45 protein-coding genes and 1 tRNA gene (1 of these 46 cut by a window edge) are annotated in these 51,286 nt (G+C 41.3%); 22 read left to right on the top strand and 24 right to left on the bottom strand.

Translation table 11 applies throughout. The features are described 5' to 3' along the window. The first annotated feature begins 366 nt into the window (after positions 1 to 366). The 5 genes from ACK4HU_RS14090 (at position 367) to ACK4HU_RS14070 (ending at position 5,240) form a co-directional block, all read left to right on the top strand. Positions 367 to 939: a gluconate 2-dehydrogenase subunit 3 family protein gene (locus tag ACK4HU_RS14090; protein WP_409807773.1), complete on the top strand. Its 573-nt coding sequence runs from the start codon at positions 367 to 369 to the stop codon at positions 937 to 939. Further along, positions 932 to 2,641, top strand: coding sequence for a GMC oxidoreductase (locus ACK4HU_RS14085; protein WP_409807771.1), 1,710 nt, complete (start codon positions 932 to 934; stop codon positions 2,639 to 2,641). Before ACK4HU_RS14090 ends, ACK4HU_RS14085 begins: the two co-directional genes overlap by 8 nt. 233 nt (positions 2,642 to 2,874) lie before the next feature. After that, positions 2,875 to 4,392 (top strand): hypothetical protein, encoded by a 1,518-nt coding sequence (locus tag ACK4HU_RS14080; protein ID WP_409807769.1) that lies wholly within the window; start codon positions 2,875 to 2,877, stop codon positions 4,390 to 4,392. After that, positions 4,346 to 4,900: a hypothetical protein gene (locus tag ACK4HU_RS14075; RefSeq protein WP_409807767.1), complete on the top strand. Its 555-nt coding sequence runs from the start codon at positions 4,346 to 4,348 to the stop codon at positions 4,898 to 4,900. The genes ACK4HU_RS14080 and ACK4HU_RS14075 overlap by 47 nt, the downstream gene beginning before the upstream one ends. Before the next feature lie 103 nt (positions 4,901 to 5,003). Beyond that, entirely contained in the window at positions 5,004 to 5,240 is a 237-nt protein-coding gene (locus ACK4HU_RS14070) for a hypothetical protein (RefSeq protein WP_409807765.1), read from the top strand. Positions 5,241 to 5,937: 697 nt separating this feature from the next. Here ACK4HU_RS14070 and ACK4HU_RS14065 read toward each other — a convergent pair. The 3 genes from ACK4HU_RS14065 to ACK4HU_RS14055 all read right to left on the bottom strand — a co-directional run bounded on the left by ACK4HU_RS14065 (position 5,938) and on the right by ACK4HU_RS14055 (position 9,163). Continuing rightward, positions 5,938 to 7,146, bottom strand: a complete 1,209-nt coding sequence (locus ACK4HU_RS14065) for an ATP-binding protein (protein WP_409807763.1) — start codon at positions 7,144 to 7,146, stop codon at positions 5,938 to 5,940. Positions 7,147 to 7,393: 247 nt separating this feature from the next. Beyond that, positions 7,394 to 7,678, bottom strand: coding sequence for a hypothetical protein (locus ACK4HU_RS14060; RefSeq protein WP_409807762.1), 285 nt, complete (start codon positions 7,676 to 7,678; stop codon positions 7,394 to 7,396). A 291-nt stretch (positions 7,679 to 7,969) separates the two neighbouring features. Next, positions 7,970 to 9,163: a polysaccharide pyruvyl transferase family protein gene (locus ACK4HU_RS14055; RefSeq protein ID WP_409807760.1), complete on the bottom strand. Its 1,194-nt coding sequence runs from the start codon at positions 9,161 to 9,163 to the stop codon at positions 7,970 to 7,972. 456 nt (positions 9,164 to 9,619) lie between these two features. Here ACK4HU_RS14055 and ACK4HU_RS14050 point away from each other — a divergent pair, with 456 nt between their 5' ends. The 9 genes from ACK4HU_RS14050 to ACK4HU_RS14010 all read left to right on the top strand — a co-directional run bounded on the left by ACK4HU_RS14050 (position 9,620) and on the right by ACK4HU_RS14010 (position 20,409). Then, on the top strand, positions 9,620 to 11,173 hold the full coding sequence (locus tag ACK4HU_RS14050) for a lipopolysaccharide biosynthesis protein (protein ID WP_409807758.1): 1,554 nt from the start codon (positions 9,620 to 9,622) through the stop codon (positions 11,171 to 11,173). Beyond that, complete coding sequence (locus ACK4HU_RS14045; RefSeq protein ID WP_409807756.1) at positions 11,166 to 12,092, top strand: glycosyltransferase; 927 nt, start codon at positions 11,166 to 11,168, stop codon at positions 12,090 to 12,092. The genes ACK4HU_RS14050 and ACK4HU_RS14045 overlap by 8 nt, the downstream gene beginning before the upstream one ends. A gap of 25 nt (positions 12,093 to 12,117) precedes the next feature. Continuing rightward, on the top strand, positions 12,118 to 13,200 hold the full coding sequence (locus tag ACK4HU_RS14040; RefSeq protein ID WP_409807754.1) for a glycosyltransferase family 4 protein: 1,083 nt from the start codon (positions 12,118 to 12,120) through the stop codon (positions 13,198 to 13,200). Between the two features lie 223 nt (positions 13,201 to 13,423). After that, positions 13,424 to 14,620: a glycosyltransferase family 4 protein gene (locus ACK4HU_RS14035; protein WP_409807752.1), complete on the top strand. Its 1,197-nt coding sequence runs from the start codon at positions 13,424 to 13,426 to the stop codon at positions 14,618 to 14,620. Between the two features lie 13 nt (positions 14,621 to 14,633). Next, positions 14,634 to 15,839 (top strand): O-antigen ligase family protein, encoded by a 1,206-nt coding sequence (locus ACK4HU_RS14030; RefSeq protein WP_409807750.1) that lies wholly within the window; start codon positions 14,634 to 14,636, stop codon positions 15,837 to 15,839. Beyond that, the gene (locus ACK4HU_RS14025; protein WP_409807748.1) at positions 15,836 to 16,828 is read left to right on the top strand and encodes a glycosyltransferase family 4 protein; all 993 of its coding nucleotides are present in this window, start codon (positions 15,836 to 15,838) and stop codon (positions 16,826 to 16,828) included. The genes ACK4HU_RS14030 and ACK4HU_RS14025 overlap by 4 nt, the downstream gene beginning before the upstream one ends. 23 nt (positions 16,829 to 16,851) lie before the next feature. Further along, entirely contained in the window at positions 16,852 to 18,546 is a 1,695-nt protein-coding gene (locus ACK4HU_RS14020; RefSeq protein WP_409807746.1) for a right-handed parallel beta-helix repeat-containing protein, read from the top strand. 6 nt (positions 18,547 to 18,552) lie between these two features. After that, a complete protein-coding gene (locus ACK4HU_RS14015) occupies positions 18,553 to 19,488 on the top strand; it encodes a glycosyltransferase family 2 protein (protein ID WP_409807744.1) in 936 nt (311 codons plus the stop codon). A 204-nt stretch (positions 19,489 to 19,692) separates the two neighbouring features. Continuing rightward, a complete protein-coding gene (locus tag ACK4HU_RS14010) occupies positions 19,693 to 20,409 on the top strand; it encodes a sugar transferase (RefSeq protein ID WP_409807742.1) in 717 nt (238 codons plus the stop codon). A gap of 523 nt (positions 20,410 to 20,932) precedes the next feature. Here the strand turns inward: ACK4HU_RS14010 and rplS are convergent. The 4 genes from rplS to ACK4HU_RS13990 form a co-directional block, all read right to left on the bottom strand. Beyond that, positions 20,933 to 21,298 (bottom strand): 50S ribosomal protein L19, encoded by a 366-nt coding sequence (rplS, locus tag ACK4HU_RS14005; protein WP_409807740.1) that lies wholly within the window; start codon positions 21,296 to 21,298, stop codon positions 20,933 to 20,935. 75 nt (positions 21,299 to 21,373) lie between these two features. After that, positions 21,374 to 22,063, bottom strand: coding sequence for a tRNA (guanosine(37)-N1)-methyltransferase TrmD (gene trmD / locus ACK4HU_RS14000; protein ID WP_409807739.1), 690 nt, complete (start codon positions 22,061 to 22,063; stop codon positions 21,374 to 21,376). A gap of 4 nt (positions 22,064 to 22,067) precedes the next feature. Then, the gene (rimM, locus tag ACK4HU_RS13995; protein WP_305352563.1) at positions 22,068 to 22,598 is read right to left on the bottom strand and encodes a ribosome maturation factor RimM; all 531 of its coding nucleotides are present in this window, start codon (positions 22,596 to 22,598) and stop codon (positions 22,068 to 22,070) included. A 12-nt stretch (positions 22,599 to 22,610) separates the two neighbouring features. Continuing rightward, positions 22,611 to 23,219 (bottom strand): 30S ribosomal protein S16, encoded by a 609-nt coding sequence (locus tag ACK4HU_RS13990; protein ID WP_409807737.1) that lies wholly within the window; start codon positions 23,217 to 23,219, stop codon positions 22,611 to 22,613. A 254-nt stretch (positions 23,220 to 23,473) separates the two neighbouring features. Between ACK4HU_RS13990 and ACK4HU_RS13985 the strand changes: the two genes are divergently transcribed. Together ACK4HU_RS13985 and ACK4HU_RS13980 are read left to right on the top strand one after the other, a co-directional pair. Further along, positions 23,474 to 23,545: transfer RNA gene (locus ACK4HU_RS13985), tRNA-Arg, on the top strand. A gap of 22 nt (positions 23,546 to 23,567) precedes the next feature. Beyond that, positions 23,568 to 23,810, top strand: a complete 243-nt coding sequence (locus ACK4HU_RS13980) for a GIY-YIG nuclease family protein (RefSeq protein ID WP_409807735.1) — start codon at positions 23,568 to 23,570, stop codon at positions 23,808 to 23,810. A gap of 151 nt (positions 23,811 to 23,961) precedes the next feature. Here the strand turns inward: ACK4HU_RS13980 and fumC are convergent, their stop codons facing one another. The 4 genes from fumC to mazG all read right to left on the bottom strand — a co-directional run bounded on the left by fumC (position 23,962) and on the right by mazG (position 27,462). Further along, positions 23,962 to 25,362 carry a class II fumarate hydratase gene (gene fumC / locus ACK4HU_RS13975; protein WP_409807734.1) on the bottom strand — a complete coding sequence of 467 codons (1,401 nt, stop codon included), beginning with the start codon at positions 25,360 to 25,362 and terminating at the stop codon, positions 23,962 to 23,964. A gap of 75 nt (positions 25,363 to 25,437) precedes the next feature. Further along, positions 25,438 to 25,929, bottom strand: a complete 492-nt coding sequence (locus tag ACK4HU_RS13970) for a hypothetical protein (RefSeq protein ID WP_409807732.1) — start codon at positions 25,927 to 25,929, stop codon at positions 25,438 to 25,440. A 91-nt stretch (positions 25,930 to 26,020) separates the two neighbouring features. Further along, positions 26,021 to 26,401 carry a RidA family protein gene (locus tag ACK4HU_RS13965; protein ID WP_409807730.1) on the bottom strand — a complete coding sequence of 127 codons (381 nt, stop codon included), beginning with the start codon at positions 26,399 to 26,401 and terminating at the stop codon, positions 26,021 to 26,023. Positions 26,402 to 26,661: 260 nt separating this feature from the next. Continuing rightward, positions 26,662 to 27,462, bottom strand: a complete 801-nt coding sequence (gene mazG, locus ACK4HU_RS13960) for a nucleoside triphosphate pyrophosphohydrolase (RefSeq protein WP_409807728.1) — start codon at positions 27,460 to 27,462, stop codon at positions 26,662 to 26,664. A 71-nt stretch (positions 27,463 to 27,533) separates the two neighbouring features. On the opposite strand from mazG, the gene ACK4HU_RS13955 reads away from it, so the two are divergent. The 3 genes from ACK4HU_RS13955 (at position 27,534) to ACK4HU_RS13945 (ending at position 30,398) form a co-directional block, all read left to right on the top strand. Continuing rightward, positions 27,534 to 27,764, top strand: a complete 231-nt coding sequence (locus ACK4HU_RS13955; protein WP_409807726.1) for a hypothetical protein — start codon at positions 27,534 to 27,536, stop codon at positions 27,762 to 27,764. A 64-nt stretch (positions 27,765 to 27,828) separates the two neighbouring features. Next, entirely contained in the window at positions 27,829 to 29,223 is a 1,395-nt protein-coding gene (gene glmM / locus ACK4HU_RS13950) for a phosphoglucosamine mutase (RefSeq protein WP_409807724.1), read from the top strand. Between the two features lie 32 nt (positions 29,224 to 29,255). Continuing rightward, the gene (locus ACK4HU_RS13945) at positions 29,256 to 30,398 is read left to right on the top strand and encodes a cysteine desulfurase family protein (RefSeq protein WP_409807774.1); all 1,143 of its coding nucleotides are present in this window, start codon (positions 29,256 to 29,258) and stop codon (positions 30,396 to 30,398) included. Positions 30,399 to 30,736: 338 nt separating this feature from the next. Here ACK4HU_RS13945 and ACK4HU_RS13940 read toward each other — a convergent pair whose 3' ends face one another. Beyond that, the gene (locus ACK4HU_RS13940) at positions 30,737 to 31,480 is read right to left on the bottom strand and encodes a hypothetical protein (RefSeq protein WP_409807722.1); all 744 of its coding nucleotides are present in this window, start codon (positions 31,478 to 31,480) and stop codon (positions 30,737 to 30,739) included. A gap of 102 nt (positions 31,481 to 31,582) precedes the next feature. Here ACK4HU_RS13940 and ACK4HU_RS13935 point away from each other — a divergent pair, with 102 nt between their 5' ends. Beyond that, on the top strand, positions 31,583 to 31,906 hold the full coding sequence (locus ACK4HU_RS13935; RefSeq protein WP_409807720.1) for a Rieske (2Fe-2S) protein: 324 nt from the start codon (positions 31,583 to 31,585) through the stop codon (positions 31,904 to 31,906). 3 nt (positions 31,907 to 31,909) lie between these two features. Here ACK4HU_RS13935 and ACK4HU_RS13930 read toward each other — a convergent pair whose 3' ends face one another. After that, positions 31,910 to 32,248, bottom strand: a complete 339-nt coding sequence (locus tag ACK4HU_RS13930) for a tRNA-binding protein (RefSeq protein ID WP_409807719.1) — start codon at positions 32,246 to 32,248, stop codon at positions 31,910 to 31,912. A 74-nt stretch (positions 32,249 to 32,322) separates the two neighbouring features. Here ACK4HU_RS13930 and ACK4HU_RS13925 point away from each other — a divergent pair, with 74 nt between their 5' ends. Beyond that, positions 32,323 to 32,685 carry a hypothetical protein gene (locus ACK4HU_RS13925; protein WP_409807717.1) on the top strand — a complete coding sequence of 121 codons (363 nt, stop codon included), beginning with the start codon at positions 32,323 to 32,325 and terminating at the stop codon, positions 32,683 to 32,685. Positions 32,686 to 32,736: 51 nt separating this feature from the next. Here ACK4HU_RS13925 and ACK4HU_RS13920 read toward each other — a convergent pair whose 3' ends face one another. From ACK4HU_RS13920 to ACK4HU_RS13880, 9 genes are all read right to left on the bottom strand, one after another. Next, the gene (locus ACK4HU_RS13920; protein WP_409807716.1) at positions 32,737 to 33,471 is read right to left on the bottom strand and encodes a HisA/HisF-related TIM barrel protein; all 735 of its coding nucleotides are present in this window, start codon (positions 33,469 to 33,471) and stop codon (positions 32,737 to 32,739) included. A 160-nt stretch (positions 33,472 to 33,631) separates the two neighbouring features. Beyond that, positions 33,632 to 34,636, bottom strand: coding sequence for a WD40/YVTN/BNR-like repeat-containing protein (locus ACK4HU_RS13915; RefSeq protein ID WP_409807715.1), 1,005 nt, complete (start codon positions 34,634 to 34,636; stop codon positions 33,632 to 33,634). Further along, a complete protein-coding gene (locus ACK4HU_RS13910) occupies positions 34,633 to 35,547 on the bottom strand; it encodes a hydroxypyruvate isomerase family protein (RefSeq protein ID WP_409807713.1) in 915 nt (304 codons plus the stop codon). The genes ACK4HU_RS13915 and ACK4HU_RS13910 overlap by 4 nt, the downstream gene beginning before the upstream one ends. Before the next feature lie 3 nt (positions 35,548 to 35,550). Next, positions 35,551 to 36,864 (bottom strand): Gfo/Idh/MocA family protein, encoded by a 1,314-nt coding sequence (locus ACK4HU_RS13905; protein ID WP_409807711.1) that lies wholly within the window; start codon positions 36,862 to 36,864, stop codon positions 35,551 to 35,553. 21 nt (positions 36,865 to 36,885) lie between these two features. Further along, entirely contained in the window at positions 36,886 to 37,806 is a 921-nt protein-coding gene (locus tag ACK4HU_RS13900) for a formylglycine-generating enzyme family protein (protein ID WP_409807709.1), read from the bottom strand. A gap of 82 nt (positions 37,807 to 37,888) precedes the next feature. Then, entirely contained in the window at positions 37,889 to 41,242 is a 3,354-nt protein-coding gene (locus ACK4HU_RS13895) for a VCBS repeat-containing protein (RefSeq protein WP_409807708.1), read from the bottom strand. 57 nt (positions 41,243 to 41,299) lie between these two features. Further along, entirely contained in the window at positions 41,300 to 43,156 is a 1,857-nt protein-coding gene (locus ACK4HU_RS13890; RefSeq protein WP_409807706.1) for a RagB/SusD family nutrient uptake outer membrane protein, read from the bottom strand. A 12-nt stretch (positions 43,157 to 43,168) separates the two neighbouring features. Beyond that, positions 43,169 to 46,339 (bottom strand): SusC/RagA family TonB-linked outer membrane protein, encoded by a 3,171-nt coding sequence (locus ACK4HU_RS13885; RefSeq protein WP_409807705.1) that lies wholly within the window; start codon positions 46,337 to 46,339, stop codon positions 43,169 to 43,171. A gap of 262 nt (positions 46,340 to 46,601) precedes the next feature. Then, positions 46,602 to 47,255 (bottom strand): DUF3365 domain-containing protein, encoded by a 654-nt coding sequence (locus ACK4HU_RS13880; protein WP_409807703.1) that lies wholly within the window; start codon positions 47,253 to 47,255, stop codon positions 46,602 to 46,604. A 146-nt stretch (positions 47,256 to 47,401) separates the two neighbouring features. Here ACK4HU_RS13880 and ACK4HU_RS13875 point away from each other — a divergent pair, with 146 nt between their 5' ends. Then, positions 47,402 to 50,212: a YCF48-related protein gene (locus tag ACK4HU_RS13875; protein WP_409807701.1), complete on the top strand. Its 2,811-nt coding sequence runs from the start codon at positions 47,402 to 47,404 to the stop codon at positions 50,210 to 50,212. Between the two features lie 54 nt (positions 50,213 to 50,266). Here the strand turns inward: ACK4HU_RS13875 and ACK4HU_RS13870 are convergent, their stop codons facing one another. Further along, positions 50,267 to 50,791: a GNAT family N-acetyltransferase gene (locus ACK4HU_RS13870; RefSeq protein ID WP_409807700.1), complete on the bottom strand. Its 525-nt coding sequence runs from the start codon at positions 50,789 to 50,791 to the stop codon at positions 50,267 to 50,269. Positions 50,792 to 50,873: 82 nt separating this feature from the next. Next, positions 50,874 to 51,286 carry the 3' portion of a peptide chain release factor 1 gene (gene prfA / locus ACK4HU_RS13865; protein WP_409807698.1) on the bottom strand. Its footprint extends 661 nt past the window's final position, so 413 of the gene's 1,074 nt are visible here — the last part of the coding sequence; its start codon lies off the right edge, out of view; the stop codon is at positions 50,874 to 50,876.

Genomic DNA, 51,286 nt, shown 5'->3' with positions numbered 1-51,286 from the left:
AAATGCGGCTGCGCCGCATTTCCCTCCCCTCCTTGTAATTATCCAAGATTCGGTGGCCGAGCGAAGTCGAGGTCATTTTGTTAAAAGGAAATACTGGTAAGAAAGCGGATATACATTTTTTCAAATCTGCATATCCGCTATACTTCCAGTAGGTGAATTTTTCTTTGTTTATTGGTTGGGTGATTCGGCTACGCTCAGCACAAGTGACCGAAGACCGAATACCTAAGAAGGCTTCAAATTAGGTTTTATTTTCAACCATGGGTAAATCATAAAAATAAAGTACTTCTTTTTCACTGGGTTTTAGAGCCAAAATTCCCTACTTTTTAGGCTCAATTGCTTTGAACCCAATCTATCTCAATCAACTATATGAACAGACGGATCGCCCTGAGGCATCTCGCCCTGATTTCTGGAGGACTCGTGTTGATTCCTTCCTGCGACTTCAGCAGCGATGATATTCTAGCCGCCTATCAAAATCTAAAAGTAACCGCTTCTCAAAAAAATCTGCTGGGGGCGATTTCAGATACGATCATCCCCGCCGGAGAAATTAAAGGAGCACTCAATCTGGAAGTTCCCGATTTCATTTTGGTCATGGTCAATGATTGCTTCACAAAAGAAAATCAAGAAAAATTCACTGCCGGACTTTTGGCATTTCCGAATTATGTTCAAAAGACTTCAGGCAAGAAATATGAAGCACTTTCGACTAAGGAAAAGGAGGAATTGATCCTCACTGGAACCAAACTCGAAGGGGATGATACAGCGGAAGGCAAAGAAAGAGCAAATATTTCCTACTTCTTAAATTCTACTAAGCGCTTCACCATCCAAGGCTACATGGCCTCCGAATACATCCAAACCGAGATAATTCCTTATTCCCTCATTCCTGGCGAGTACAATGGTGCTGTCCTGATCTCTGACCTCCAAAAACCACGCATCAATGGCTAATCTGAATATCCGTAGTAGACAAGAACGAACATACCAAGCCATTGTCATCGGTTCAGGAATAAGCGGAGCTTGGGCTGCAAAGGAACTTTGTGACCTAGGTGTTAAAACCCTGATGATCGAGCGCGGGAAAAACGTTGAGCATATCAAAGATTATCCAACGACCAACAAGCTTCCCTACGAATTCGAACATCGGGGACAGATTCCGCAAAGCATCCAAGATGAAAATCCGGTAGTCAGTCGATGCTACGCCTTTCGAGAAGATGCCATGCACTTTTTCGTCAAAGACACCGAGCATCCTTATGTACAGGAGAAGCCCTTTGACTGGATCAGAGGATACCAAGTAGGAGGAAAATCTCTGCTTTGGGCCAGACAAGTACAGCGTTGGTCTGACTTTGATTTTGAAGGCCCGGCTCGTGATGGATTTGCTGTGGACTGGCCGATTCGATACAAAGACATCGAAAAATGGTACAGTCATGTTGAGAAATTCGCTGGCGTTTCGGGCAACAAAGACGGCCTTCCAAATCTACCGGATGGAGAATTTCTGCCTGGATACGAATTGAATGTGGTGGAAAAATATTTTGCGGAGCAACTGAAAAAAAACTACGGAAATGAGCGTCACATGATCTCTTCCCGATGCGCGCATATCAATGGCAATTTGGATTTCTTTGCGCAGCAAGGAAGGGCAAAATGTCAAAACAGAAATCTTTGCCAGCGCGGTTGTCCGTTTGGAGGTTATTTCAGTTCAAATTCATCGACCATTCCTTGGGCTTTGAAAACTGGTAATCTTACCATGAGACCTGATGCGGTGGTGCATTCGATCATTTATGATGAGGAAAAAGGAAAAGCCACCGGAGTGCGAATCGTTGATCGCCTGACCAAGGAGACCGAAGAATTCTATGCAGACGTCATCTTCCTTAACGCTGCAGCACTCAATTCCAATTTGGTTTTGATGAATTCTTCCTCCAACCGTTTCCCCAATGGATTGGGAAATGACAGTGGCGTTCTTGGGAAATACGTAGCATTCCATAACTATCGAGCGGGAGTTTCAGCCGAGCATGAAGGACATTCGGAATACACCACCTCAGGTGGCCGTCCGACAAGCGGGTATTTCCCGAGATTCCGAAATGTGTACAAACAAGAAACTGATTTCCTGAGAGGCTACGCTGCTGGATTTTCAGCGGGAAGAGGCGTCCGAACCAATTCTGACGGAGTGGGAATGGAATTGAAAAACAACTTGCTCAATCCAAGCGAATATGGACTCTGGAATGTGGGTTCGCACATGATGGGTGAGACTATACCAAAAGAAAGCAATTACGTTGCCTTGGATCCAACGCAGGTGGATGAGTGGGGAATTCCTCAACTCAAAATCAGCGTAGAATACGACGAAAACGATGAGAAGATGATCAAGGATTATATCGAGCAGATGTCTGAGATGTTTACCAAAGCCGGATTTACCAATATCCGAACTCGTGACGACAACCGAGCTCCTGGACTGGATATTCATGAAATGGGTGGCGTACGAATGGGCAAAGACCCAAAAACATCCATGCTCAATTCAAATCATCAGCTTCATGCAGTTCCCAATGTCTACGTGACTGATGGAGCGTCAATGACTTCAACTGCAACTCAAAATCCGTCACTAACCTATATGGCATTTGCAGCGAGAGCGGCACATCATGCGGTGGCGGAAAGCAAGAAGTGAAGTTAGAAATCTAAAGTCAGAAGTCTGAAAAAGGGCCCAAGTCGAGAGATTTGGGCTTTTTTAATGTAAAAAAGTAATTGTATCTCTTGACTTTTTAAAAAATCTTTTCGATACTTCTTTCAAGTTTTCAACAACTAAATCTCTTTTTTTATGAAAAACACTTTTGCCCCCCCCCCAAGTACAAAAATCTAGGTAGATTAGGATTCTTAAGTTTTCTTGCTCTTTTGATCACTATGAATATCCTAATGACCTCATGTGTCGAAGAACCAGAATCACCCAAAATTGAGGTCGGTGAAAATGGACAACTTGCCAAAATAAAATCTTGGTTTGAAGAAAACAAAACCAACCTAAGACTCCCCGAACGGGGATCAAACTTTCGGTCAGAGTCTCAGGGACTGATATTGCCATTTTTTGAAAAAGAGCCCGACTGGGATAAGTTTCACCATTACTATTTTCCTGACGGAAGGGAAGTTTTTGAGATTTCACTGGAGAATGCCACCAAATATTTTTTAACCAGTATGATTGACAGCTTTCCAGATCGCAATCCAGCTGATGTTGTGATTCAGAATATTATGTTTGTCAAGCATCCCACAGCTGAGCGATTTGACCCTTTGATTGCGAGGTACTATCCAGACAATAATTTGTCAGTCTCCTCCTTTCAGGAGATTAGCTATGATGGAATTCCCTATGACTGGTCTGGAATGGTGGATATTTGGACTTATGACGAGCGGCATTTTATCGGATTTATTTTTCAAAAAGGCGAGTTGACTAGTCATTTCAGATATGGCCAATCCAACAGAGAAAATTCCAGAATTCAATCAGATTGCCGAGAAATAACGAGAGAAGTCACCTACACTACGGTTGATCCTGATGGGATAGTAACAGTTCATGCCAGTACAATCAAACTTACCCATTGCTCTGGATCTGGTGGCTATACTCCCGAAGGAGGTCAAGGAACAGGTGATGGCGGAGAATATCACGACTATCAAAGGCCCCCTTGCTGTGACGACCCTGTGCCAGTGCCTTCAAGAGATTTGCCTACTTATGATCCACCAAAGATACCTTCACCTGAGACTATAATCAATCAGCTAAGCAACCCCTGCGCTATTAACATCTTCAAGGGTTTGTCAAAAAACGCTCAAGATCTTACCAGTCTTCATGGTTTAGGTGCGTTGGATATTTTTCCCGGAATGCTGGATCTGTTTAAACAAAGTGGAAGGTTTGATTACCGAATCCAAAATGGCCACACCGATGGTGCAAATGCAGTAACTGAAAGGATCAATGGAATCAATACCATCACGCTTAGCAATGACTATCTCCTTAAAGCTACTTCGCTTAGTGTGGCCAGAACTATTTTTCATGAAACGGTACATGCCTTCTTGTTGGAGCACACTTACAATATGGATTTGAGGTACAATTACAATACTTTCAATTTATTGATCCGTTATTTTGAAAAATATGATCAAAATTGGAATGGTACTCATCATGCTGCGATGAGTGATTTTATTCTTGGTATGGCGGTATCACTGTATAATTGGGACAAGAAATCCGGACCGACTGGTGGTACTTTGGGTTTTGATTATTACTACAAAATGGCATTTGGTGGGTTGGTCAACCCTAACAATCCTACCCAATTGATTGACGAAGCAAAACCGTTTATTCCACCTGGAAGCAGCTGGGCAGATATCGAGAAAATTTTAATTAATGAAGCAACTGGAACTAATCAAGCAAATGGGACGAAGTGTAATTAATTGGTTTTTTATTCCGGTGACGATCTTATTGCCCCTGATAGCAGGGGCTCAAGATAAAAAGGGCCTGTCTCGAGAGCAATATCAGGTAATAGAAGATGCCTTTAAAAATTCAGGAAAGGATCATACCCGGATTTTCTTTCAGACCATTGATTATAAATCATGGGTTCATCTTCTCTATGGAACCTATTACCGGGAAAAGCGAGGAATAGCCCTATGTTCTTTTGATAACACCAAATTAGAAGGAGCAATTGATCAACTGATCTATCATGTGAAGAATATTAGGGTAAAAGAGATCAACAAGAATAAACTTGGAAAAAGGTTCGTTTTTATTGATGACTTGACGGAATACCCTTATCTGTCAATCACCGAACCGATTATTATAGGAGAATATTCCTTTATTTTGTTCAAACATTTAAACTCTGAAAGCCTAAGTGTTCAAAAAAAGAATGGTAAAGGGGATTGGATTTTTGAATGCGCAATTCCACTTTATGTAGTATTTGTTGACTAGTGAAAAAAAGCCATCTCTTTTGGGATGGCTTTTTTATACATCTGATTTTGAAGTTCGATTGAATTAGCAAGACCCAAACAGAAATATTTCATTTTATTTTAGTATGGCTGTCTCGCTTTACAATTGGGATAAAAAGTCAGGACCAACCGGAGGTACTTTGGGTTTTGATTATTACTACAAAATTGCTTTTGGAGGACTTGTAAAAAATAGTGACCCGACTCAGCTTATTGACGAGGCCAAGCAATTTCTTCCCCCAGGTACTAGCTGGTCCGAAATCGACAGAATTTTACAAAATGAAGCCAATGGAAACTATCAAGCATATGGAGAAAAGTGCAATTAAAATAAAATTGACCGTATTGATTCTATTTGTTTTTTCATCAGGGATGACCTTCAGTCAGTCAATAAAAGAATTGGCAATGGAACAGTATGAAATTTAGGAGAGTACTTACATAGAAGCAAACGAAGAAACTATTCAAATTTTATTTTCAGACTTTGGAATTTGAACCGTGGATGAATTTACTCTGGGATGATGATTATCTTTCAGAAATAGGAATCGGATTGTGTTCCTTCAGCGACGAAGAGTTGAAGGCCTCATTCCAGTTGCTCAGAGGTTTTGTGAGAGATCTAGAGAAAAAATAATCAATTCAAAACATCTTGAGAAAAAGTTTAGACTTACCAAAACCAAAAAATGTTCGCTTTTTTTCAGAAGCTATAATTGTAGGTAGGTACTCTTTTCAATTCGTAAGGAATTCGAATAACAAAAGTGTCCATGTACAAAAGAAAGATAAAGATGGAAATTGGAATTATGAGTGCGGAGTTCCTCTCCAATTTGAATTGCATTAATTGATTAAATTATGAGCCATCCCAAAATTGGGATGGCTTTTTTTATTTAACCAATTTAAAAGTTCGACTGAAGATGATGCCACAATTGATCTTTCCTTTTCCGTGACATCAGCGCATTATGCGGTGGCAGAAAACAAAAAGTAAAGTGAGAAAGCTGAAAAAAAATGGCCCAAGTCGTGAGATTTGGGCTTTTTTTACTCCCCGGTTAAGAATTTCCGCAGGGAGACCTGCTTAATTCCTTCAAAAGTATTTCCTTCAAAGTCGTCTAAGGTGATGACCAGTTTTGGATAGTTGTCATCAATCAGCTGAAGGTTGCCAAATTCCCGCTGAATAGTGGAAGGCTCTTTGATGGAGAGTGCTACTTGGATATAAAGGGTTTCCCCATTTTTTTTGCAAATAAAATTCACTTCTTTATCGCCCAAGACACCAACCTTGACTTCATAACCTGAAATCAGGAGTTGGTTGTGGACGGCATTCTCTATGATTTTTCCGAGATCTTCCGGCCGGTATCCCCATAGGCCATGTCTGATCCCAAGGTTTTCGAAATAGTATTTATCTCCGATCTCAAAAAGACGCTTTCCCACCAAATCGTAGCGAGGCACCTGATGAATCAAAAAAGCGTTAGTCAGGTACGAAATGTATGCCTGAACCTGATTAGGAGCCATCTTGACTTGCTGGGATTTCAGAAATGCCGAAATCTTATTGGCGGAGAACAAACTTCCGGTGTAGCTTGCCAGGAAAAGGACTAACTTTTCTAAAAAGACGGTGTTTCGGATTGAGTTTCTGTTTACAACATCCCGATATAGGATCGTGGTGTATATGTTTTTTAAATACTCAAAAGCTACCGCATCGGTCAATTCCAAATGTCTGAGGTAGGGCAGTCCACCGTATTTGAGAAACTTTTCCAATGCGCTGTCCTCATTTTCCAAACCATGAAATCTTAAAAACTCAAGAAAAGAAAGGCTATATACTTTGATTTCAATCACCCTACCGCTCAGAAAACCAGCAATATCGCCGGAAAGGAGATTGGCATTGCTTCCGGTGCAATAGATATCAAGCTCATCGTCCAAAATCAAGGATCTTAGCGCAATTTGAAAATTGTCTATATCCTGAATTTCATCGATAAAGACATAATTGAGCATTCCTGACTTTTTTTGATCTTTAATAAATTGGTGCAGTTTCTCAGCGTTTGTCAAAAAAGCAAAATCCAGGTCTTCTTTGTTGATGTAAATGATCGGGGCTTCTGGTGATTCAGCTTGGATTTTTTGAATCAATTGATACAAAATATAGCTTTTACCTACTCTGCGTTGTCCGGTAAATACCTTAATGAGAGATTTCCCCATGAAGGGAATCACTCGATTTAAATACTGAGGACGCTCAAAAATATCTTCTGGAATACGCATTCTAGCTACTTATCTTACTCCAAAGCTATACAAAATTGTAATCGTAATTACAAAATGTGAAGATTTAATCAAAAATTATACTCATAATTATAACTTTTACATTCATCCATTTAAATGGCCATTTCCCCAAATCAATATTTCCGTTGGATAACAAGAATTAAGTTAGAAATCTAAATTCTGAAGTCTGAAAAGGACTCATTCGAAGGTTTTGGGCTTTTTTTAAACCTGTTGCAAGTAATCTTTTGAATCAAATCTTCCGATCCAGCCAAGCCAAAAAACCTACCCAAATCAGGAACTTAACAGCCAAACCTATCGAAAAATAGAAAATCCAATCCTGCGGTTCTGCATTTGGAAATAGCCAAAGTAAATCGGAGTCGATATCAATATTCCATCCTGAAAACATTCCCTCTGAAGCCAAATAGGCCATATAACCACTTGCTAAGGCTAGGATCACCAGAATTACCTGACCAATTTTTAAGACAGTTTTTCCGAGCATTAGGCCAGGATCGGTATAGGATACAGTGGGATTCATAAGTGTCAGATTTTCTTCAATTTACAGAAAATCAAAAAAGGAATCCATATCTGAGTTTCTTTTTTGGTTCAAAGAAAATTAAATATCACTATACGCTTTTCTGCCAGTAGGCGAATATTCCACAGGCTAGTGGCTGGAAGACGGGAGACCGAAGACGGAAGAGGCTCGGTCACTATTTCCTGAAATCCAACCATTACGAAACTTTATACCTAAATTCAGGCTTTCTTCGGTCTCCCGTCTTCGGTCTTCCAACCAAATTTTTTAAGATAATGCCCATACCAAAAACAGATATTAATTATTTCCTTCCATCACCTCAGCCATTTTCTGAAACGCTTTTTTGATCTCCCTGATCTGCGTGTTGCGTGATTGCTCCAAATCACGTTTATCCAGATTTTTAGCAATTTGAAATTGCTCGAAAATACCGGAAAACTCAACCGCATAATTGTTTCCTTCTACGCCCCAAGTACCGAGGTAAGCATTCAACTTTTCGACTTTCAAACCCACATGAGGAACTGCATAACTCATGGCAGTAATTGCCCCATGAAGACTTGTACCAGCATAGCACTTCGACTCACCAATCAAATACATGATGTCCCATATCGTATCCGCATCAAAATACCTGTAAGGACAAGTCAAACGGTTACCAAGATCTTTTAGGGCCACATCATCATCATGATCCAAAGCTTTCCCGATCGGACAAAGGCAAATACTTGTCTTTCCTTCGGAATAGATTCGATCCACTTCGGTGGCAATGATATCCAACTTACCATTAGTGGTCTTTTTGTTGATTTGGACAAAGACATACTCCCCTCGGTTTTCGGACACAAATGCTTTTACCTCAGAACTGACGTTTTGTTCAAGCCAGGACAATGGATAAAACTCCGACATCAAAATGGCCGAATCAGGAAACAAATCAACTTTCATTCCTTCCTGCGCTAAATTCGATAAGGTAATTCTATCCCTCACAGCAAAGTAATCGGCCTTTTTAAGCTTGTTCTTCAAGAAATAATATTTTACAAAAACCTTGGCACTCAATCCCGATCCACCCAAGGAATTGAGAATAATGGAATTCACTCCCTTGAAATCTTTTTTGTCAAAAACAAAAGGAAGCTCGGTTCGCCCTTTCAAGATTTTTTGAGCAAATCGATTTAGATTAAAAAATTTGGAGATTCGGATATGTCTTTTGTTGATTTTCTGAAATAGCGGATTCAAAGCAGCATACAGTGAATTCCAAGTCACTCCCAAAGCCTCACCGCCCGCGATGATGACATTTACCTTTTCATCAGGATTATCACACTTCTGATAGAATTCCTGTAAGCCCTCAGTCGGTAAACCTCCAACTTCGGATAAATCCGACTTGACCAATCCAAAAAACTCAAACTCGGCATATATGCCTTGCGAAACCAGTTGTTTTTCTATTACAAGCGGAAACAAAAGGTCACCGTAGTTATAGCGGTCAAAAGCTCCAATTATTAATATCTTCATCTGTTTATAATTTGATTTTTAAGGCTAGACCTGCTTTCGGAGTAGGTGCATTGTAATTATTCCTCTGTTCGTCGTTTCTCTTTTTTTCATACGCGCAACCATATTCAAAGAGTGAAGCGAATAACCTCAGTGACCTTGAAAAAGGCAAGTTGAGCCAGTAATTTCTGAAGTAAAGGTTAAGGTCAAATCTTTGAAACATCTTTTCTCTGAAATCCCTGCTTGCGATTGGCAGGTCTGTGATAAAAAACCTTTGCGCTTCTTCGTGTCCTTTGCGGTGAAAAAAAGTACTTGATTTATTTTAGACCAATACCTTTAACAGGAACTGTTTTTGAATGAATTATTAGCGATAAACCAATTTAGTTTGTCTTTTTGACAATGACTTTACAAATTCTATTCTAGATTTCTCCAATGAATAGTTTATACATCCTGTAAAGCCTTGCGAATAATCTTTAAACAATGAGTAATCAACAGGCTGCAAAGCGTATTTTTTCCGGGACGGTCTGGGGTATTTTAGCCAAAATCCTTGATGCCGCAGCCAAGTTTGTGACCATCCCACTGCTCGTTGGATATTACGGGAAAGCTGATTACGGATTGATCGCCCTTGCTTTTTCCTTGAATGCCTATTTGCGTCTGATGGATTTGGGAATGAATGTGGGCTCTGTTCGCTTCCTGGCAATTTGGGAAAATGCGAAAGACTGGACCAGCATCTCTCGGGCTTCCCGATCCAGTGTCATGTTTTATGGAGCCATTGGATTGATCAATTCGATGATTTTCATCTGGATGGGCAATTATGGGCAAGAACTTTTCAACTTGTCCGCCGAACAAATCCCGATCTATCGGGTGATGATGTACATTCTGGCTGCCAGTACAATTCTCAACTGGCTTTCCAACGTCATCATCCAGTTACTCAGCGCCAAGGATGAATTGGGCTATGTCAATCGGGTTAACGTAATCAGTAGCGTCCTAAACTTCCTCGTTGCATTGGTCGCCATCAATCTCCAATGGTCTTTGCCGGTTTATTTTGTCTTTTACACGCTTTCCACCCTCATTCCAATCCCATTCAATATTTATAAACTTCGGGTTTTTCCAATTGCTTTAAAAAACCTATTAGGTCCAAAATGGGACGGCAAAATATTCAAAGAAATCTTAGGATACAGTTCTGCTATATTTCTGATGGGGCTTTTTCAACTCACAGCCAATGAACTCCGGCCGATTCTTCTAGCCAGATATGCTAGCGGAATTGATGTTTTGACTGACTATCGGGTCATCCAGACTATCGCGATGCTCGTGATCTCCTTTGGAACTGTATTTCTTCAAGTTTTACTTCCGGCTGCATCCAAAGTTTATGCGGAGAAAAATCAGGAGAAAATGGAGAAAATGGTCTTCGAGGCAACTCGGTTTATCTCCATGTTTCTGACTGCGGTCGTCTTTGTGCTGGTACTGAATTCTGACACCATTTTGTTACTGTATATGGGTGAGGAATACCTTCACCTGACTATCTGGCTAAATATCTGGCTTTTCACAGTACTTCTTAACATGCATAATACTCCCGTTGCGAGCTTGGTTTTATCTTCTGGTAAGACGCGTTTTTTGATCTATTCTTCCGCAGTTGCTTGCATCGTGTCCTTACCAATCACTCTCTTTCTAGCGCCGTCTTATGATGTTGGGGCAGCAGTAATGGGATACTTTGTTTACATGATGATTCAGATTGGGTTTTTCTATGTGTATTATATCCCGAAGGTCTTAAAGCTAAATAGCAAGCGGATTTTCTTTGGAGCTTTTGGTCCGGCTGTATTGTGGGGCTTGGTGGCATTTGGGATAGCTTACTTGGCCAAAAACTTGCTCAAGGATGTTCAGGGTCTTGTATTAATTCTACTTGTTTCAGCTGTGTTTGTCATTCTTTTCGGATTTTTCCTCCGAGTTTTCGTAGTTAAGGGAGTAGATATCAGTCGATTCAAAAAACTCTTGAAAAAGCCAGTTCCCTCCCCTTTTCCATCAGGCAATGATTAAATTTTCTATTTGTATTCCAGCATATAAGAGTAAATACCTCAAAGAATGTATCGATAGTATTCTCGTTCAAACAATTCCTGATTTCGAATTAATTATTCTTAATGACTGCTCCCCCGAACCTGTAAAGGAAATAATTGCCGCTGTGGATGACCAAAGAATCCGGTATTTTGAAAATGAAAAAAATGTAGGACCTGTGAATTTGGTTGACAATTGGAACAAATGTCTCAATTACGCAATTGGGGAGTTTGTCATCATAATGGGGGATGATGACATACTTGCTCCACACTATTTGGAAGAATTTCTAAGTCTGATTTCCACTTTTCCAGACTTGGAAGTTTACCACTGCAGAAGTCTGATCATCGATGACTTTGGCAATGAAGTCATGCTCACACCGTCTTTGCCACGCTTCGAACATGTTTATGATTCGATTTGGCATCGACTTCATCAGCTTCGATCAAATTATATTTCAGATTATGTTTATCGAACTGAAACTTTACGAAGTCGAGGAGGATTTTTCAAACTTCCACTGGCATGGGGTTCCGATGATATCACTGCATTTATCGCTAGTGCTGAAAAGGGAATAGCACACAGCAATGAGCCGGTTTTTCATTATCGAAGCAACAGACTCTCCATCACTTCCACAGGTCGCGATCAGGACAAAATGGAGGCAGACCTCGGATATGCAGACTGGCTAAAAACATTTCTGAAAAATAATCCTCCAAAAAAATCAGACGAAGTAGTCTACACCCATTTGTCAAGAAATCTGGAGCATTATATAAGACTGCGCAAAATCTACACGATGATGGTTTCCATGAGATCAAATCGCTTCAGTAAATTAATGATGTGGATCAAGGGTCGTGAAAAATTCAGTTTATCCCTTGGGACCATCTTTGTCGCATTTTTGAAGAGTTTTAGGTAACCCAAATACAACATCCAAGCACGGAATGAACGTCATTTTTAACCCCTCGGAAAACAAGGAAAACAAGTACATCGACATGCTAGTCAATGCACTGAAAACTGCTGGTTACGAAGTAGTTCCGCTCGATGGATTATTATCAAGTTGGAAACATTTTAAAAGCATCCAACTCGTCCACTTAAACTGGTTTGAAAATCTGGATGAAAGCAGTAAGGGAGCTACGCTTAAAAGTTTTTTTCGAAAACTGATAGCACTCATTGCCATACGACTTGGCAATAAAAAGCTGGTTTGGACCATGCACAATCGGATTTCCCATGAAAAGAAGTCAGGAAAATGGAGCAATATCCTCAGCTCTTTACTCATTCGCTGGGCGGATTCGATAGTGATCCACAGTGAAGAATCACGTGTAAGATTGAGTGAAATATCTCCAATCTTTCTGAGCAAAGTCGTACATATTCCTCACCCGGACTTCATTGGAATCTATGGACCAATTCTTCCTAGCGCTGCGCATGAACTGGAAAATCCAATTAAACTGGTTTTTATTGGAGCGATCAAGCCATATAAAAACATTGAGTTGCTTATTCGCTTAGCTCGGAAATTTCCGGACTCCATTGACATTTCCATCATGGGTAATCCAAATACACCAGAATACAAAAATGAAATTCAAGAGCTGGGAAAAGGACTTCCGAATCTTCATCTGAAATTTGAGTTTATCCAAGACGAAGAATTACCTGAAATTTTGGCAAATTCAGACTTGGTCATTCTTCCTTACAATCTGGAAAGCAGTCTGAATTCAGGGACTGTGATTTTGGCTTTCTCCTATCAAAAAACTGTCATTTGCCCTAAAATCGGCACTATCAATGACTTTGGAAAGGTTAATTCAGCTATCTTCTCCTATGATTACTCCACGGCTGAGGAACATTTTGAGAAACTTGTTGACCGCATAAATCTGGCCCTCGAACTTAGGAAAACCAATCCATTGATTTTTGAAGAAATGGGCCAAGCGATGTTTTCAATGGTTCAGGAACAAAACGATAAAGCGATTGCCGGTCAAAAACTCGTTGCACTCTATTCTAAACTTCTCGGTGGTCAACCCGGCGGAAAAGCTTAAATTTTACATGAATGAAATCGAGCCATATGAAAGCAAAACAAAATGTAGGAAAGAAATCTATTTTTCAAAAATGTAATGACAATTTGAAAGTTTGAAACATAGTTCTTGTCACTCTGAGCGAAGTCGAAGAGTCCTCGACTCCGCTCGGACTGACACATCATTCTGCTCTGATAGGAAGCTAATCAAACCTACGACATGCATCTGACCTTTAAAATTTTAACCGATGAAAATCCTCTACATCAATTCTTTATACAGCCCCATGATCGAAGGGGGAGCGGAAATTTCTCTGAAATTGATCGTGGAAGGATTGAAATCAAGGGGTCACGAGGTGGTTGTGGTAAGTTTAAGTCCTGATCTTGGGTTGAAAGAAGATAGTGTTGACGAGGTAAAAGTCTATCGAGCAGGCCTGATAAACAGTTATTGGCCATATGCCAAAGAGAAGCCTGGCAAACTTTCACGATTGGGTTGGCATGTCACTGATCGGATAAATACCGAAATGGGAAAAGTGGTAAAAGAAATTTTGGAACTGGAAAAACCCGACATCGTATCCTGTCACAACCTTGCCGGCTGGTCAGTCAGCGCTTGGGATGCAATTCATGCATCCAGAATTCCAATCGTCCAAGTGCTTCATGACCTGTATTTGCTGTGTCCAAACAGTAACATGTTCAAGGGAAATTTACCCTGTATAAATCAGTGTACTTCCTGTAAACTTCTCCGACTTACCCATCCTAATAAGTCAAAAAAAGTGAATGCGGTAGTCGGGATCAGTCAGAATATTTTGACACGATTTACAACTGCGGGATATTTTAAAAAGTCCGGGAAATATGTGATCTACAATACCCGGGCAGTTGAAGCACCAGCGATTAAACCCATAAGACAAAAAGATCAAAAACTTATCATTGGCTATCTAGGCACGCTTTCTTCGATCAAAGGAATTGAATGGCTAATCGATCAATTTAAAACACTTGGATTTCCTGCCAATCTCTTAATTGCTGGCAAGGGGGAAGTAAAATTTGAAAATAAACTGAAAAAAGCGGCAAAAGGACATTCTATTGAATTTCTCGGCTATCAAAATTCACAGGAATTCTTTTCAAAAATCGATGTGCTGGTAGTTCCTTCCCTTTGGCAGGAACCGCTTGGAATGGTAGCCATCGAAGCCTTGGCCAATCACATTCCCGTGATTGCCAATAAAGCCGGAGGATTACAGGAGACGGTCCAAGATCGAGTGAATGGACTTTTTTGCTATGCCCATCGGCCTGAATCTCTTGGAGAGGCATTGACCAAGCTTTACTTAGAACCTGAACACTACAATGAAATGAGCGCTGTAGCGCGAAAGTCAGTCGAAGATATTTTGAGTACAGCTAGAATGATATCGGAATATGAAACCGTATTGAATCAAACCCTTCTAAAATCCATTTGATTCTGCACGGAACATGACTGAATTAAACCCAAAATCTCGCTTCAGCATCCTTCAAACGTGGCAGGGCATGGGTTTGGGAGAATTATTGTTTTTGATATCGATTGTATCTGTATTCTTTCCGGTAAAAATCTATCCTGCGTTCTTCTTAATCTCCAGCATTCAATTCTACAGAGAATCGCCAAAAATTAAACTGGAAATCTGGAGCATTGCTTTGCTTGTTTTTAGTGTCTATGCTTCGCTGAGTTTTGCATTCACTTTTGAAGGGGACACATTTACTTCGGTCAATTTGGCCAAGCTTCTGATCAACTTTTGCTTTTTGTTCTTTTCAATTCATTGGCTAAGAGGCCGAGACAATTCCCTGCTTTTGACACGTTTGGAACTGGTACTGATCGTTGCCTTCGTTCTGGTATTGATCCAACTTCTAGTTTATCATGAAGCGATGAATTTCCGATTGATCACCGGAAGTTCCTCTTCGGGTCAAGCCAGTTCACTGTATAATAAATCGCTGTATTTCTGGGGATTAGATGACAAAAACATGTTTGGAGCACGGATTGCTCTACTCGGTTTTATTTTGATTTGCATTCCGATTGTGGCTAGAGATGCCGTCTCGGTTTTAAGGGTTTTGATAGTTTTTGGAATTGCTTTTTTAAGTCTTTCAAGAACACCACTTATCGCCTTGTTGATTGGTGTTTTCCTCCTTTTCTGGATGGTGGCTTCCAAAAATTGGCGAATAGTTCTGATTATCGGAGTACTTATTTGCCTTCCTTTCCTACTGGGTAAGGTCATCCGGGTTGATAATCTAACCGCTTCTAATGATGGAATGGGAATTCGGCTGGTCTATTGGAAGGCATTTTTCCTGCATTTCACAGAAATTTCTCCGCTCGGAAATGGCTTTTTGAGTGCACCGGAGTTCTTAAGCAAATACGCCGATTTTTACAGAGGTGAACCTCATATACACAACACTTTTCTGTCCGCATACCTTGAATTGGGCATCGTCGGATTGCTGTCTTTCATCAGTTTTCTGTGGTTTTTCTTCAAAGAAAGTGCGGCTAAGTTTTCCAATCTCGCATTCCAATTTCTGTTATTTCTGCCTCTGCTTTCGATTATGATGATCCTCTATTCAGGCTATGACAATGATGTGGTCTTGTATTTGATTCTGATGTTCCTTCTGGCGAATGTTCGACCAATTGATTTCAAAAAACTGAAAGTTACCCTATGAATAATCCAACCCATGTAATTGTAGACCCCAGGTGGGCTGGAAACACCGGAATCGGCAGATTGTACAAGGAGGTTTTGAATCAAGCGCCAATCAATACTACTTGCTCATTTATCAAAAGTGACATGAAAGTGAGTAATCCACTTTCACCACTCATGCTGGGAATTCAGGCCAATGATTCAGGGGCGGATGTGTTTTATAGTCCATCTTTTATGCCTCCGGCACGTTGCAAAATTCCCTTCATTTTTACGGTTCATGATCTGATGCACCTTTTCTATTATTCCGGCTTTCATAAATTTTATTACAAAAAGGTCATCGCCAACTTGGCTCAAAAAGCAAAAAAAATAATCACTGTATCTCAATACAGCAAACTACAGCTGGAGGAATTATTAGGAATCCCAGGTTCACTGATTGAGGTGATTTACAATGGAGTGGATCGAAGTTTTTTCGAAAATGAGGAATCGTACTTCTCAGAAAGACCCTATTTTCTCTTTGTGGGAAATAGGAGAAAAAACAAAAATATCCCTGCGATGCTGACAGCTTTTGCTCAGGCAAAAATCCCAAAGGAATTCATTTTTGCACTGTCGGGTGATGAAGATGTAGAGCTTGCTTCATTGATCAGTGCACTTCAAATCTCAGACAGAGTGAAGTTTTTGGGTTTCATTCCGGAGGAAGATCTGCCTAAAATCTACCATGGCGCTCATGCCACGATGTTTGTTTCGCTCATGGAAGGTTTCGGTCTGCCAGTCATCGAATCCATGGCTTCGGGCACTCCTGTTTTGACATCATCGGTCAGTTCATTGCCTGAGATTGCGGGAAATGCGGCTTTATGTGTGGATCCAAGTAATACTTCTGCCATTATAGCTGGATTAGAAAGATTGGTCAATGACAATGATTTCTACCTTCAATGTGTAAGCAGGGGAATGGAAAGAGCCCAGCAATTTTCATGGGAAACCACAGCGGACCAAACGTGGAAGACAATTCTTTCCTAAGAGTTTATTAAAAGTAGAATACAATGAAATTTTCAATCCTTACGAGTTGTTTTTTATTGATTTCAGCCTTTTGCTTTTGCCAATCTCCTTTTGCGGAAAAGAAGGGAATTCTGAATATTATCGATTTTGGAATCACTGAAGATGGGCAATCTGATCATACCGAAGCAATTCAAAAAGTAATCGATAACGCCAAGGAAGGTGAAACAGTTTACATACCCGAAGGCACTTTTCTGGTCAGGACCCTCTTTCTCAAAACAGGTGTCAACATACTTTCTGATGGAATATTGAAGCAGCATTCAGCGGCTAAAACCGGAGATTTTTCTCTTGAAAAGCAAAACTCTCCTAATCCCCTCCTCCTGGGAAAGGGAGTAAACAGCATTCATATTTCACTAAATACAAAATCTATAAATGAGGCAATTGTCCTCAACAGTTCCCAAAAAATCACAATTCAGAACAGCAACCTAAAAGGCGATTCCTCCAAACTTCTCTCTTATCCGGGAATCTCCATTTTTCAGTGCAGTGAAATATCCATCATTTCAAGTAAGGTATCCGGCTTTGGGATGCCTAGAAAAGAAACGCACAAATATCAGCCCGGAACCGGGATCAGAATCATGACCAGCAATACGATTTCAGTTCGGGATTCTGAGATTTTTGAAAATGGGGAAAATGGAATATTCATTCACGGTAGCCGGAAAATTGAAGCCATCAACAATGTCATTCACTACAATGGTATGTCTGCGATACAAGTTGCTTTTGGCAATACCGGCAAAGAGGCTGACTACAGATTTTCCGGAAATGTCATGGATCAAAACGCCGCTGATGCAATTGATATCAACAACCGTTCATTGCAAAAATTAAAAGATATTGATTGTATAATAGATGATAACATCAGCTGCTATAATGGTTTTGTAAACGGGGAATCCACTCTGGATGGATCTGGGATCGGGACATTGATCAATGTTTCAAACGTCATTCTTTACAAGAATATTGCAGTGAAAAACAACCGTCCAGCGATCTATGTGGAGAGCTGCGATTTGATTTTAGTAAAGGAAAACCAAGCGGATAACCAAGTAGAAGTTGTTTTGGATTTGGGAGAAATGTTAATCGATTCAAATCAGTTTAGCAGTGTGAACCTTATTGCAAACGTAAATGCTGAAAAACTTACCCTTAGAAATAATCAATTCGGTTCGCTTTCCCTCCCCAATGGAATTTCGGTCAAGGAATTTGTAATCGAAAATAACACCATCAAGAATGCCTCTCTTAATTTCAATTTGACCGAAGGAAATATCAAGCTTTTGGGAAACACGATAAAGAGTGCACAGCCTTCAGGCGCTATTCTATTGGTGAATGTTTCATCGGCACTTTTGAAGGAAAATGAAATTGAAAGTTTGGGTGGAATAGCGGTAGCTATCCGAAAAACTGCTTCTCCAGTCGAATTAATCAAAAACACAATAAGCTCCGTTCAGGCATGTGTCAAGGAAGAAGGTTCATACAATCTATTGCTTAAAGGAAATAGCTTTACTGCAATTCAAGGAGCGGAAGAAAGCCACACCGTCGTCAGCAACTATCCCAGTAAACTTCGACTTGAAAATAATGAACACCACGGAATTTCTGACCAAGATGCCATCCTCATGGTAGGAACAGGAACTGCTTCAGTGAAAAATGAGCGAATGATTTCTGGGAGATCTAATTTTGGGAAAGTGAAAATCGACGACTAATCGGCTATGAGCATAGATCCAGCGATGAAAGTCTACCTCTTTATTCCAACCTTGAATCCAGGGATTCTTTGGTCTACAGTGATTGTGTCAATAAAATCCCAAACTTACCCAATCGATAAGGTAATCATCATTGATTCTGGATCTACTGATGGGACACTGGAGCAAACAATCGCTGAAGATTTCCAGCTTATTACCATCTACAAGGCGGATTTTGATCATGGCGGTACTCGTCAAATGGCGGTATCCCAATTTTCTGATGCGGATATCTATTTGTTTATGACGCAGGATGCGATTTTAGCAAGTGCCGATGCCATTGAACTGATGGTAAATACTTTTGCAAAAAATCCCAAAATAGGTATGGCCTATGGTCGACAACTCCCGCACATAGGAGCAAAAATCCTCGAATCGCATGCTAGGCTTTTCAATTATCCTCCACAGTCTCAAACCAGAAGTATAAAGGACGCACCAAAATATAAGATAAAGACCATTTCGTGTTCCAATTCTTACGCCGCTTATCGAAGAGAGGCATTTGAGGAAGCAGGAGGATTCCCATCAGGGACCATTTTAGGCGAAGATGTCCTGATTGCCGGTTCAATGCTTTTGAAGGGATGGGCGATGCGATATTTGGCAGAATCTTGCGTGTATCATTCTCACGATTACAGTGCCAAGGAAGAATTCAAACGGTACTTTGATATTGGTGTATTTCACGCAGACAATCCTTGGATTTTTGAAAATTTTGGACGTGCTGAATCTGAAGGTTTGAAATATTTAAAATCAGAGTTTCGCTATGTTATTTCTAAAAATCCGTTCGTTTTACCAAAATCAATTTCTTCACTCCTAGCCAAATGGCTCGGTTATAAGCTTGGTATGTGGCACAGGATTTTTTCAAATTCCTTTAAGAAGTCAATCTCGATGCATAAAGGCTATTGGAAAAGTGTGTAGTTTATCCACACTTTGTTAAAATAGAATTGTGGAATAACTCCACAATTCTATGGATTGACTCAATCAACTACCTTATTTAGATTTTTTAACCATTAATCCTGCCCGATCTACTGGATTTTTGATCACTATTTAAAATTTTCCGGTTATGGGCATTCAAATTGAATAAAAGGAGATACAGCCAACTATTATTTAACCATTACTACTATGATTACTGGAAACCAACATCAAGAGGTAATATTCAACGGCTACCAAAATAGCGCGTTTTTACCAGATATATTTTCATTCGAACGATTCAATACCGGTTCTATTTCTCAAAATATCGCGGACAAAATAGATTTGAGTACCCGCTTCGCCAAAAGATCCTTCGATATCTTATTCTCTGCGTCTGTCATCATTTGTGGGTTGCCAGTGTTTATGTTGCTGATAGCGATCACCAAATTAACCTCAAATGGCCCGGCATTCTACAAACAAGAGCGTATCGGAAGAAACGGAAAGCCCTTCAATATTTACAAATTCAGAAGCATGATTGTGGATTCAGAAGTGAATGGACCTCAATTGACTACCGATGATGATCCGCGGATTACCAAATGGGGAAACTTCATGAGAAAAACCCATCTTGACGAACTTCCACAATTTTGGAACGTGCTTGTTGGTGATATGTCTGTCGTAGGGCCAAGACCTGAGCGGGAATATTTTATCAAGCAAATTGTAAAGAAGGCACCTGCATATAAAAGTTTACTTTCTCTCAAGCCGGGTATCACTTCTATAGGCCAAGTCGATTATGGATATGCAGAAAATGTAGAAGAAATGTGCGAACGAATGACTTTGGATCTGGATTATTTGGAAGAAGTTAACCTTGCAAAAGATCTATCCATCATCGTCAAAACAGTCGGTACCATGATTTATGGGAAGGGAAAGTAACCTTCACTTTATCTCCTTTAGATAACTCAAGATGCAGATTCGCATTCTTGAGTTTTTTTTGCGTGTAGACCATACACGTTTCCATTTAGAATTTGGCTTTGATGCTGAATTTTCGGCAACCCTCTATTTTTAAACCCACATAGTCATATAGTAAAATGTGTGTATCCGTAATCCTGCACGTTCTCAATTAAAAATTGGGTTTGATGGTGAATTTGGGAAACTCCCCCTTTTTAAAGGGGGCAAGGGGGATTTAAATCAAAAATTTCTCCCGGATTCTACTACTTACGTGCAACATTCTGAATAATCCTACAATAAAACATAGAGAAGTGGCTTTGGACCGCCAAAAGCTATGGGCATCTAAAATCTATGTGACGCTATGTACCTATGTGGTGAATCAATTTTGGAATGCAACTGGAAGGATTCTTTTTAGGTTCTACCACGAATTTTAAGGTGATCCAATAGACTAAACTAAAAAAGGAACCCATTTCTGAGTTCCTTTTTTGAGTTTTTAACCGAGCAAGAATTAGCTTCTTGGTCTGATTTTCTCCTTGATACGAGCAGCTTTACCCTGACGTCCTCTAAGGTAGTATAGACGAGCTCTTCTTACTTTACCTTCTCTTAGCAAGTCGATTTGCTCGATAGCTGGGGAAATGATAGGAAAGATACGCTCTACACCGATACCGTTAGATATTTTACGTACAGTGAAAGTTTCACCGTTTGTATTCGGGTTTTTTCTTTGGATCACAGTTCCCTGAAACTGCTGGATACGCTCCTTGTTACCTTCTTTGATTCGTACGTGTACGTTGATGGTATCACCGGCTTTGAAAGAAGGGAACTTGGCTCTCGCCTCGCTGTATTCCGCTTCTACAATTTTCATTAGTTCGCTCATAGCTCTATATTTTATGCTTTCGCAGTTTGCCACCGCAGTGGCTTAAATGAATTACTTTTTTAAATCTTGTCTCGCCTACTCCCAACCGGTGCCTTGTAGCAGATCTGGTCGTTTTTCCTTGGTTCGGCGAACCGATGCTTCAAATCTCCACTCGCTTATTTTGGCCTCGTGCCCTGAAAGCAAAACTTCCGGAACTCCGATACCCTTGAACTCCGCTGGTCTAGTGTACACCGGTGGTGCCAATAGCCCATCTTGAAAGGAATCCGTCAAAGCAGAGGTCTCGTCATTCAATACTCCCGGGATCAATCGAATAATAGCATCAGCAACTACTGCTGCGGCCAATTCTCCTCCCGAAAGGACGAAATCTCCGATGCTGATCTCTTTGGTGATAAACAAATCTCTCACCCGCTGATCCACTCCTTTATAGTGACCGCAAAGGATCAGGAGGTTTCCAACTTGCGAAAGTCCATTTGCCATGGATTGATCAAAGGTGTCTCCATCGGGGGTCATGTAGATGATTTCATCGTACGTTCTTTCCTTCTGAAGTGCCTCGATGCATCGAGCGATTGGCTCAACCATCATGACCATTCCGGCTCCACCACCAAAGGCATAGTCATCGACTTGCTTTTGTTTGCCAGTGGCATAATCTCTCAAATTGTGAATTCGAACGCTCGCCAGTCCTTTTTCTTCTGCTCTTTTCAGAATAGAATGTGAAAAAGGCCCTTCGAGCAAGCCCGGCACCACAGAGATAATGTCAATGTGCATGGATTTAGTCTTCCAGATAAATTTCAAGTAAGCCGTCGGGTAGCTGGCAGAAAACTTTCTTTGCTGCCTTGTCCACTTTGAGAATAATGCCGTCCTGAATAGGTATCAGAACTTCTTTTCCCTGATGGGTCACTCCGAGGAGATCCTGTGTCTCCAGATCATATACGATCTGCACAGGCCCGATCAGTCCTCTAGTCTCGTCAAAGACTTCAAAACCAATCAATTCGTGAAAGTAATACTGATCCTCTTCCAGTTCTTGAAGCTCTGTAAGCGGAAGATAAACTTCCGAACCTACTAGCCCTTCTACTTGGTCGATGGTGTTCAAATCCTCAAACTTGGCCAGTGCCTTGTTTCCGGGTTGAAGCACAAAATGCTCCAGGAAAAAAGGGATTAATCTGCCTTTCTGTTCGAGAAATAGATGCTTGAGGTCTTCATAATCCTCAGGATAATCTACATCCAGCATCACGTTTACTTCACCACGAAGTCCATGAACTTTGGCTACATAGCCTAATTGAAAGCACTGCTCCTTGTTCATGGGGAGAATTTATTATGCTTTAGGCTCTTCGCCTTCTGCAGATGCTTCAGGAGCAACTTCTTCAGAAGCTACTTCAGCCTCAGTTTCAGCTACAATTTCCTCAGCAGCAGCTACAGGAGCAGGGTTGTTTGCGGCTTCAGCAGCTGCAAGCAATGCCTTTTGCTCATCTTCTTTTGCCTGCTTGGCATCAATTCGAGCTTGATTTTTGGCAGTTTCAGCGGCAAGTGCCTTAGAACGAGCATCTGCTTTTGCAGTAGCCAGTTTGTCGGATTTGTCAGCGATTTTAGAGTCCTTCTCGCCCAACCAAGCATTGAATTTGTCGTCTGCTTGTTCTTGAGTGATGGCACCTTTCAATACACCAATCTGAAGGTGTTTCTTCAGCATGATACCTCTGTAAGAAAGCATTGCTTTCACGGTATCAGTTGGCTGAGCTCCATTCAACAACCAGGTAAGAGCGCGCTCATTGTTGATGTTGATGGAAGCGGGGTTTGTGTTCGGGTTGTAAGTTCCGATTTTTTCGATGAAGCGTCCATCTCGTGGAGCTCTAGCATCAGCTACAACGACGTCATAGATGGCTTGTTTCTTTCTGCCTCGACGTGCTAATCTGATTTTTACAGACATAATTGTTTAGATTAAGTGATTGGATGGATCTCGTCCACCCTAAATTTGGAGTGCAAAGATAGCTTAAATGATTGGAAAGCCACAAGTTGAGTTCAGAATATTTGCCAGAAAGTTCAGATTTACTTTATCTTGCGGATCTGTTCAATTCTTGGGCTTGTATTTACTTGCTTGTGGGTAGGGTTCAACGGATAGAACAGGCGTTTCCTAAACTTTGAAATTTGCTTTGGTCTCCAAAAGGGAGATTCTTTATTTATGGTCCCGTAGTTCAATGGATAGAATAGAAGTTTCCTAAACTTTAGATATGGGTTCGATTCCCGTCGGGACTACTAACTTTTGATCAAATCAACTATGTATTATGCATACGTGCTCAAAAGCAAAAACTTTGAATACTTTTACAAAGGTCATTGTAGCGACCTGATTAAGAGGTTGGAACAACATAATTCTGGGATGACAGTTTCAATTCGTCCATATATCCCTTTTGAGGTTGTTTATTTTGAAGAATTTGAGAGTTTGAATGAGGCCATCAAACGAGAGAAATATTTCAAATCATCTCGGGGAAGAAAATTTTTAAAACAAAAATTGATGCCGTAGTTCAACGCTCGCCCGGCTGACGCCAGTCGGACGGGGATAGAACAAGCGTTTCCTAAACGCTAGATCCAAGTTCGATTCTTGGCGGGGCTACTTAAAACCAAAAAAGCCGCCCATTGGAGCAGCTTTTTTGGTTTTTAAGAACTTCAAAAACTTACTTCAATCCACCGATCATATCCTCCGGCTTCACCCATTCGTCGAATTGCTCTGAGGTAAGTAAGTTTAAAGCTATTGCAGCTTCTCTCAAGCTTGTTCCTTCTTTATGTGCTTTTTTGGCAATTGCGGCTGCATTTTCATAACCAATATACGGATTCAAAGCAGTCACCAGCATCAATGAATTCTCCAAGTGACGCTGAATCATCGATGTATTTGGTTCGATGCCGATCGCACAGTTGTCATTAAATGAGACACATGCATCTCCTATTAATCGGGCAGACTGTAGGAAGTTAGCAGCGATCAGTGGCTTGAACACATTGAGCTCGAAATGGCCTAGCGAACCACCGATTGAAATTGCTACATCATTACCCATCACTTGCGCAGCCACCATCGTAATCGCTTCTACTTGCGTTGGATTGACTTTGCCTGGCATAATAGAAGATCCCGGTTCGTTCTCAGGAATCAGAATTTCACCGATTCCTGATCTAGGCCCTGAAGAAAGCATTCTGATGTCATTAGCGATTTTCATCAGAGAAACTGCCAATTGCTTTATTGCTCCATGAGATTCTACCATGGCATCATGGGCAGCCAAAGCTTCAAACTTATTAGGTGCAGTGACAAAAGGATGCCCTGAAAGTTCCGCAATCTTCTTAGCCACCAGTTCAGAATAACCCTGCGGTGTGTTAAGTCCTGTACCTACGGCAGTTCCGCCCAAGGCCAATTCCGATAGGTGAGAAAGCGTATTTTTCAATGCTCTCAATCCATGGTCTAGCTGAGCGACATAACCGCTAAACTCTTGTCCGAGAGTAAGTGGAGTCGCATCCATAAAGTGGGTACGTCCGATTTTTACGACACTTTTGAAAGCTTCTGCTTTTTCAGCCAAGGTATCTCTCAGCTTCTGAACACCGGGAATGGTGTTTTCCATCACCATCTGATATGCCGCAATGTGCATAGCAGTCGGATAGGTATCATTGGAGGACTGAGACTTATTTACATCGTCATTAGGGTGGATTTTCTTTTTGGCATCTTCCAAAGAACCACCTAAGAGCACATGTGCTCGGTAAGCAATCACCTCATTTGAGTTCATATTGGATTGGGTACCCGAACCAGTCTGCCAAATCACAAGCGGAAACTGATCATCATGTTTTCCGGCAGTGATTTCATCACAAACGGTAGCAATGATATCTGCTTTATCCTGATCCAAAACGCCAAGTTCAGCATTGGTCAATGCAGCTGCCTTTTTCAAAATCGCAAAAGCCTTGATAATTTCGATCGGCATGCGGTTTTTTTCACCACCGATTTTGAAGTTGTTGATTGAGCGTTGGGTCTGTGCACCCCAGTATTTGTCTGCTGGAACCTCCACAGGCCCCATGGTATCTTTTTCGATTCGGATTGACATATTATTTGGTGTTTGGGTTTTTAATTTAAGTCGCAAAGTTAAGGTCAAAAGGCCTTTTAGCCTAAAAACCAGAACTTATTCCTTACCCTTCATTTCAAAATTGATCAGCTCATGGAAAACTTCCCTGGAGGATTTTACTTGTCTGTGAAAAAAGAAAATCCCTAATACGTAATTTAAAATGGCCAGTCCCAAACAAATAAATCCATACAGATAATTGTTTATTGGACCAAAGTAAAAGGCTGAAAATGCAAGCAGAATGATACTCCAAAAAGCAAGAAAAAAAACAGCTCCGGGAAATAGCCTATAGCGCATGAAAATGATACTTCCTCTAGGAGTGGACTCCACTTCTCCTGTGATCAAAGGTAAAAAGGTGTCTCCTCTATTGATGGCTTTGGATATTCTAAATCCTTCTTGCCCAATCATACCATTGAATTTGATCTTGGAATTTTGTTGAGTCCTGGGATCCAAAAAATTTACTTCTCGAGTCACACGGATCAAGTGACCCAATATTTCCTTTTTGGAAAGGGCGCTGACAAGTGTTTCGCTATGGTAGGGAAGAAGATTCAAAATTGTTATTTCATCTGTTTATAATTTGATTTTAAGTAGTCAGATGGAATGCCCTAGATAATAATTCCCTTTGATGAAATAATTTTTTTGGTCATTTCACTGCAATACAGGAGATTTCAACATTCACATTTTTTGGAAGCCTACTTATCTCAACTGTTTCTCTGGCCGGAGGGTTTAACTTAAAGTACTGTCCATAAGCTTCATTGATGGTGCCAAATTGCCCCATATCGAGGATAAAAATGGTGCATTTGACCACATCTGCAAAAGAAAAACCAGCTGCACGTAGTACTGCCTCCATATTTTTCATCACTGCATGCGTCTCTTCTGTTATGTTTTCATTAATCAATTCGCCTGTCTCGGGATCCAAGGCAATTTGACCTGAGATGTACAGCGTATTTCCCGCCAAAACCGCTTGGGAATAAGGACCAATCGGTGCTGGTGCTTCGGGGGTGAAGATTATTTGGATGGGCATGTTTGGTAAAATTGAGTTGTTAATTGTAAAGAGTAAATGGTAATTGATTATTGACCAGTGATCATTGATAATTGGAAATTGGTCATTGATAATTGTTATTTCAGATTTCTGACTTCAGCCTTCTGACTTATTTCTGCAAACTGTGACTGATTACTGATCACTGAAACTTCCCGAAATACTGAGTTACCTCTTTTAGCTTTCTGACTTCAGCCTTCTGACTTTCTGCCAACTGTGACTGACCACTGATCACTGCAAACTGCCTACTTCATCTTTGCTTCATTCCAATACACATCCATTTCAGCGAGGGTCATTTCACTCAGGTTTTTTCCTGCTGATTTTGCAGCATTTTCAAGGTATTGAAAGCGCTTGATGAATTTTAGATTTGTTCGTTCCAGGGCTTCTTCTGGGTCTATTTCGATGAATCTGGCATAGTTGATCAGTGAGAAAAGCAAATCCCCAAATTCAGCCGTAGCTTTCTCTTTATCGATTTCTGAATCATTTAGTACATTAAATTCTGCTTTGAATTCCTGCATCTCTTCTTCTACTTTTTCCCAAACCTGATGCTTTTCTTCCCAATCGAATCCAACGCCACGGGCTTTTTCCTGGATTCTCATGGCTTTAATCAAGGCTGGCAATGACTTGGGCACTCCACCCAAGACAGACACGTTTCCTTTTTCTTTCAACTTGATTTTCTCCCAATTTTGACTCACGGTTTCAGCATCGTTTGCTTCCACATCACCATAAATATGAGGATGCCGACGGATTAATTTTTCACAAAGTGTGTGAATTAAAGTCGCCATATCGAAAGTGCCTTCTTCGGAACCAATTTTGGCATAAAACACGATGTGGAGCAAAATATCTCCCAGTTCCTTTTTTATTTCTTCAGGATTTCCTTCCAGAATCGCATCTGAAAGTTCGAAAGTTTCTTCGATCGTCAAATGCCTCAAGCTCTCTGTGGTCTGCTTTTTGTCCCATGGACACTTAGCACGAAGCTCATCCATAATAGTCAACAATCTATCGAAAGCTGCGAGTTGCTCGGCTCGGGTACTCAAATTTGACATGTCTTGGGAAACTAAGCTGGAATTGTGAACGTTTCGAAGTAAAGCTCTAAATTTGCGCAAATTTATCCGTTATGACAACAGTATTCATCACCGTAGGCTTTGTGGCATTATTCTTCATTCTGATGTCTGTGAGACTAATTTTCCTCAAAAACGGTGAGTTCAAAGGTACATGTGCTTCCCAAAATCCCTACCTCAATAAAGACGGAGGAACTTGTGGCTACTGTGGCAAAACAGTGGATTCCAACAGTGCCTGTGGCAATCCTGACAATGAGGTAGACAAGGTTATGGCCAAATTCAAATAAAATCTGATCCTGTCGCAAACGGGATTTTTTAGCTATTCACTTTTAATTAAAATAACAAACTACTGTGTCGCTTATCAAATCTATATCAGGAATAAGAGGAACCATCGGAGGTAAAGCCGGAGAAGGTCTCACTCCTGTTGACGTTGTAAAATTTACAGCAGCTTATGGTGCTTGGGTAATCGAAAAAACCAGCAACCCAAAAGTTGTCATCGGTAGGGACGCAAGAATTTCTGGAGACATGATTTCCCGATTGGTTTCAGCCACCCTTCAGGGTATGGGTATTCATGTTATTGATCTTGGCCTTAGCACCACACCGACAGTTGAACTTGCAGTTCCTTGGGAAAATGCCGGAGGAGGAATAATCCTGACTGCAAGTCATAATCCGATGCAGTGGAATGCTTTGAAACTTCTCAATTCAGAAGGGGAATTTATCTCTGACGAGGAAGGTAAAACCATTTTGGAAAAAGCTGACAATGAGTCTTTCTCATTTGCAGAGGTTAAAAAACTCGGAAGCTATACTCAAATTGACGATTACATAGACCGTCACATTCAGCATGTGTTGGATCTGGAATTAGTGGATGTTAAAGCTATCAAAGCCAGGAATTTTAAAATTGTGGTGGATGGTGTCAACTCAACAGGTGGAATTGCCATTCCAAAATTGCTACGAGCATTGGGTGTCACCGAGATCGAAGAAATGTACTGTACTCCTGATGGACATTTCCCTCACAATCCTGAACCGCTACCTGAAAACCTTCGCGATATCTCCAAAAAATTGGAAAAGGGAAGTTTTGACCTTGGAATCGTAGTTGATCCGGATGTGGATCGTTTGGCCTTTGTCAACGAGGACGGGTCTATGTTTGGTGAAGAATATACACTTGTGGCAGTTGCTGATTATGTTTTGAGCAAAACTCCGGGAAATACAGTTTCAAACCTTTCTTCCACTCGAGCCCTTCGTGATGTGACAGAGAAAAGAGGTGGGAAATACACCGCTGCTGCTGTGGGCGAAGTGAATGTCGTCAATCAAATGAAAGCTGTGAATGCAGTCATTGGTGGAGAAGGAAACGGGGGAATCATCTATCCCGCTTCTCACAATGGACGCGATGCTCTAGTTGGTGTGGCGTTATTTCTGACTCACTTGGCAAACTTCGGTAAGTCAATCTCCATGTTGAGAGCGACCTATCCCAACTACCATATTTCAAAAAACAAAATTGAACTCACTCCTCAGATCAATGTAGATAAGATCCTTATGGAAATTAAGGATAAATACAAAAAACACCCGATCAATGATATCGATGGAGTGAAAATCGACTTTGAAAAAGAGTGGGTTCACTTGAGGAAATCCAATACTGAACCGATAATTAGAATTTACTCTGAGTCAGAATCGGAAGCGACAGCCGAGCATTTGGCAAAGAAAATCATGCAGGACATCAAAGAAGTGGTTAGTGCTTCCTTGATTTAACCTTCAAAATTTATCACCCCAGCCCAAGTATGATGAAAGTTTATTTTGATAATGCCGCTACCACAGCAATGGACGATCGGGTGATCGAATCTATGCTTCCTTTTATGAGATCTCATTATGGCAATCCTTCCTCGGTCCACAGTCATGGTCGGGAAGTGAGGAGTGCCATTGAGAAATCCAGAAAAAAGGTGGCGGAGCTACTCAATGCCAGTCCTTCGGAGATTTTTTTTACCTCAGGAGGAACAGAAGCAGATAACACAGCCTTGGTATGTGGAATCGAAAGTCATGGAATCACTCACGCCATCACTTCACCGATCGAGCACCATGCAGTCCTTCATACCTTGGAAGTCTTGGCAAAAAAAGGAGTTGTAAAACTTAGTCTACTTGATGTCAATGACAAAGGGGAAATTGAGCTGAGTCAACTGGAAGAATTGCTAGAGACAAATCCCAAAACTCTGGTTTCTCTGATGCATGCCAACAATGAAATCGGAAACCTGAATGATCTGGAAAGAATCGGAGGATTGACTAAAGAATACGGTGCTTTTTTTCATTCTGATACGGTTCAGACAGTTGGGCATTTTGTTCACGATCTGAAAAACCTTCCTGTCGACGCCATAGTAGCCGGAGGTCACAAATTTCATGGACCTAAAGGATCAGGTTTTCTTTTTGTAAGAAAAGACAAAAAAATCCACCCATTCATCCATGGTGGTGCACAAGAGCGAAATATGCGAGGTGGAACGGAGAATGTAATCGGAATCATCGGAATCGCAAAAGCTTTGGAACTCGCATATGAAGATATGGCCGGACACCGAACTCAAATTGAAAGAATCAAAAAGCATTTTATTGAAAAACTGTATCAGGAAATCCCTGGCGTGGAATTCAATGGACTTTCTGAAGATTTAGCCAATAGCTTGTACACTGTCTTGAATGTCAGTCTACCTCCTTCAGATTCGAACCGCGGTATGCTCCTCTTCAATTTGGATTTGGAAGGAATCTCAGCCTCCGGTGGATCCGCTTGCAGTTCGGGTGCTACAGTGGGATCCCATGTGCTGAGAGCGCTGAATCATAATCCTGAGCGCGATTCAGTAAGGTTCTCTTTCAGTAGGTTTAATACCGTAGAGGAAGTTGATTTTGCTGTCGGAAAGCTAAAGGAGCTTTATACAGTGGAAGCATAAAAGAAGGACTATTCCATAATGCTGCTTGTCACATTGAGTAGGGAAATCGCTGATTTACTTTTTTTTAACCGCAAAGCGCCTCGAACGCAAATGTTCTCGCAAAGGAAAAATTTTTACCACAGAGTTCTCTGAGAGAAAAGTTTCGTGAAGTCAGCGAGTAAAAAGAACTTCATTCAATCAGTGCACTTTATACCTTTTTTGAGGCCACAGAGTATGCGCTTCACTTAAATATCTATAAGATTCTATCACATTATAATCGAAAAAAATCTGTGATAATCTGCGAATTTTTCTGCGTTAATCTGCGGGAAATTTTTAAAGAGCGTACAATTAGATATTACTTAATTCGCCGGCTTGTAACCTATGGCGTAGGGCGTCCAGATCTCATAGATCGGAGCACCAGTCGAACTTAAGCCACTGTGGTGCCATTCTCCATCGATCACCTCAAAATCAAACCCAAGACTAGCGCCTACGCGGCTATTATCCCTTGAAAAGAAGGTGATATTTTCGATATACTTTCCATTTACAGCGGAATATGTTCCTCCGCCTGTACCAGAAAATTCCTTGGTTTCGGAATTAAATGCAATCCATTGGAATCGGCCCCCGCTCAGAATTTTAACAGTTCTGCGAGCACCGGGAGTCGAACGGGAAATTTGATCATCCCGCTTTCTTCCGGTGATCACCCAGTTGCCAGTAAGATCATCATTCGCATCCGATATTCTTTCCCAAGTCTCGACCAACATCCCATTATTTGTATTCGCGGACAGGACCAATTTCTTTCCATCTAATTCAATTTTAAAAGGAGTAGTAGTACCAATCTGAAGTGGATTTAAAGTAAAAAAATCGAGCGTCTCAGAATATTTCCCATCCTCGAATTTATAAGGCCCTCCACCTGCACCGATGAAGGCGTTGTCAGCGACATTCTTCACCCCAAAGGCAAAATAATCATCTTGGTAAATCTTAATGTACTCTTGGTCTTTAACTTCATTACCATTTTGGCTTACCAATTTCCAAGAACCATCAAGACTTTGACCGCTGACAAAACCGGCCAGAAACAGGAGAGGGAGTATCAAGAATTTTGTCATAGTTATTTGGATTAATTGCAATTAATTTCAAAAGCTGAGCCAAAATAATGAATTCCAAACTTTTGTTGGCAATTTGAAGAAATCAAAATATAGAAAAGGTTTATGAAGGATTACGAACTAGGGAACTCGATTTCAGACATTTTTGAAATGTTGCCTGAAAAACGAATTAAAAAAGTGATGCTTGGCAATCGTGAAATCGGAATCGTAAGAGTTGGAGATAAAGTCTATGGCTTTCATGCATTTTGCCCACACCGAGGAGCGTCCTTAATCTCAGGTAGTGTCAATCTTAGTGAGGAGATCATCTGCCCTTTGCATCAATATCGATTCGATCTCAAAACAGGACAATGCAGATCAAGTGATTGTTCGGACCTTCAGACCATTCCTTGTCAACTGACAGAAAAAGGATTGAAAATTACAATACCCTAAATATCAATGAAGTTTTGCTCCATTAGGAACTGATCGTTCTACTGATGCCAAGACAATTCCACCTTCCTTGGAGGTAAAGCCTGTTACCAAGACTTCTGACATAAAATCAGCAATCTGACGGGGTTCAAAATTGCAAACACACAGTACCTGTCGTCCAATCAAATCTTCAGGCAAATACAAATCCCTCACTTGAGCAGAGGATTTCTTTACTCCTATCTCAGATCCGAGGTCAATCCAAATTTTATATGCCGGTTTACGGGCCTTCTCAAATACTTCAGCCTGAATAATAGTACCAACCCTCAGATCTATTTTGGAAAAATCTTCCATGTCAATCGTTTGCATAGCCAATTTTTTTCTTAATTTTAGGTACCTTTTTCTAATCCCCGAGTTATTTCACAATTAATTAATTGAAAGTAATGTTGAAATTTTCAAGATTTCATTTCGGTAAAGCATTTATTCTGACCTTATCAGTTTTGAGTATGGCTTTATTTTCAATAGATGCTTCTGCTCAATCAGAAAATGAAAAAGTTTTGGAAGTCAATGCAAAAAACAATGACCGTGTAATTTTAGAGGATCTAACTGTCATTCAGGATACTAATTCTCAAAAAACCATTATTTCCAAAACAACTGTAACTCAAAAATCTCCTATTAATACTTTAAAGAAAGAATCAATCAATGGAGAGATAATTTCCGAGAAAGAGGCAAAACGAAATGAATCGCCTTCGACACTCTCCTTCAATATTTTTCTTTACATCGTTGATAAATTCAAAGCAGATTAATCGAAAACATAATGAAACTAAAAAAGAGGCTTAAAGCCTCTTTTTTTATTGTCAGGATTCTTGAAGAAATTTTTCCAAGTCATTCAGACTTAATTTCCCTTCGTAGTATGCTCTACCAAATACGGCAGCTTTCATCCCCATATCTCGCAGCTTTTTGAAATCGTCTATTCCTCTCACTCCACCTGATGCAGCAATATGAATAGTAGGAAACCTTTCCATGATTTCCTTATACAATTCAAAATTTGGGCCTTCCATCACTCCATCACGAGTGACATCAGAACATTTGAGGTATTTTAAACCTCGGTCATAGAAAAATTCGATATGATCAAAAAGATCGATTTCCGTCTTTTTGAGCCAGCCTTTAATTTTTATTTTATGATCAGCTGGATTTGTATCAGCTGCCAGATTTATCTTTTCTCTTCCATAGGAAAGGATAAACTGAGCAAAGCGCTCGGGATGATTTGCGGCTGCGGAAGCAATGGTGATAGTTCTGGCTCCAAATTCAAAACACTTAATAACATCTCCATCGGTAGAAATTCCCCCCGTATAATCTACCAAAAGGTCAGTATACCCTGCTATTGCTTCTAGTATATGATAATTTTTAGGCTCACCTCGTCTTGCACCGTCCAGGTCCACTAGATGAAGTCGTTTGATACCAATTCCTTCAAAGGTTTGAGCAATTCCGAGGGGATCATTGGAAATAACTTCTTGAGTTGAAAAATCACCTCTTTTCAACCGGACACATTTACCATCTATTATCCAAATGGAGGGTATTATTTCAAACATGGGCTTTTTAATTCGTCAGGATTATAAATATTTATGCAAAAGATTGCCCTTTAAATATACTACTGACAAGCTGGATAAAAAGGGGAAAAAGCCAAAACTTTACATTTTCATAAAAAAATGGTTTGATTCAATACAACTGTTATAAAAAAATCGTGAATTTCTATCTTTGAATCAAAATTCCAACTCTACCTCCACTGCCGGATGCCCAGATTGATTTCCCGTCATAAGAGGCTTTTACAGTGTGATATCCAGTTGAGGAAAAGTTCGCCCAATGATTGCCCATATCTGCAGAATAGTCAGACCCAGATGGCCCTACGGCAACAAAAAGTCCCGTCTCTGAATCATAAGTCAAACCAGACCGATATCCCAAAGGAGCTACGGAAGGAATCTGAAAAGATTTACCAGAATATTTAAAAGCGTTTTTCTCTCTTAATTCAAGTTTAGTATAATCTCCACCAACACAGAAAATTCCATTTTCTGACTCCGCTATGGCAAAAATACCTTGAGAAGCCTCTCCTTGGAGGATCGGGGTTTTTACCTTTTCCCAATTTTTTGAAGTAAAATCATAAAAATGAAGGTTTGAGACCAGCCCTCCTGTTCCAAAAATCAAGCTGTTTTCAGTAGTTATCATTGAAGACCCACTCGCTGCGAAAGCAGCTTCACCTTCTTCTGCAAGAGGCAAATTCTCCAAAGACTTCCAGCTTTTACCTCCATCTAACGCCTCTAAAATCATCCAAAACCCGTCAACCGGATCACCGATCACATACCCTCTTTCTTCGTCAAAAAAAGCCATCCCGTCAAAAAAAGCCAACGGGCCTTCCTGATGAACTTTTTCCCAAGATTTACCTCCATTTTCGGTTCTGAAAATTACCGCAGGCTGCCCAGCTGATGCTGCTACCGCTATATTTTCATCAAAAGCATGTATCGATCGGAAATCAACTGTATCCAGACCTTCAATCACGCCATGATCCCAAGATTTTCCCCCGTCGGTTGTTCGCAGCCATGTTCCTCCACTGCCACTTGCCCAACATACTTGGTCCGAAACGGGTGAAAGCCCCCTTAGGGAGGCTTTCACAGGTGTAACAAATTCTTTCCAGTGGTGATCCTGAGCTTGACACATACCCGCCAAAAACAACCCAATGATCCCAAGAAATTTCATCATCATACTACATCCACTTTTCTATATGCTTCGATTAGGGCCTTTTCACCATCAACTCCCGGTAAAGCATTACCGTGTTCCATTCCCAAAACACCCGTAAACCCTTTGGAATGAAGGTATTTGCAAACATTTCCATAATGGATCTCACCTGTTCCCGGCTCTTTTCGACCTGGATTGTCCCCAATCTGAATGTAGGCGATCTCACTCCAAGTCTTCTCCATCGTTGCAATTAGATTCCCCTCGTTTCGCTGCATGTGATAGATGTCGTAAAGAATTTTGCAACTCGGGCTACCCACGGCTTTGCAAATCATATACGTCTGATCAGCATGTCGAAGAAAGAGGTCAGGGTTATCACTCAAAGGCTCCAAGACCATGATCAAACCCGATGGCTCAATAATATCTGCTGCACGCTTCATAGCTTCGATCACGTTACCAGTCTGGACTCCCATCGGTAGATTTCGCTCGAAGTATCCAGGAACCACCGTGGCCCATTTGGCACCAACCCGTTTGGCCACTTCCACTGACTCCCGGCAGGTTTTTAGGAAAACATCCAGAAACTCCTGCTTTCCCGTGGTCAAAGATACTTTCCAGTTATCCCCTCCATCAATCACAAAAACGCCCATTCGCATCCCGAGATCATTCAATGTCTTACCTATCAATTCTTGTTCGGCTACCGATCTTTTCAGCATGCCATTATCTTCCAAAGACCGGAACCCTTGGTCTGCCATGAATTTCAATTCATCAATTAGTCCACCGGGGGCGGAATTTTTAAACATTCCAAAATGGGGGGCAAAGTCCATTTTAAAAGTAGGTTCATGCGCCTTTTCGCCTGCAAATGCAGGAATACTCATAGCTCCGGCGCTTCCTAAAATGGCACTTCCAAGTCCCATTCGTTTGATAAATCCTCTTCTTTCCATAGTTTATACTACTTTAGTTTTTCCTGGAATTGCATGTGGATAATAGCCATCTGCCCCCGGAAGGAGTTTTGGCATAGCGTCCCAAGCCAATTTATCAGGGAACAAGTCAATCGAACCGTTCAATGCCTCATCCCAAGTCAGAACTTTGCCGGAGTAAGTCGCATAGCGGCCCATAATTGCGGTCATGGTAGATTTGGCTGCATTCTCAGCATCGGCGAATTTATATTCGCCTTTCACCAAGGTTGCCCAAAGCTCGTCATGCTCGGTTTGGTAAGGATTTGGCTGATTTTCCCGATCGTGGGTATAGATTGGATTTCCTTTCCAGTCGGTCATCACGCCGTGATTGCCTGCACTCAGGAATACTTTTCCTTTGGTGCCTTGGAATGTCTCATCCACGCGATTGGCTGCACCGGGGAAGTGGCGACATTCTGAGTGAATCACAGATCCATCCGCATAGGTGAATGTCAATACATGGTGATCAAAGATTTCCCCGTGATCCTTTCCTGTTCGGACTGCTCGACCTCCGGTTCCCTCCGCTTTTACCGGATAGGCATTTTTAGCCCAGTTGGCTATGTCAATATTGTGGACATGCTGCTCCACGATATGATCTCCGCAAAGCCAGTTGAAGTAATACCAATTTCGCATTTGGTATTCCATTTCGGATTGTTCAGGCTTTCGTTCTCTTACCCAAACGCCCCCATCATTCCAATATACCTGACCTCCGACGATCTCGCCGAGATCACCGTTGTGTACTCGCTTCATGACTTCTCGGTAATTATTCTGGTAGTGACGCTGAAGTCCTACGACAACGTTTAGCTTTTTAGCTTTTGCCACTTCAGCAGCAGCCAACACCTTACGGATACCGGCAGCGTCAGTTGCCATCGGCTTTTCTGCAAAAATCTGCTTGCCTTGGTTTACTGCCTCTTCAAAGTGGGATGGGCGAAAACCCGGAGGTGCTGCCAGAATTACTACATCCGCTTCAGCAATTGCTTTTTTGTACCCATCAAAACCTACAAATCTTTTTTCCTTAGGAACATTCACTTTGTCAGCCCCGTGTTTTTCAAAAATAGCCTTGTAGCTGCTTTCCACGCGATCTTCAAACGCATCCGCCATCGCCACCAATTTAATTGGATGGCCTGTGGCAAAAGCCTGAAAAACTGCACCTGTTCCCCGACCGCCACAGCCAATGACTGCAAGCTTGAGTTCATTTGCCGGAGCTGCATAAGCTCCCGGAACGATAAAAGATGGAGCCAAGATCCCTCCTGTGACCATGGCAGAGGTCTTTATAAAGTCCCTTCTGGAATTGAAATTTTTCATAATTATGGTTATTTAGGGTTGTTAATAATCAGCAATAGGTTCTTGATTGTAATAGGCTTGAATTTCTTCAGGAGCAGGTGGAATGAGCGGCCTGACGATTCGCAATCCAATAAATGGAGCTTCGGGAAACCACCACTGACTCTTTGGTATCTGAGGATCGATTCGCTTCCAAGTAGGATCAGAAATATTACGAAAAGCTGATCCAATTTCATCTTCAGGAGTCTTGAAGCTCCCTCCACGTACTACATGAGGATAAAGTTGGTCGGCTGGATTTAAGGGGTTATCCCTTCTGGACCTGGAATAAAAATCAGCCTCGTACAGGTCCATAGTCCATTCCTGCACATTTCCATAAATATCATAGAGACCCCAAGCATTCGGTTTTTTCTGTCCAACAGGCTGTGTTCCGACTTGGCTGTTTGCTTTTGTCCATGCGTATTCTGAAAGCTTTGATGCGTCATTTCCGAAGAAAAATCGCTCTTTAGATCCAGCACGAGCAGCATATTCCCACTCCGCTTCGGTAGGAATTCGATAGAAAATCCCTGTTTTAAGATAAAGCCAGTGGCAATATTGAAGGGCTCCGTATTGGGTCATTCCCACAGCAGGTTTGCCATCTTTACCCATCCCAAAGGTCATATCCAAATAGGGCAAACTTGGCCTAGTCAAACCATCAACTCGCTCCTCCAATCCTCCTTCAGTCATGGATTCCTCAAAGTGTTTGTCCAGAAAAAGCTCGAAAGCATCCCAAGTCACCTCATGAATTCCCATCCAGAAAGCGTCCACCTTAACTTCATGTGGTGGGTTTTGATCCGGAAATTTTGGGTCATTTGATCCCATGAGGAACGATCCGGCTGGAATTGGAGTGAGGTCAAAAGTAACCTCAGTTCCGGGGATTTTTTGAGTATAAGCCTCAAACACGGGGCTTTCATTTAACTGAAAACTCATGATAATTAGGCCGGAAGCCACTAGATACTTTTTCATCATTATGCTGGGGGCAATTACAAATTCAATTTACTGTATTCTACCGCTATTGACTTGATTGTTTTGATAAATGGCTCTTAAATATCTGAATTCCATCGTCTTTTACATAGAAAAGCAAATATTCTCCTATCACTTCAATTTTCCTTATTTCACCTCTCAAAGAAAGTCCGGAAAGGGGAGATGAAATTGCAGTGAATTCACCTTTTCCGTTTCCTAGCAAAACCGTACCATGATTGGCGTCAAACCTTCCAAATTTTAGTTTTGTATCAAATAGGTTTCCACCAAAAATCAAATCCTTATTTCCATCTCCATCTATATCGATGCTTGAAGATGCAAAAACAGGAGAAAACTGGGCTTGAATTGGGATCTCTTTCGATTGAAATTTTCCGCTTAGATCCATTACAAAATAGCTGGATTCCAATCGGTTGATAAAAATTGACCGACTGTCCTGCCTTTCTTCAGCGGTAAAAAGATTATCCATTTTCACTTCCGAAAAGCTTTTGAAATCCAGATACCTTTTCTTCAAAAACAAGACTTGCCCAAGTACTTCATCTCGGCTGGCAGAAGGATATTTTTCACCTTGGATGTAAGAGGACAAAATCGCATCCATCGAACCATTCTCATCAAAATCCTTGTAAAGCAATTCCATAGGCTGGGTATCACTTGCAAAAAGCTGTGAGTTTTTGCCATGATTTCCGACAAACAACTCAGGTTTGCCATCGCCGTCCCAATCGCCTATCAGCAGATCGGACCAAAAACCGACCTGTGACATTTGGAAATAATCTGAGGTGACATTTTTCCAAGTATTGCCCGATTTGGAAAAAATAGAAATCGGCATCGCATCTCCTATCACGATCAATTCCATTTGGCCATCTCCATTGAGATCCGCCCAATCCGAATCGGTAATCATTCCTAAATTCTTAAATTCCGGAGCTAAAACAGTTGTTTGGTCAGTGAACTTGCCTCTGCCATCTCCAATCCAAATCCTTGCACCGGGTGAGGTCGGATACTGACCTGGTATCACTCGCCCTCCAACGAAAACATCCGTAATTCCGTCACCATTGAAATCTCCTGCAGTCAATGAACCCGTTGGAAATGCTTCATTTGGAAGCGCGTTTGGAGAAAGGGTAAACTTGCCTTTCCCGTCATTCAGGTATAAGCGATCCTGAAGTTCCGGCTCTCCGTTGAAAAACTGGTGCATCCCTCCACTTGCCACCAAGAGGTCTGGAAATCCATCTCCATTTGCATCGAAACTCAAGGCATCGGTATCTTCAGAAATCGCAGCTGACACAAAGGCGGCAGAATCCGGCCTTCCAAATTGCCCATAGCTTTGACCAAAAATTATTCTTGCACTAATTCCTGCGCCTCCACCAATAAATATATCTGGTTTCCCATCGCCATTGAGGTCCTCTACAAGCATCGCTTTACCGTTGCCAGAAATTCCAAAACTCAGAAGAGGCTGGCGCTTGAAGTCATTTACTTTCTGAGATTTTGGCAAATCTATCTTCCCAATTCGAGTTAATAGAAGCTTGTTTTTAGCAGGTTGGGAAGTCTTGCTTGAAGTGGCCTCTATTTGAGCTATTTCATGAGATTGATTTGCAGCGGCTTCTTGTATTTTTGACACTTTTCCACCCGGCCAATGCACATGAATTGAATCAGCCTTTGATTTTTCACCCAATCCAAAAACCATTTTCGGAGAAACAGAAGACTGAAAACCCCGGTAAATATTTTGCTCCTGGACCTGAATATTCCCTTCTAAAAAGACTTTCACCAGTGCTCCTTGGCCAATAGAGTTTTGCCCCTCTCCTTTAAGCTCAATTTTCAGAAAATTACCTTTTCCTTTTTGCACCGCAAGGTTTTCATAGACGAAGGCCGGGGAATTGATATTGTTGATAATTAGGTCCAAGTCACCATCATTGTCCAAATCTGCATAAGCTGCTCCGTTGCTATTGCCGTTTTGGGTAAGTCCCCAAGTTGTACTTACATTTTCAAATGTCAGGTCTCCCTTATTTCGAAAAGTGTAATTTTTCAAATTGGACGAACTCATGGACTTAACCAAATTGAGCAAGTCTTCCCGCTTCAATTGGCCTCCTGCTGTACGGACATAATTATCCATGTACTTCAAGAAATCCTGATTATTGTAATCTCTCAAGTAGCCATTGGTGACATACAAATCTTTCCAACCATCGAGATCAAAATCTGAAAATAGCGCTGACCAACTCCAATCTGTGTTGGAAATCCCGGCCAGTTGACCTACTTCCTGAAATGTCCCATCACCGACATTGATATGCAACATATTACGCATGTATTGGTAGTAGAATCCTCGATCGAGATTCAGTTGAAACATCTCAAAATTATCCGGCGAGAGGAGCAACTTTTGCCGAAGGTTATCCTCAGGCAGCATGTCCAGTGTGAAAATATCCAGCAAGCCGTCATTGTTGATATCTGCAATATCATTGCCCATTGAAAAATGAGAAACGTGGTTCAGCATAGACTGGATTTCATCCTTGAATTTTCCGTTTTTCTGATTGATATATAAGTAATCAGGCATGGTGTAGTCATTGCCGATGTATATATCCGGCCATCCGTCTCCGTTGATATCGGCTACTGAAACACCCAAGCCATAGGAAAGACTTGAACTGGAGATCCCGGCTTTTTCGGTGACCTCTACAAATTTTCCATTACGATTCTCGAAAAGCTGGGAACCTGCTTCGTGCTTTTCCTTGAGAAGGCTCTTGGTGAGAGTAGCGTCTTGATTTTGAATCGATTTGGTATTGTGATTCAGAAGAAAAAGATCCAAGTCCCCATCTAAGTCATAATCAAAAAACGCTGCAGAGGTAGTAGTGGCTTCTGAGGCAATTCCATATTTTTCAGCCATTTCTTTGAACTGAGGAATTCCTTCTGCATTATTTCCCTGATTGACAAAAAGCTCATTTTTCCTTTTCTCAGGCAATAATGCACCCGAGTGACAGAGGTAAATATCCAATTTTCCATCGCCATCGATGTCTACTAGGACTACGCCGGTTTTCCATGGTCCAGGTCTGCCAGTAGCTCCGGAGGCCTGAGTAATATCTTTGAATTTGAGATTACCTTCATTGAGGTAAAGTTGATTTTGGCCCACATTGGCTGAAAAATAAATGTCATCCAATCCATCTTGATTGAGATCCCCGACAGCGACACCTCCACCATTATAGAGGTATTCATACATGAGAACATTTAGGTTGAGGTTTTCCTCGATGGGATTTGAAAAGGTAATGCCAGTGGTCTCAGAACTGAGTAACTGGAACATTGGATCTGAAGGAGCAGATTCTTGGACAGGATTCTCTTTTTCAGCCTGCTCACAGGAAAAAATCAGCCAAGAAAAGAGGATTAAACTGAAGGGTAATTGAAGGGTCTTCATATAAATAATGTCTGAGCTACCTCCTAAGAAGTAGCTCAGACAAGTTAAGAAGGATTTTTAGTATCCCGGATTTTGAACAAGAAGCTTGTTCCTGTTCATTTCGTCGCGATGGATAGGCAGGAAATACATTTTGTCTAACCATTGACGGTTTTCTTTACCTGGATCCATTTCGATCACTCGGTATACATAATTGTAAATCTCCGGATCATACCGATAGGTACTCAGGGTTTTACCCGGTTTAAGTGTTCCGGTGATGTTGATTCCGTTGGCCTTTCTTGAAAACATGGTAGGGGCAATCATCCATCTACGGACATCGTGAAAGCGTTGTTCTTCATATGCCAGTTCAATCCTTCGCTCGTTTCTATAGCGTTCCTTCAGTGCTTCACCGGTTTCAGTCACAGCAGGTTGGCCCACTCTAAACCTGATCTGATTAAGCCATGCCCTTGCTTCAGCTTCCTGACCCAATTCAATAGAGGCCTCCACATAATTCAAGACCACCTCGGTATATCTCAACACCGGCCAAGGTATTTCCTGCCAGGAAGTTTGATCTATGACAGCAGGATTTGGATCAATGAATTTACGGAAGTAATAACCGGTATAGCTACCATTCCAATCTTCAATCGGGCTGCTTCTGGTATCCAATCCTGGATGATTTACTATCCCACCGGAGGCATTGGTCACTTGATAAGAACCCGTCTGGATTTGACCCAATGGATCACGGGGCTGATTTGCCGTGGAACGAGGCTTCCACTGTGCACCATCATACAGAACAGAGGCATAGAATCGCGCATCTCTGTTATTGTATGGAGCACTCGCGTGCTGAGGATTGGTCCATGAAAACTTAGTACCATCCATCATTTCATAATCATCAATGAGAGATTGAACCGGAGTATTTCCTGCCCAGTTATTATATCCATTTGGTCCATTGAACAAGCCTTGTCTTCCTCCACCTTCAGCTTTTAGATTGATAAAATAACGGCCTAAAAGAATTTCTCTTTCCCCGCCATTCCTTGCCATGGAATTATTTATATAGTTTGTTATTCCCTGAGCATGTGCCACAGGAGCACTCAATCCCATTTGGTTTCCGGTGGTAATATCCAAGACAGCCTTTGCTGCAGCCTGGGCTTTTTGCCATCTTTCTTGTCTATTTCCGGAAGGATAAGCAATCAGTGATATATTAGAAAAGGCTCCAATAGTCGAAGATTTTGCTTTTGCAGTAGGACCGTCACGCAGATCACTTGCCGCATAGAGCAATACTCTTGATTTCAGCGCCAATGCTGCTGCCTGAGTTGCTCTTCCGCGAATTGCAGATTTTCCCAATAAGAGCACTGCTGACTCATCTAGATCTTTGACAATGAAATTCACACATTCTTCAAAGGTATTTCTTGCTGCTTCAAAAGTTTCAGAATTAAGAGTATAGGGCTCCGAAACAATTGGAAATCCTCCATAATACCGAAGTAACTGATGCGAATAATAAGCGCGCAGGAATTTAGCATCTCCAATCAAACGATCTGTGGTAGCCCCTTTAATAGGGAATTTTGGATCGGTCAATTTTGCAATTGCTAGATTTGCTGCCCGGCTTCTGAGGTACATATTTTGCCAGGAAAGTGTACCATTTACCCATCCAATATCGGCAGGATTGGACCGAGCCTCTGTAATTGTAGTGATACCTCGGCCAGGGTGTGTGAACATGGCCTCATCACTAAGGGAAGCCAGCATCTGTTCATCAAAGCCGCCATTACCAAAGCCTTGATAAATTCCAAGGACAAAAGCTTCTGCAAGTGCTATGTCGCTCCAAACGCTGGTTTCATCGACTTCTCCCAATGGTTTGGTGTCGAGAAAGTCGTCGTTACAAGCAGTAAATGTGAAACAAGCCACAAGCAGAAAAGCCAAATATTTATTTATTCTTTTCATAATTGACAAAATTTAGAAAGTGACATTAAGACCTGCATTGATTACTCTTGCTTGCGGATAGTATTGGCCGGTGGCACTTACCGTCTCCGGATCGTAAACTTTTAATTTATCCCAAGTGAGTAGGTTCAGGCCGTTTAGGTAGAGTCTAAGGTCTTTGACTCCGATTCTATCCACAAGATTTGAAGGAAGATTGTATCCCAATTCCACGTTTTTCAAACGGATGTAATCGGAACTTCTAAACCAATATGTGTTTCCCCCGGAGAAATACTGATCACTTCTATTGGCAATTCTTGGATGCACACTGCTTGGATTATCGATGGTCCATCTGTTCTCATAGATATCCAGCAGGAAGTTGCCTATGTTTCCGGATTCACCTGCACTTACATATTGTCTGGCACCCGCAGCACCTTGAAAGAGTAGGGATAAATCAAAACCTTTGAAGGCCATGTTTAAAGTCATACCCCCCTGGAACAGCGGAATGTCATTGTTGTCCATTCTCACCCGATCCTTATCCGTGATTGCCCCGTCGCCGTCGATATCCTTGTATTTCATATCACCTGGCCGCAGGTTATTAGTGATTGCTGAGTAATTTAGTGGATTACTACTGATGTCTTCCTGTGTGGCAAACACACCGTCATATTGGTACACCAAGAAAGTATTCATGGGTTTACCGGTAGATCGCTGCCATTCTGGAGCTCCTGGAGCTTCATCCCAGAAGAGGATTTTATTTTTGGCATAGCCCCCGTTTACACCCACAGAGAATTTAATGTCACCGATGTTTCCTCGGTAGCCTAGATTGATATCATAGCCCTTGTTTTCTACTTCACCTATATTTTCAGCAGGAAGGATCAAACCGGTACTTTGGGGTACTGATGCATTTTTCTGCCAAAGGATATTAGTTCTTTTATTGTAGAATAAGTCAACTTCGAAGAATACCTTTCCCTGAAAGAGTTGACCTTCAAAACCCAAGTTAGAATTATTGGCAATTTCCCAAGTGATCAAAGGATTCGGAACACGTCTTTCAAATAGTGTTTTTTGCTCGGTATTGTTAAAAATGTGTGAGCTGAAGCCATAGGTGGATAGAAACTGATATTCCTGAAGTTGACCGCCAAAGAAAATCTGGTCATTTCCTAGCTGACCCCAGGAACCTCTGATTTTAAAGAAGTCCACGGTCTTGCCTATTGAATTTTTCCAGAAGCTCTCTTCCGACACAACCCAGCCTGCCATCACACCGGGAAAGAAACCATATCTGGTTTCTTTAGGAAAGATATAAGAACCGTCATATCTCCAAAGGAATTCCAAAAGGTATTTCTCTTTGTAGTTGTAAGCCATACGACCAAAATAATTTAATCGAGCTCGCTCAAAAGCACCTCCATTATTGTTTCGCTCCAAATCGCCGCCGGCAAACATTTGATCAATGGCCGTGGAGATGAAATATCTTCTGAAAGCACTAAAGTTGTTGCCATCAACAGTCTCCTTGTTGAAACCTGCGAGGAAATTGACGGTATGGTTTTTATTGAAAGTCCTGTCATAATTCACGACAGTACCCAAAAGAATATTTAATTGATTGAAATTTTGCTCAGTCAAACTAGGATCAGCCGGTCCTCTTTTACTTGGAACCAATTTCGGAGTTACACCATCCGCCTCAAAGCCCTGACCAAGTTGATATAGTGTCCATGGAACTTGCCATACTTTATTAAATTGCATTGTTTTATCAACAGCAGCCGTTCCTGTCACTTTTAATCCCTCAACACCCGGGATTTTGATTTCAAGATTTGCGTTGGTTTGGAAATAATCTCGCACATCACGGTTATATCCTATCTGATCAGTTGTGATTACTACAGGGTTTTCGCCGTTTTCGATGTCAGGTCCTGGAAGTCCATTAGGCCAAAAAGCGGGCTGATTAGGCTTTCCTCTCATTTGCATACGGAAAATTGTTGCAGCTGTCCTTGGTGGATTAAAACGGAACTCCTCACGTCCCATAATGCCCAAGCTCAATTTTACAAACTTGTTTATGTTGGCATCTAAGTTCATCCGGATATCATATTGTTTGTATCCCGTGGCTGATTGCTTGTAATAGCCATCCTGATTCTGATAACCTATTGAAGTCAAATATTTGACATTCTCGTTTCCTCCAGTTAACTGGATATTATATCTTGACTGAGGCGACCAGGTTTTCAATGTTTCCTTATACCAATCGGTGTTGGGATAAAACCAGGGATCTGATCCGTTTCTGTATAATTCCAATTCGCTGGGCTTGTATGGAGCATTTCTTATCTGCCCATTTGGTCTTGTGAATGATCCTGTGGTTTTAAAGGCCTGATTAGCAGCCGCCCATTCAGAAACAGGTAATCCATAAATGTTTAGGTCATTCAACATTTCCGCATATTGGGCCGCATCGGCCAAAGCCGGAATGACGGTGGGTTGTGCCCAACCCTGATTCACTTGGAAGGTCAATTCAGGTTTTCCTGATATACCTCTTTTTGTAGTAACAAGAATTACCCCATTCGCCGCTCTTGAACCATAGATGGCCGCAGATGCATCCTTCAATACCGAAATACTTTCGATATCGTTTGGATTGAGGCGATCCAATCCTCCCGCACGGGCAGGAATTCCGTCAATGACAATCAAGGCATCATTGTTCCCCAAGGTGTTAGATCCCCTGATCCTGATTGCCGAACCATCATTTCCCGGCTGTCCGCTTCGATTGACTGCGACAACACCCGCCATACGGCCTGCAATAGAATTTGACAGGTTCACGGCCGGTGATTTGGCAAGTTCCATGCCTTTTACAGATGCAACTGAGCCAGTGATGGTCTCCTTCTTCTGCTCACCATAACCCACCACTATCACTTCTGCCAGTGATTTCATGTCTGGACCTAGTGTGATGTTAAGCTGAGTTTGGGATCCAACAACAACTTCCTGCGTTGAAAAACCAATAAAAGAAAACACTAATATAGACTGGTCAGAATTCACAGCGATTCTAAACCTTCCATCCACATCAGTGACTGTACCGGAAGTGGTACCTTTTACAAGGATGGAAACCCCCGGAAGCGGGAGATTATCCTCACCGGAAACAACAACACCAGACACCTCCTTGGTCTGGGCCTGTGTGGTACCTATATAAAATAGGCACATCAAAAATGTAAGGCACAATAGCCTGACATGAGTAGAGATTTTCATAGGCAAGTTTGGGTTAATGAAAATTATACTACAATGTCTGCCTTATTTTCAGCTTATAACCAACTGTTTAATATTAAAAACTGACTGTTTTCTGCTGTTTTTTTAAGCCGTTTTTTGCGTTCTTGCCCGTAAAAGGGAGTGTTTTATAAAAAATATTTAAAACAATCTTAAATTAGTTATATGAATATAAATTTTTCTCTATTTGATCTTAAAGATATCTAACTTCTAAATTGCTCATAACAAGCTGGAGATATGGAAATTCCTAAAACCTTTTTACCACTTCCTTTTTTGGAATTCTGATCGACCACATTCCTCTCAAATCTCCGACCTTATGACCCGTAGCTTTATCCTGAGGATACAGTTCATTCAATTTTTTTTGAGTCTCTTCATTGAGTTCTTTACCCGATTCTCCATGGCAGCTTAGACAAAATCCTCCAGGAATAACAATGGCCTTGGTGTATAAATAAACTTCTCCATTTTCAAATTTTTGGATATTTGGATCACTTTTATTGCCATTCTCGGCATTGTATTCATAAGCTTCAAGAATCTGGCTTTCCTCCTCCGTAGGCTGGTCTGCGGGATTTCGATAGCGATTGGAAGCGCGGCGAATTTCAACCCCATATTTTTGACTTACTTCAGCAAGGATTGGAAGTGCTTGTACATTACAATACTCAATAGCTCCTAGGACACCCTTCTCAGTTACTGCATTCTGAAGACTAGAAATCAACTGATTTTGAGCCTCATTTGAAATAGAATCTCCCCAAACCATCGCAGCATCCAAAATCTCAACCTCGGTCAAGCGCTTCACTTTCATCGATTGATTTACTTGCTCGAATGTTTCTCTCGAAACCCGCTCTTGAGGCCCACAGGCCACAAAAAAAGTGGAAGCAACAACTGAAATGACTATCTTTTTCATAAACCTTTAAATTATACCTTAAATTTATCAAGCATTTTAAAAATCTTCTTCATGTCGCTTAATTAACGTAAAACTCCAAAAGGTTTACATTGTATTATAAAAAAGAAGACGAAACTCCATCTTTAGGAAGATTATTTGCAAATACGATGAAAAAACTTTTATCCTTATTCTTTCTCCTATTTTTCCTTTCAGCAACTGCGTGGACACAGACTTGGTCCAGAATGCAGAGTTGGGGAGTCGATCTGGAATCGGTTCATTGGATAGATGACCAACGAGGCGTTGCAGTTGGGGAACGATTGATCATTAAAACACTCGATGGGGGAACTACCTGGGAGGAAGTACTGCAGAAATTTGAAAATCATTTATTTGATGTTGACTTTATAGATAAAAACAGAGGTGTGGCAGTTGGCGAAAAGGGAACTATTTACACCACCTCAAATGGCGGCCTCACCTGGGAAAGTAAAACTTCAGGTTCTCAAAATGACCTGTTAAGTGTAGCAAATACATTCGAGTCTCAACTGATTGCAGTCGGAAAGAACGGAGAAATTCTTCATTCCTATGATGCTGGAAATTCTTGGTCAAAAATACCGAGTGGAACTAACCTACGATTAAATAATATCACCGCAGTCAACGAAAACACGATTTTTATTGCGGGAGACGAAGGAAGGGTAATAAAATCTTTTGATATGGGATCTACTTGGACTACTTCCATTGTAAGTCCTCCAAACAATCTATTTGGAATTGTTTTTTCAAACGAAATGACGGGTTATGCAGTGGGTGAAAAAGGCGCTTTTTATAAAACTACGAACGGTGGACAAACCTGGGCTTCTGTAAATTCAAATACTACAAAAACATTGAGAAAAGTAGCTTTCAGTCCTGTAGACATACGAGTGATTGTAGCTGTGGGAGATTCCGCAGCCATGGTCAGGACCGTGAACTCCGGAGCTACCTTTGGAACATTAAATCTTGGAGCAACTAATTTCAGAAATCTTAAAAGCATCGGGTTTAAGCCGAATTTAGGACAGGCATCTTCTATAGGTCAAGATGGCTATATGATAAACTCCACAAATTCAGGAGCGAGTTGGGCTCAAAAATTTGCCGGAATCCGAAACAACTTCACCTCAGTGGATTTCAAAAATCTAACTACTGGATTCATTTCAGGAGAAAATGGGGCCTTATTTGTCACTTCAAATGGCGCTGCAACTTTGGTAAGTCGGCCTATTCCCGAATCTGTCAAAATTCAAACAATAGATTTCTGGAATACCGCTTTTGGATATACAAGTTCAGCAGAAGGAAAAATTTATCGGACGGGAAATTCCGGGACCACATGGGTTCCGGTCTTCTTACCGGTAAATCGGACACTTTCAGGCTTTTACTTGTTCGCCCCTTCAGTAGTATATGCAGCTGGAAATAATGGCTACATCACCCGATCAACAGATTCTGGCGTGACATGGGATCAAACGATCAGATCCAACACTGCAGCCAACTTAAAAGATATTGTATTTTTCGATTTTGCGGTCGGCTTTGCAATGGGCGACAATGGTCAGATAAGTTGGAGTTTTGGGGGAACAGAGTGGGAGAATATCCCAAAAGTGACTTCATCCAATCTAAATGCACTTGCCAAGCTAGATACTACACGAGCCCTCATCGTCGGAGACGGTGGAATCATCCTAAAAACTGAGGATAAAGCCAGAAATTGGCGAATCATCCAATCAGGAACAACTAAAAATCTAAACTCTATTGCGTTTTTTGGCCAAAATATAGGATTCATTGCCGGAGACGAAGGACTTGCTTTGGTCACTTTGGATGGGGGAGAAACTTGGATTCAATCTCCATCAGGAACAACTCGAAATTTCTCTGGCGTTAGTCCAGGAACTGATTCAAGGGCATATTTTGTAGGAGAAGATGGAACTATCCTCTCTTACACCTGTACACCTCCAGTAGGAACGCTTGGAGAAATCTCCGGAAATCCACAATCCTGTGTTTCCAATGAGATCTATAGGGTGACAGAAATGCCCATTTCCGGCTCGGAAATTATTTGGAGAGTGGATGGAGGAGAAATTATTTCCGGCCAAGGCACGAATCAGATCGAGGTGAAATGGACCATTCCGGGCAGAAATGCTGTGCTGGTCAGCCGCTCTAATTTTTGCGGGAGCGGACAAACCTCCGCATTGGAAGTAAATGTAAAATCACTGCCAACAAACAATATGCTTATTTCTGGCGAAGGAATCGGATGCGTGAATAATATCAGCACCTATTCATTGCCCAATCTTGAAGGAACAACTTACAAATGGACAGTCATAGGCGGAGAAATATCCTCAGGACAGGGGACGAATAAGATTGAAGTCAAATGGGATCAAGCAGGCGATCAACTTATCTCTGTGACTCAGGAAAATCGATGTGGTCCTTCAGACCCTATTTTAAAAGTTGTAAAAGTCACGGCCGCACCCAATCAGCCATCGGCAATTTCGGGACAAGCTCAAACAGCACTTGGTGAACAATACTATGAAATAGCAGGACTGCCTGGACTCGATTACAGGTGGACCATTTCAGGTGGAGGGAGAATTATTTCAGGACAAGGCACCAAACGAGTATTGGTCAACTGGGATGCTGAAGGAGACTTTCAGCTTACAGTGGAAGCTCAAAACGAATGTGGATTTGGGCCAAAACAGAATCTTGCAGTCAATGTGAATATCATCACTGCACTCGAGCCTTCAGTCGCGAATACCTTAAAGATCTATCCTAATCCAAGTTATGGCACATTGACACTGAGCTCTCCAAACCTAGACGCTTGGAGTAGTCTCGTTATTTTTAACGCAATGGGGCAATTGATTGAAAACAGGAACATTTCGATTGGTCAATCAGAAATATTCCTAAATGGGCTTCCTCGGGGATTAATACTAATACAGCTTCAGGGAAAAAATGGGGTGTTGACAAGGAAAGTCCTCGTCAAGTGATTTCTTTGCTGACAGTATTGAGGATTAAAATATAGATCAAAAAAAAGACGAAGATTATTCTTCGTCTTTGATCATGACATATTGGAAAATATCCCCAACTCTGCCTCTTTTTATAAATGATTTTTTCAGGATTGCTTCCGGGATGAATCCGGCTTTTTCCAATACATTCATCGACTCGCCATTGAAGTCATAGACTTGAGCGTAAATCCGTTGAATGTCGAATTTTTCAAAAATGTATTTCGTGTAAAGCTTAACAGCCTCTGAAGCAATTCCTTTACCCCAAAAAGGCTCTCCAACCCAGAAACCTAACTCCATGTTAGTTCTAAGCTCATCTTTCCCTCGTTCTGAACCGATTGAGCCAGCCAACTTCCCCTCAAATTCAATGGCGAAATTTTGTGGGGGATTGAATTTCTGATTGTGCTCTATCCAATGTCTTGCATCATGAATGGTATAAGGCTGAGGATAGCTATCTCTCAGATTCATGGCGATTTTAGGATTATTGGCAAGCGGATAAAGCTGATGAAAGTGGGAGTCATTCCAAGTGACTAGGTTTACTTCTTTTTCTCCAGTTATAATCATAAAAGTACTTGGGTTATTCTTCCGCTGGTTATTTGTTTGTTCAATATAACTTCTTAATTCAATCCTTCAAAGTCTATTCCACTTACTCAATTCCTCCAGCTTTCATTTTTTCCAGATTTTCGGCCAAGCGGAGTGCAGATATGAATTCTTCAATGTTTCCATCCATTACATCAGGGAGATTGTAGACTGTTTTGTTGATTCTATGGTCTGTGACGCGGGATTGAGAGTAGTTGTAGGTCCTGATCTTGTCTGATCGATCCCCACTTCCCACCATGGATTTTCGTTGAGCTCCGACTGCATCATTATGCTTGGTCAGCTCAATTTCATAAAGTCTAGACCTCAAGACCTTGAGTGCTTTCTCAAAGTTTTTAATCTGGGATTTTTCGTCTTGACAAGTCACCACCAAGCCGGAAGGGGCGTGAGTTAATCGTACTGCAGAATACGTCGTATTTACTGATTGCCCTCCAGGTCCAGAGGAACAATAGGTGTCTTTTC

Origin of the sequence: Algoriphagus sp. (assembly GCF_046296635.1) — a bacterium.
Taxonomy (GTDB): domain Bacteria; phylum Bacteroidota; class Bacteroidia; order Cytophagales; family Cyclobacteriaceae; genus Algoriphagus.
Note: the sequence above shows the minus strand (reverse complement) of the source record. Positions and strands in the feature narration are given on the sequence as shown.

What these genes read in the sequence shown, in the direction of transcription:
- ACK4HU_RS14070 (WP_409807765.1), top strand. Translation starts at nt 5,004, where the DNA reads ATGGCTGTCTCGCTTTACAATTGGGATAAAAAGTCAGGACCAACCGGA.
- ACK4HU_RS13870 (WP_409807700.1), bottom strand. Translation starts at nt 50,791, where the DNA reads ATGATTATAACTGGAGAAAAAGAAGTAAACCTAGTCACTTGGAATGAC.
- ACK4HU_RS14020 (WP_409807746.1), top strand. Translation starts at nt 16,852, where the DNA reads ATGAAATTTTCAATCCTTACGAGTTGTTTTTTATTGATTTCAGCCTTT.
- ACK4HU_RS13925 (WP_409807717.1), top strand. Translation starts at nt 32,323, where the DNA reads ATGTTGAAATTTTCAAGATTTCATTTCGGTAAAGCATTTATTCTGACC.
- ACK4HU_RS13955 (WP_409807726.1), top strand. Translation starts at nt 27,534, where the DNA reads ATGACAACAGTATTCATCACCGTAGGCTTTGTGGCATTATTCTTCATT.
- ACK4HU_RS14065 (WP_409807763.1), bottom strand. Translation starts at nt 7,146, where the DNA reads ATGCGTATTCCAGAAGATATTTTTGAGCGTCCTCAGTATTTAAATCGA.
- ACK4HU_RS13990 (WP_409807737.1), bottom strand. Translation starts at nt 23,219, where the DNA reads ATGTCTGTAAAAATCAGATTAGCACGTCGAGGCAGAAAGAAACAAGCC.
- ACK4HU_RS14085 (WP_409807771.1), top strand. Translation starts at nt 932, where the DNA reads ATGGCTAATCTGAATATCCGTAGTAGACAAGAACGAACATACCAAGCC.
- ACK4HU_RS13915 (WP_409807715.1), bottom strand. Translation starts at nt 34,636, where the DNA reads ATGATGATGAAATTTCTTGGGATCATTGGGTTGTTTTTGGCGGGTATG.
- ACK4HU_RS13935 (WP_409807720.1), top strand. Translation starts at nt 31,583, where the DNA reads ATGAAGGATTACGAACTAGGGAACTCGATTTCAGACATTTTTGAAATG.
- ACK4HU_RS13945 (WP_409807774.1), top strand. Translation starts at nt 29,256, where the DNA reads ATGAAAGTTTATTTTGATAATGCCGCTACCACAGCAATGGACGATCGG.
- ACK4HU_RS13885 (WP_409807705.1), bottom strand. Translation starts at nt 46,339, where the DNA reads ATGAAAATCTCTACTCATGTCAGGCTATTGTGCCTTACATTTTTGATG.
- ACK4HU_RS13875 (WP_409807701.1), top strand. Translation starts at nt 47,402, where the DNA reads ATGAAAAAACTTTTATCCTTATTCTTTCTCCTATTTTTCCTTTCAGCA.
- ACK4HU_RS13930 (WP_409807719.1), bottom strand. Translation starts at nt 32,248, where the DNA reads ATGCAAACGATTGACATGGAAGATTTTTCCAAAATAGATCTGAGGGTT.
- mazG (WP_409807728.1), bottom strand. Translation starts at nt 27,462, where the DNA reads ATGTCAAATTTGAGTACCCGAGCCGAGCAACTCGCAGCTTTCGATAGA.
- ACK4HU_RS13880 (WP_409807703.1), bottom strand. Translation starts at nt 47,255, where the DNA reads ATGAAAAAGATAGTCATTTCAGTTGTTGCTTCCACTTTTTTTGTGGCC.
- ACK4HU_RS14080 (WP_409807769.1), top strand. Translation starts at nt 2,875, where the DNA reads ATGAATATCCTAATGACCTCATGTGTCGAAGAACCAGAATCACCCAAA.
- trmD (WP_409807739.1), bottom strand. Translation starts at nt 22,063, where the DNA reads ATGCACATTGACATTATCTCTGTGGTGCCGGGCTTGCTCGAAGGGCCT.
- rimM (WP_305352563.1), bottom strand. Translation starts at nt 22,598, where the DNA reads ATGAACAAGGAGCAGTGCTTTCAATTAGGCTATGTAGCCAAAGTTCAT.
- ACK4HU_RS13965 (WP_409807730.1), bottom strand. Translation starts at nt 26,401, where the DNA reads ATGCCCATCCAAATAATCTTCACCCCCGAAGCACCAGCACCGATTGGT.
- ACK4HU_RS13890 (WP_409807706.1), bottom strand. Translation starts at nt 43,156, where the DNA reads ATGAAAAGAATAAATAAATATTTGGCTTTTCTGCTTGTGGCTTGTTTC.
- ACK4HU_RS14010 (WP_409807742.1), top strand. Translation starts at nt 19,693, where the DNA reads ATGATTACTGGAAACCAACATCAAGAGGTAATATTCAACGGCTACCAA.
- ACK4HU_RS14075 (WP_409807767.1), top strand. Translation starts at nt 4,346, where the DNA reads ATGAAGCAACTGGAACTAATCAAGCAAATGGGACGAAGTGTAATTAAT.
- ACK4HU_RS14040 (WP_409807754.1), top strand. Translation starts at nt 12,118, where the DNA reads ATGAACGTCATTTTTAACCCCTCGGAAAACAAGGAAAACAAGTACATC.
- fumC (WP_409807734.1), bottom strand. Translation starts at nt 25,362, where the DNA reads ATGTCAATCCGAATCGAAAAAGATACCATGGGGCCTGTGGAGGTTCCA.
- ACK4HU_RS14050 (WP_409807758.1), top strand. Translation starts at nt 9,620, where the DNA reads ATGAGTAATCAACAGGCTGCAAAGCGTATTTTTTCCGGGACGGTCTGG.
- rplS (WP_409807740.1), bottom strand. Translation starts at nt 21,298, where the DNA reads ATGAGCGAACTAATGAAAATTGTAGAAGCGGAATACAGCGAGGCGAGA.
- ACK4HU_RS14030 (WP_409807750.1), top strand. Translation starts at nt 14,634, where the DNA reads ATGACTGAATTAAACCCAAAATCTCGCTTCAGCATCCTTCAAACGTGG.
- ACK4HU_RS14060 (WP_409807762.1), bottom strand. Translation starts at nt 7,678, where the DNA reads ATGAATCCCACTGTATCCTATACCGATCCTGGCCTAATGCTCGGAAAA.
- ACK4HU_RS14015 (WP_409807744.1), top strand. Translation starts at nt 18,553, where the DNA reads ATGAGCATAGATCCAGCGATGAAAGTCTACCTCTTTATTCCAACCTTG.
- ACK4HU_RS14090 (WP_409807773.1), top strand. Translation starts at nt 367, where the DNA reads ATGAACAGACGGATCGCCCTGAGGCATCTCGCCCTGATTTCTGGAGGA.
- ACK4HU_RS14025 (WP_409807748.1), top strand. Translation starts at nt 15,836, where the DNA reads ATGAATAATCCAACCCATGTAATTGTAGACCCCAGGTGGGCTGGAAAC.
- ACK4HU_RS13940 (WP_409807722.1), bottom strand. Translation starts at nt 31,480, where the DNA reads ATGACAAAATTCTTGATACTCCCTCTCCTGTTTCTGGCCGGTTTTGTC.
- ACK4HU_RS14035 (WP_409807752.1), top strand. Translation starts at nt 13,424, where the DNA reads ATGAAAATCCTCTACATCAATTCTTTATACAGCCCCATGATCGAAGGG.
- ACK4HU_RS13900 (WP_409807709.1), bottom strand. Translation starts at nt 37,806, where the DNA reads ATGAGTTTTCAGTTAAATGAAAGCCCCGTGTTTGAGGCTTATACTCAA.
- ACK4HU_RS13920 (WP_409807716.1), bottom strand. Translation starts at nt 33,471, where the DNA reads ATGTTTGAAATAATACCCTCCATTTGGATAATAGATGGTAAATGTGTC.
- ACK4HU_RS13980 (WP_409807735.1), top strand. Translation starts at nt 23,568, where the DNA reads ATGTATTATGCATACGTGCTCAAAAGCAAAAACTTTGAATACTTTTAC.
- ACK4HU_RS13910 (WP_409807713.1), bottom strand. Translation starts at nt 35,547, where the DNA reads ATGGAAAGAAGAGGATTTATCAAACGAATGGGACTTGGAAGTGCCATT.
- ACK4HU_RS14045 (WP_409807756.1), top strand. Translation starts at nt 11,166, where the DNA reads ATGATTAAATTTTCTATTTGTATTCCAGCATATAAGAGTAAATACCTC.
- ACK4HU_RS13905 (WP_409807711.1), bottom strand. Translation starts at nt 36,864, where the DNA reads ATGAAAAATTTCAATTCCAGAAGGGACTTTATAAAGACCTCTGCCATG.
- ACK4HU_RS13895 (WP_409807708.1), bottom strand. Translation starts at nt 41,242, where the DNA reads ATGAAGACCCTTCAATTACCCTTCAGTTTAATCCTCTTTTCTTGGCTG.
- ACK4HU_RS14055 (WP_409807760.1), bottom strand. Translation starts at nt 9,163, where the DNA reads ATGAAGATATTAATAATTGGAGCTTTTGACCGCTATAACTACGGTGAC.